Annotated in this window: 60 protein-coding genes and 6 pseudogenes (2 of these 66 only partly in view); 24 read left to right on the top strand and 42 right to left on the bottom strand. The window is 57.6% G+C overall.

Annotated elements, in window-relative coordinates:
• The 4 genes in view from IPK17_RS11735 to IPK17_RS11720 are tightly spaced (each overlapping or abutting the next) and all read left to right on the top strand, a layout consistent with a single transcriptional unit that may run on beyond the window.
• On the top strand, positions 1-806 hold the 3' portion of the coding sequence (locus tag IPK17_RS11735) for a multiheme c-type cytochrome (RefSeq protein ID WP_343417869.1). The gene continues 355 nt to the left of window position 1, outside the view; 806 of the gene's 1161 nt are visible here — the last part of the coding sequence; the start codon falls outside the window, past its left edge; the stop codon is at positions 804-806.
• Positions 775-1476, top strand: coding sequence for a hypothetical protein (locus tag IPK17_RS11730; protein ID WP_343417868.1), 702 nt, complete (start codon positions 775-777; stop codon positions 1474-1476). Before IPK17_RS11735 ends, IPK17_RS11730 begins: the two co-directional genes overlap by 32 nt.
• Complete coding sequence (locus tag IPK17_RS11725) at positions 1473-2684, top strand: cytochrome c3 family protein (RefSeq protein WP_343417867.1); 1212 nt, start codon at positions 1473-1475, stop codon at positions 2682-2684. The genes IPK17_RS11730 and IPK17_RS11725 overlap by 4 nt, the downstream gene beginning before the upstream one ends.
• Positions 2668-3666 carry a c-type cytochrome gene (locus tag IPK17_RS11720; RefSeq protein ID WP_343417866.1) on the top strand — a complete coding sequence of 333 codons (999 nt, stop codon included), beginning with the start codon at positions 2668-2670 and terminating at the stop codon, positions 3664-3666. The genes IPK17_RS11725 and IPK17_RS11720 overlap by 17 nt, the downstream gene beginning before the upstream one ends.
• Before the next feature lie 223 nt (positions 3667-3889).
• On the opposite strand, the gene IPK17_RS11715 is transcribed toward IPK17_RS11720, so the two are convergent.
• Positions 3890-4312: a ClbS/DfsB family four-helix bundle protein gene (locus tag IPK17_RS11715; RefSeq protein WP_343417883.1), complete on the bottom strand. Its 423-nt coding sequence runs from the start codon at positions 4310-4312 to the stop codon at positions 3890-3892.
• A 42-nt stretch (positions 4313-4354) separates the two neighbouring features.
• Here IPK17_RS11715 and IPK17_RS11710 point away from each other — a divergent pair.
• Positions 4355-5159, top strand: a pseudogene (locus IPK17_RS11710) (IS5 family transposase).
• A gap of 255 nt (positions 5160-5414) precedes the next feature.
• On the opposite strand, the gene IPK17_RS11705 reads toward IPK17_RS11710, so the two are convergent.
• On the bottom strand, positions 5415-7571 hold the full coding sequence (locus IPK17_RS11705; protein WP_343417865.1) for a cytochrome c3 family protein: 2157 nt from the start codon (positions 7569-7571) through the stop codon (positions 5415-5417).
• Positions 7572-8104: 533 nt separating this feature from the next.
• Positions 8105-9025: an aldo/keto reductase gene (locus IPK17_RS11700; RefSeq protein ID WP_343417864.1), complete on the bottom strand. Its 921-nt coding sequence runs from the start codon at positions 9023-9025 to the stop codon at positions 8105-8107.
• Positions 9026-9262: 237 nt separating this feature from the next.
• On the opposite strand from IPK17_RS11700, the gene IPK17_RS11695 reads away from it, so the two are divergent.
• Positions 9263-10306, top strand: coding sequence for a hypothetical protein (locus IPK17_RS11695; protein WP_343417863.1), 1044 nt, complete (start codon positions 9263-9265; stop codon positions 10304-10306).
• A 43-nt stretch (positions 10307-10349) separates the two neighbouring features.
• On the opposite strand, the gene IPK17_RS40520 is transcribed toward IPK17_RS11695, so the two are convergent.
• The 9 genes and pseudogenes from IPK17_RS40520 to IPK17_RS11655 form a co-directional block, all read right to left on the bottom strand.
• Positions 10350-10562, bottom strand: coding sequence for a sensor histidine kinase (locus tag IPK17_RS40520; RefSeq protein ID WP_350341626.1), 213 nt, complete (start codon positions 10560-10562; stop codon positions 10350-10352).
• Between the two features lie 271 nt (positions 10563-10833).
• Positions 10834-11109 (bottom strand): annotated as a pseudogene (locus IPK17_RS40515) (sensor histidine kinase); the annotation flags it as partial.
• Between the two features lie 29 nt (positions 11110-11138).
• Positions 11139-11729: a response regulator gene (locus IPK17_RS11685; protein ID WP_343417882.1), complete on the bottom strand. Its 591-nt coding sequence runs from the start codon at positions 11727-11729 to the stop codon at positions 11139-11141.
• Between the two features lie 175 nt (positions 11730-11904).
• Positions 11905-12660: a sensor histidine kinase gene (locus tag IPK17_RS11680; RefSeq protein ID WP_343417861.1), complete on the bottom strand. Its 756-nt coding sequence runs from the start codon at positions 12658-12660 to the stop codon at positions 11905-11907.
• Positions 12657-13022, bottom strand: a complete 366-nt coding sequence (locus IPK17_RS11675) for a PAS domain-containing protein (RefSeq protein ID WP_343417881.1) — start codon at positions 13020-13022, stop codon at positions 12657-12659. The genes IPK17_RS11680 and IPK17_RS11675 overlap by 4 nt, the downstream gene beginning before the upstream one ends.
• Complete coding sequence (locus IPK17_RS11670) at positions 12935-13555, bottom strand: hypothetical protein (RefSeq protein WP_343417860.1); 621 nt, start codon at positions 13553-13555, stop codon at positions 12935-12937. Before IPK17_RS11670 ends, IPK17_RS11675 begins: the two co-directional genes overlap by 88 nt.
• A 104-nt stretch (positions 13556-13659) precedes the next feature.
• Positions 13660-14331: a sensor histidine kinase gene (locus IPK17_RS11665; protein ID WP_343417859.1), complete on the bottom strand. Its 672-nt coding sequence runs from the start codon at positions 14329-14331 to the stop codon at positions 13660-13662.
• Positions 14297-14542 carry a hypothetical protein gene (locus IPK17_RS11660; RefSeq protein WP_343417858.1) on the bottom strand — a complete coding sequence of 82 codons (246 nt, stop codon included), beginning with the start codon at positions 14540-14542 and terminating at the stop codon, positions 14297-14299. Before IPK17_RS11660 ends, IPK17_RS11665 begins: the two co-directional genes overlap by 35 nt.
• Positions 14543-14651: 109 nt before the next feature.
• Positions 14652-15329 carry a PAS domain-containing protein gene (locus IPK17_RS11655; protein WP_343417857.1) on the bottom strand — a complete coding sequence of 226 codons (678 nt, stop codon included), beginning with the start codon at positions 15327-15329 and terminating at the stop codon, positions 14652-14654.
• 129 nt (positions 15330-15458) lie between these two features.
• On the opposite strand from IPK17_RS11655, the gene IPK17_RS11650 reads away from it, so the two are divergent.
• Complete coding sequence (locus tag IPK17_RS11650; protein ID WP_343417856.1) at positions 15459-15704, top strand: hypothetical protein; 246 nt, start codon at positions 15459-15461, stop codon at positions 15702-15704.
• Here the strand turns inward: IPK17_RS11650 and IPK17_RS11645 are convergent.
• Together IPK17_RS11645 and IPK17_RS11640 are read right to left on the bottom strand one after the other, a co-directional pair.
• A complete protein-coding gene (locus IPK17_RS11645; protein WP_343417855.1) occupies positions 15690-16289 on the bottom strand; it encodes a hypothetical protein in 600 nt (199 codons plus the stop codon). The genes IPK17_RS11650 and IPK17_RS11645 overlap by 15 nt on opposite strands.
• Before the next feature lie 204 nt (positions 16290-16493).
• Positions 16494-17318: pseudogene (locus IPK17_RS11640) on the bottom strand (NAD-dependent epimerase/dehydratase family protein).
• Positions 17319-17620: 302 nt separating this feature from the next.
• Here IPK17_RS11640 and IPK17_RS11635 point away from each other — a divergent pair.
• Complete coding sequence (locus IPK17_RS11635) at positions 17621-18574, top strand: NAD-dependent epimerase/dehydratase family protein (protein WP_343417854.1); 954 nt, start codon at positions 17621-17623, stop codon at positions 18572-18574.
• Positions 18575-18651: 77 nt separating this feature from the next.
• On the opposite strand, the gene IPK17_RS11630 is transcribed toward IPK17_RS11635, so the two are convergent.
• The 7 genes and pseudogenes from IPK17_RS11630 to IPK17_RS11590 form a co-directional block, all read right to left on the bottom strand.
• Positions 18652-18831 carry a hypothetical protein gene (locus tag IPK17_RS11630; protein ID WP_343417886.1) on the bottom strand — a complete coding sequence of 60 codons (180 nt, stop codon included), beginning with the start codon at positions 18829-18831 and terminating at the stop codon, positions 18652-18654.
• 9 nt (positions 18832-18840) lie between these two features.
• A pseudogene (locus IPK17_RS11625) lies at positions 18841-19140 on the bottom strand (polysaccharide biosynthesis protein); the annotation flags it as partial.
• Positions 19141-19159: 19 nt separating this feature from the next.
• Positions 19160-19765 (bottom strand): SDR family NAD(P)-dependent oxidoreductase, encoded by a 606-nt coding sequence (locus tag IPK17_RS11620; RefSeq protein ID WP_343417853.1) that lies wholly within the window; start codon positions 19763-19765, stop codon positions 19160-19162.
• A 5-nt stretch (positions 19766-19770) separates the two neighbouring features.
• Positions 19771-20478, bottom strand: coding sequence for a nucleoside-diphosphate sugar epimerase/dehydratase (locus tag IPK17_RS11615; RefSeq protein WP_343417852.1), 708 nt, complete (start codon positions 20476-20478; stop codon positions 19771-19773).
• A gap of 240 nt (positions 20479-20718) precedes the next feature.
• Complete coding sequence (locus tag IPK17_RS11610) at positions 20719-20883, bottom strand: hypothetical protein (protein ID WP_343417851.1); 165 nt, start codon at positions 20881-20883, stop codon at positions 20719-20721.
• Positions 20829-21575 carry a glycoside hydrolase family 16 protein gene (locus IPK17_RS11605; protein ID WP_343417850.1) on the bottom strand — a complete coding sequence of 249 codons (747 nt, stop codon included), beginning with the start codon at positions 21573-21575 and terminating at the stop codon, positions 20829-20831. Before IPK17_RS11605 ends, IPK17_RS11610 begins: the two co-directional genes overlap by 55 nt.
• A 136-nt stretch (positions 21576-21711) precedes the next feature.
• Positions 21712-23836, bottom strand: a pseudogene (locus IPK17_RS11590) (Tex family protein).
• Positions 23837-24032: 196 nt separating this feature from the next.
• Here IPK17_RS11590 and IPK17_RS11580 point away from each other — a divergent pair.
• The 13 genes from IPK17_RS11580 to IPK17_RS11520 all read left to right on the top strand — a co-directional run bounded on the left by IPK17_RS11580 (position 24033) and on the right by IPK17_RS11520 (position 37082).
• Positions 24033-25310 carry an IS1096 element passenger TnpR family protein gene (locus IPK17_RS11580; RefSeq protein WP_343417845.1) on the top strand — a complete coding sequence of 426 codons (1278 nt, stop codon included), beginning with the start codon at positions 24033-24035 and terminating at the stop codon, positions 25308-25310.
• Between the two features lie 458 nt (positions 25311-25768).
• The gene (locus tag IPK17_RS11575) at positions 25769-25975 is read left to right on the top strand and encodes an AAA family ATPase (protein ID WP_343417844.1); all 207 of its coding nucleotides are present in this window, start codon (positions 25769-25771) and stop codon (positions 25973-25975) included.
• Between the two features lie 134 nt (positions 25976-26109).
• On the top strand, positions 26110-26292 hold the full coding sequence (locus IPK17_RS11570) for a hypothetical protein (RefSeq protein WP_343417843.1): 183 nt from the start codon (positions 26110-26112) through the stop codon (positions 26290-26292).
• A complete protein-coding gene (locus IPK17_RS11565) occupies positions 26250-26594 on the top strand; it encodes a ParA family protein (protein WP_343417842.1) in 345 nt (114 codons plus the stop codon). Before IPK17_RS11570 ends, IPK17_RS11565 begins: the two co-directional genes overlap by 43 nt.
• Entirely contained in the window at positions 26594-27424 is an 831-nt protein-coding gene (locus tag IPK17_RS11560) for a ParB/RepB/Spo0J family partition protein (RefSeq protein ID WP_343417841.1), read from the top strand. Before IPK17_RS11565 ends, IPK17_RS11560 begins: the two co-directional genes overlap by 1 nt.
• A gap of 52 nt (positions 27425-27476) precedes the next feature.
• The gene (locus tag IPK17_RS11555) at positions 27477-27779 is read left to right on the top strand and encodes a hypothetical protein (protein WP_343417840.1); all 303 of its coding nucleotides are present in this window, start codon (positions 27477-27479) and stop codon (positions 27777-27779) included.
• Positions 27780-28012: 233 nt separating this feature from the next.
• Positions 28013-30574, top strand: coding sequence for a toprim domain-containing protein (locus IPK17_RS11550; protein WP_343417839.1), 2562 nt, complete (start codon positions 28013-28015; stop codon positions 30572-30574).
• A gap of 510 nt (positions 30575-31084) precedes the next feature.
• Positions 31085-34723, top strand: a complete 3639-nt coding sequence (locus IPK17_RS11545; protein WP_343417838.1) for an FtsK/SpoIIIE domain-containing protein — start codon at positions 31085-31087, stop codon at positions 34721-34723.
• 44 nt (positions 34724-34767) lie between these two features.
• Positions 34768-35043, top strand: coding sequence for a hypothetical protein (locus IPK17_RS11540; RefSeq protein ID WP_343417837.1), 276 nt, complete (start codon positions 34768-34770; stop codon positions 35041-35043).
• A gap of 13 nt (positions 35044-35056) precedes the next feature.
• Positions 35057-35344, top strand: coding sequence for a hypothetical protein (locus IPK17_RS11535; RefSeq protein WP_343417836.1), 288 nt, complete (start codon positions 35057-35059; stop codon positions 35342-35344).
• Between the two features lie 29 nt (positions 35345-35373).
• Positions 35374-35718 carry a hypothetical protein gene (locus tag IPK17_RS11530; RefSeq protein ID WP_343417835.1) on the top strand — a complete coding sequence of 115 codons (345 nt, stop codon included), beginning with the start codon at positions 35374-35376 and terminating at the stop codon, positions 35716-35718.
• 117 nt (positions 35719-35835) lie between these two features.
• The gene (locus IPK17_RS11525; RefSeq protein ID WP_343417834.1) at positions 35836-36075 is read left to right on the top strand and encodes a hypothetical protein; all 240 of its coding nucleotides are present in this window, start codon (positions 35836-35838) and stop codon (positions 36073-36075) included.
• Positions 36076-36377: 302 nt separating this feature from the next.
• Positions 36378-37082, top strand: a complete 705-nt coding sequence (locus IPK17_RS11520; RefSeq protein WP_343417833.1) for a transposase — start codon at positions 36378-36380, stop codon at positions 37080-37082.
• Positions 37083-37907: 825 nt separating this feature from the next.
• Here the strand turns inward: IPK17_RS11520 and IPK17_RS11515 are convergent.
• On the bottom strand, positions 37908-38579 hold the full coding sequence (locus IPK17_RS11515) for a formylglycine-generating enzyme family protein (protein WP_343417832.1): 672 nt from the start codon (positions 38577-38579) through the stop codon (positions 37908-37910).
• A gap of 595 nt (positions 38580-39174) precedes the next feature.
• Positions 39175-40734, bottom strand: a complete 1560-nt coding sequence (locus IPK17_RS11510; RefSeq protein WP_343417831.1) for a TIR domain-containing protein — start codon at positions 40732-40734, stop codon at positions 39175-39177.
• A gap of 318 nt (positions 40735-41052) precedes the next feature.
• On the opposite strand from IPK17_RS11510, the pseudogene IPK17_RS11505 reads away from it, so the two are divergent.
• A pseudogene (locus IPK17_RS11505) lies at positions 41053-41526 on the top strand (Y-family DNA polymerase); the annotation flags it as partial.
• A 359-nt stretch (positions 41527-41885) separates the two neighbouring features.
• Positions 41886-42818: a hypothetical protein gene (locus IPK17_RS11500; RefSeq protein ID WP_343417830.1), complete on the top strand. Its 933-nt coding sequence runs from the start codon at positions 41886-41888 to the stop codon at positions 42816-42818.
• Here IPK17_RS11500 and IPK17_RS40510 read toward each other — a convergent pair.
• From IPK17_RS40510 to IPK17_RS11480, 7 genes are all read right to left on the bottom strand, one after another.
• Positions 42722-43237, bottom strand: coding sequence for a WD40 repeat domain-containing protein (locus IPK17_RS40510; protein ID WP_350341625.1), 516 nt, complete (start codon positions 43235-43237; stop codon positions 42722-42724). The two genes, IPK17_RS11500 and IPK17_RS40510, sit on opposite strands and share 97 nt — an antisense overlap.
• 80 nt (positions 43238-43317) lie before the next feature.
• On the bottom strand, positions 43318-44217 hold the full coding sequence (locus IPK17_RS40505; protein ID WP_350341624.1) for a WD40 repeat domain-containing protein: 900 nt from the start codon (positions 44215-44217) through the stop codon (positions 43318-43320).
• A gap of 63 nt (positions 44218-44280) precedes the next feature.
• Positions 44281-44700 carry a WD40 repeat domain-containing protein gene (locus IPK17_RS40500; protein WP_350341623.1) on the bottom strand — a complete coding sequence of 140 codons (420 nt, stop codon included), beginning with the start codon at positions 44698-44700 and terminating at the stop codon, positions 44281-44283.
• Positions 44701-44710: 10 nt separating this feature from the next.
• A complete protein-coding gene (locus IPK17_RS11495; RefSeq protein ID WP_343417829.1) occupies positions 44711-45490 on the bottom strand; it encodes a hypothetical protein in 780 nt (259 codons plus the stop codon).
• On the bottom strand, positions 45439-45597 hold the full coding sequence (locus tag IPK17_RS11490) for a hypothetical protein (RefSeq protein ID WP_343417828.1): 159 nt from the start codon (positions 45595-45597) through the stop codon (positions 45439-45441). The genes IPK17_RS11495 and IPK17_RS11490 overlap by 52 nt, the downstream gene beginning before the upstream one ends.
• Positions 45597-46052 carry an NB-ARC domain-containing protein gene (locus IPK17_RS11485; RefSeq protein WP_343417827.1) on the bottom strand — a complete coding sequence of 152 codons (456 nt, stop codon included), beginning with the start codon at positions 46050-46052 and terminating at the stop codon, positions 45597-45599. The genes IPK17_RS11490 and IPK17_RS11485 overlap by 1 nt, the downstream gene beginning before the upstream one ends.
• Positions 46053-46092: 40 nt before the next feature.
• Positions 46093-46485 carry a toll/interleukin-1 receptor domain-containing protein gene (locus IPK17_RS11480; protein ID WP_343417826.1) on the bottom strand — a complete coding sequence of 131 codons (393 nt, stop codon included), beginning with the start codon at positions 46483-46485 and terminating at the stop codon, positions 46093-46095.
• A 523-nt stretch (positions 46486-47008) separates the two neighbouring features.
• On the opposite strand from IPK17_RS11480, the gene IPK17_RS11475 reads away from it, so the two are divergent.
• Positions 47009-47359, top strand: a complete 351-nt coding sequence (locus IPK17_RS11475; RefSeq protein WP_343417825.1) for a single-stranded DNA-binding protein — start codon at positions 47009-47011, stop codon at positions 47357-47359.
• Positions 47360-47617: 258 nt separating this feature from the next.
• On the opposite strand, the gene IPK17_RS40495 is transcribed toward IPK17_RS11475, so the two are convergent.
• The 12 genes from IPK17_RS40495 to IPK17_RS11430 form a co-directional block, all read right to left on the bottom strand.
• Positions 47618-47848 (bottom strand): WD40 repeat domain-containing protein, encoded by a 231-nt coding sequence (locus IPK17_RS40495; protein ID WP_350341622.1) that lies wholly within the window; start codon positions 47846-47848, stop codon positions 47618-47620.
• Positions 47849-47887: 39 nt separating this feature from the next.
• Positions 47888-48265, bottom strand: a complete 378-nt coding sequence (locus IPK17_RS40490) for a WD40 repeat domain-containing protein (RefSeq protein WP_350341621.1) — start codon at positions 48263-48265, stop codon at positions 47888-47890.
• On the bottom strand, positions 48252-48413 hold the full coding sequence (locus tag IPK17_RS40485) for a WD40 repeat domain-containing protein (protein ID WP_350341620.1): 162 nt from the start codon (positions 48411-48413) through the stop codon (positions 48252-48254). The genes IPK17_RS40490 and IPK17_RS40485 overlap by 14 nt, the downstream gene beginning before the upstream one ends.
• Positions 48414-48476: 63 nt before the next feature.
• Complete coding sequence (locus IPK17_RS11470) at positions 48477-50444, bottom strand: WD40 domain-containing protein (protein ID WP_343417824.1); 1968 nt, start codon at positions 50442-50444, stop codon at positions 48477-48479.
• Between the two features lie 37 nt (positions 50445-50481).
• Entirely contained in the window at positions 50482-50781 is a 300-nt protein-coding gene (locus IPK17_RS11465; RefSeq protein WP_343417880.1) for an NB-ARC domain-containing protein, read from the bottom strand.
• Between the two features lie 125 nt (positions 50782-50906).
• Positions 50907-51383 (bottom strand): toll/interleukin-1 receptor domain-containing protein, encoded by a 477-nt coding sequence (locus IPK17_RS11460; RefSeq protein ID WP_343417823.1) that lies wholly within the window; start codon positions 51381-51383, stop codon positions 50907-50909.
• A gap of 346 nt (positions 51384-51729) precedes the next feature.
• Positions 51730-51894 (bottom strand): hypothetical protein, encoded by a 165-nt coding sequence (locus IPK17_RS11455; protein WP_343417822.1) that lies wholly within the window; start codon positions 51892-51894, stop codon positions 51730-51732.
• A 299-nt stretch (positions 51895-52193) separates the two neighbouring features.
• Positions 52194-53648 (bottom strand): apiosidase-like domain-containing protein, encoded by a 1455-nt coding sequence (locus tag IPK17_RS11450; protein ID WP_343417821.1) that lies wholly within the window; start codon positions 53646-53648, stop codon positions 52194-52196.
• A gap of 119 nt (positions 53649-53767) precedes the next feature.
• Positions 53768-54178, bottom strand: a complete 411-nt coding sequence (locus tag IPK17_RS11445; protein WP_343417820.1) for a carbohydrate ABC transporter permease — start codon at positions 54176-54178, stop codon at positions 53768-53770.
• Between the two features lie 413 nt (positions 54179-54591).
• Positions 54592-55257 (bottom strand): carbohydrate ABC transporter permease, encoded by a 666-nt coding sequence (locus IPK17_RS11440; RefSeq protein ID WP_343417819.1) that lies wholly within the window; start codon positions 55255-55257, stop codon positions 54592-54594.
• Positions 55258-55348: 91 nt separating this feature from the next.
• Positions 55349-55522, bottom strand: a complete 174-nt coding sequence (locus IPK17_RS11435) for a hypothetical protein (RefSeq protein WP_343417818.1) — start codon at positions 55520-55522, stop codon at positions 55349-55351.
• Positions 55523-55629: 107 nt separating this feature from the next.
• Positions 55630-56570 carry the 3' portion of an ABC transporter substrate-binding protein gene (locus IPK17_RS11430; RefSeq protein WP_343417817.1) on the bottom strand. It continues 55 nt past the right edge of the window, so only the last 941 of its 996 coding nucleotides appear in the window; the start codon falls outside the window, past its right edge; its stop codon occupies positions 55630-55632.

Here is a 56570-nt window from a genome sequence, read left to right as displayed (position 1 = left end):
ACCTCTACGAAGTGGATCGCCGCGTGTATGCCGTGCTGCCCGCCGAATGGGATGTGGTTGCGGGCGTGTGGCGGCCGTATCTGCTGGCGGAAACGTGGCCCGACCCGGCTTACGACTTCACGACGAACTGCGCGGGCTGTCACGTGACCGGGCTGGATGTCGAGCGCGGGCGCTGGGAAGATGACGGCGTGCTGTGCGAAGCGTGTCACGGCCCCGGCAGCGTGCACGCCGAAGTTGCCGACGACGCGGGCGGTCGCCCGAATGACGAAGAACTTGTGGAAATTCACAACGCGATCATCGTCAGCCCGGATGCGCAGGTGTGCGGGCAGTGTCATGGCCTCGGCAATCAGCCGTTCCCGGTCGACTATCGCCCCGGCGGCGTGCTCGTGCATGAGGATGGTTACGCGCTGGTCAGCGAAGACGACACGACCGCGTTCTATGGAACCGGTCATGCGCGCCTGAGCGGCATGCAGTACAACGAATGGATCGCCTCCGGTCACGCGACCGCCTTCGAGACGATGAGCGCCAGCCCGAACGCGCAGGCTGAGTGCCTGACGTGCCACAGCGGCGATTACCTGTTTACCGAGCGCATTCGCGGCATTTACGACGACGGCGACCTCTCCGGTCCCGTGCCCGACTCGCTCACGCTGGAGACGGCGAGCATGGGCATCACCTGCACGGTGTGTCACAGCCCGCATACCGCCGAAGACGAAGAATTCAACCTGACGAGCGCGCCTTATGAGATGTGTACGAGCTCGTCACCGGAATACGGAATTGGTGAACCCGCTGCATCATCCCGTGGTTGAGATGTTCGAAGGGCAGGCGATCATCGATAGTGTGGCAGGTGTCCCCTCCGCGCACTTCAGCGAGGAAGACGGCCCGCGCTGCGTCACCTGCCACATGACCTCGGTTGAGGCGGGCGGCTTTGCGCTGGCGAACCACACGTGGAAGCCGATCATCCCCGGCGAGGACGACGCGCCGCCGGATAGCTGCTCCGGTTGCCATACCGATCTCAACAGCGCCGACTTGCAGTCGCTGGTCGACGATACGCAGGCCGATGTGCGCAGCCGTCTGTCGATTGCGTTTGCGCGCGTCGCCAGCATCGCGCCGCCTGCCGTGGGCAGCGACGCCGAAGCATTATATCAGCGGGCGGTCGCCGCGCTGACGTTTGTGCAGGGCGATGGCAGTATGGGCGTGCATAACTACGCCTACGCCGATGCGCTGCTCGATCAGGCGTCGGTCATGCTGACGGAACTGAGCGTCCCCGGCGCCACCCTCGAACCGACCGAAGCGCCCGCGCCCACCGCGACGCCCTCCGTTGACCGCGCCGCCGCGGTGGCCGTCGAACGCAGTGTGACGAGCGGTTTCCGCCCGATGACGGTCATTCTCATCGGCTTGGTCGCTTTCATCTTACTCGCCGGAACGTTCGTGTTCGTCCGTCAAGCCCGGCGTCAATCACAGGAGACGCTGCGATGACGATCAAGGTCAAAGTTTTGCTCATCCTCGGCTTCTGGTTGATCGCCGGTGGGCTGGGACTGCTGCACTTCGGCGCGCAGGTCGCGGTCGCGCAAGAGGCGACGCCCGAAGTGACCGAAGTGCCGGTCGTCCTTGAGGCGACCGCCGAAGCCGCGGCGGAAATCAGCGCCGAAGCGACGGCAGAAGCGCCCGTGGACGAAGCGTCGGATGCTTACTGTCTGCTGTGCCACAGCAAACCGGATCAGGTGTGGACGCTGCCGAGCGGCGAAACGCTCTCAGTGACCATCGACCCGGCGGTGCTGCATGCGTCGGTGCACGGCGCCTCCAGCTCGGAAGGGGCGTTGGCCTGCAATGACTGTCACCCGAGTTTCCGCTATCCGCACGAGCCGAGCACCATCCGCACGGTGCGTGATTTCCAGTTAGAACGCTATGCGGTGTGCCGTAACTGCCACGAAGAGCAGTACACCCGCGCGCAGGACAGCGTGCACGGCGAATATATCCGCGCGAATCGCGTCGAAGCGGCGGTGTGCGTCGACTGCCACGGGGGTCACGATGTGCAGCCGCCGGACGAGCCGCGCCAGCGCATTTCACTGACCTGTGGGCGCTGCCACGGCGTGATCTTCGAGGAGTACAGCCAGAGCGTGCATGGTCAGGCGCTGCTGGGCGAAGATAATCCGGATGTGCCCACCTGCATCGACTGTCACGGCGTGCACGATATCGCCAACCCGACGACGGCGCTGTTCCGTACGCGCTCACCGGAATTATGCGCGCAGTGTCACGCCGACGCCTCGATCATGGATCAGTACGACATCAACACCAACGTCTTTGACAGCTACCTGACCGATTTCCACGGTTCGACGGTCGCGCTGTTCGAACAGGAGACCGAAGGCGCGGTCACCAATAAAGCGGTGTGCTACGACTGCCACGGCGTGCATAACATCCAGCCGATTGGTGATGGCACCGCCATCCGCGAGACGCTGGTCACGACCTGCCGCACTTGTCACCCCGACGCCAGCGCCGATTTCTCGAACGCGTGGCTCGGCCACTATCCGGCGACGCCGGAGCATCAGCCCGCGCTGTATACGGCGGATATCGCCTACGATGTCGCACTGCCCATCGCCGCGATCATCCCGCTGCTGCTGCTCGCCACTGAAGTTGTCCGCCGCCTGCGCTCAAGGGGGGAAGTAGACGATGTCCGTCGAGACTAAACTGTCATCATCCCCGGTACTGCCCCGGCTGGAAACGCTGGTGTTCGTCGTCGCCCTGATCGGGCTGATCGTGACTGGTTTGCCGCAGAAATTCGCGGGCGACCTGTGGTCACACTATGCGTTCGTCCTGATGGGCGGCATTGAAAGTACGCGCATTCTGCACCGCTTCTTCGCGCTGCTGCTCATCGCCGCGGCGCTCTATCACATCGCCGCGTTTCTGTACCGTCGCTTCGTGTTGAGCGCCCAGCGCGTCGATGTCGGCGGCAACGTGCTGAGCGCGGCAGTCCGGCAAATGGCGCGCAACTTTGGCGGCGGCGCGGCGGATTATCGCTTCGCTCTGCGCCTCGAATACTGGGTGCTCCTCATCAGTGCCGCGCTGATGATTGTGACCGGTTTGGTGTTGTGGAAGCCGGTCGCCGTGACGGGCGTGCTGCCTGCCGAGACCATTCCGCTGTTTCGCAGCCTGCATAGCGATCACGCGCTGCTGCTGGTTGTGTTTCTGGTGTTGTGGCGCAGCGGCATTGTGCTGCTGTGGCGTCCCGGTCGTATCCCCGCGCCGACACCGACTGCCAGCGCTGACCAGATTGCCAGCCGCCGCCGGGTGTTTCTCCCGGTCGCGCTGATCCTGATCGGCGTAGTGGTCGTGGCGCTGTACAGTTTCCTCACCTCGGCGCAGACGGCCATCAGCACGACGATCCCGCGCGAAGCGGTGATTTACGCGCCGCAAGCCATGCCTGAAAGCGGCGATCCGGATGTCGGGGCGGCGCTGTGGAGCACGCTGCGCTGTGCGTTCTGTCACGGCGCAGAAGCGCAGGGAGGGGCGGACGGTCAGCCTATGCTGCGCGGCACGGACATCACGCTGATCGATTTCTACGAGCAAGTGCGGGGCGGTCGCGGCGAGATGCCCGCCTTCAGCGCGGAAGACCTGCCGGATGCCTATGTGCTGCACTTGTACACGTGGTTGACGCAGCCGGGCGAATAGCCGGAATTTGCACAACATTTGCAGGGACGAGGCCAAGCCTCGTCCTTTGATCCCCGGCTAGCTCGGGGTGTTTTTGTAATTCGTGAACCTCTAGCCTCACCCCAAGAACCTGACGGTTCTTTGCCCCTCTCCCTTGGGAGAGGGGCGGTTGAGCGGAGCGAAACGGGGTGAGGCTGAGCTTGAAATCTGTAGAAGTTTGTTGGCGAATAGGCTCTAAATGCCCTTACGCCTGCTCGACAATCGCCTTGATCCACGGGAGGTGGTCGCGATAGTGATAAATCGTGTCCCAGTGCAGCCATTCGAGCAGCTGACGCTCGTCGATCGAATCGGATTGGTAATGACGGTAGGGGAGTAGGAGTTCGACTTCGGTCATACCATAGAGCTTCTGCATCAGGCGCTCATGATTTTGCCGGAAGGTTTGCAGCACGTCGACGAGCGGCATGGCCTGATACCGCTGCTGCATGACCGCATTGATCGCGTCATCCCCTTGCTGCCAAGTTTCCGGATCAATCGCCAGTGTTTCGCGCTTGAGCTTGCCATCGAGCAGTTCCAGCGCTGAACGCTCCCACTGCATCAAGTGCACGATATGGTCTTTCGCCGTCCAGCCGGCGGTATCGGTTGGTTGGGTCAACTGCTGTTCGGTCAGCGACGCTAGAGCGTGTTATGAACTTTAGGATAAACTGGGCGGATGAACAGGAAACCATATCCCAGTGATGTAACGGACGAAGAATGGGCGTTCGTGGCGCCGTATCTGACGCTGATGCGGGAAGAAGCGCCCCAACGTGACTATGCCTTGCGCGAGGTGTTCAATGGCTTGCGCTGGATCATTCGGACGGGAGCGCAGTGGCGGATGCTGCCTAACGACCTGCCGCCGTGGGCAACGGTGTACCAGCAGGCGCAGCGCTGGCTGAAAGCGGGGTGTTCGCGACGCTGGTGCATGACCTGCGGGCCTTGCTGCGGCTGGCGCAGGGCGTAATGAACAGCCCTCGGCAGCGATCTTCGACAGCCGGACGCTGCAATCGACGCCCGAAAGTGGCGGACGTGCAGGCTACGACGGTGCGAAACGACGCAAAGGGAGCAAGGTGCACGCCGCGGTGGATACGTTGGGGCAGTTGCTGGCCTTGCACGTGACGTCCGCCAACGAACAGGACCGCGACCAGGTGGCGCAGTTGGCGCAGGACGTTCAAGCGGTGACCGGACAGCAGGTCGAGGTGGTCTTTGTTGACCAGGGCTACACCGGTGACATTGCCGAGCAAGCGGCCGCTGACCACAACCTCCGCTTAGTGGTCGTCAAGTTACCTGAAGCCAAAAAGGGGTTCGTCTTGCTGCCGCGGCGGTGGGTCGTTGAACGCTCTTTCGGCTGGGCTGCCCGCTTTCGCCGTCTGGCTCGCGACTACGAACGCTTGCCTGAGACGCTCAAAGGCTTGCACTTTCTCGCCTTTGCCACGCTCATGCTCACCAAGTTTATTCATGCCATGGCTTTCGTTCTATAGTTCATAACAGCCTCTAGATAGGTGTCGAGTTCGTGCCAGCTCACTTCTAGCTGCCGCAGCAAACTCGCGCGCGACTTGGCCTGACTGAGATCGCTCATAGGACACTCCTTTCGGGGAGGCAAAACACCACTTCTATTTTAGTACAAATGTGCGATTTTGGAGTGGGCTGCATTGCGATAAGTGGGGTAAAAGAGAAGAGGTCGGGCAGTGCTGCCCAACCTCTCTCTAAACGGGGGATTACGGATCCTCTACGAGTTACTCAGCCGGAGCAACATACGGCGGACGGGTGTAGGAGGACACGTCGCCACCGACCGCTTCGATGCTGTCGTACAGAACCTGGAGGATGTAATCGGGGTTATGCGCGAACGCACCGGGATCCTTCTGCACGTACTGGTAGTTGTACGCAGCGCGCAGCAGGTTAGGCGTCCACGTTGCATAGCGATTGTCACCGTTGACTTCTTCCGGATCCGCCACGCCGTTGCCGTTCGTGTCGATGAAGAAGTACGGGTGTGAGTGCGAGTCGTAAGCAATGCTGGTGCCGACCGTGTCCGTCGCATAGCTCTGGAGCGCCACGAGCAGGGCATCTTCCAACGCCATGATTTCGTCACGGATCGGTTCTTCAGCGTCGCCGTCGCCGTCATAGTCGACGAGTTCGACATCTTCGGTCGCGCGGATGAACAGCACGTCTTCTTGTTCTTCGACGTCGTGGCAGTCTTCGCAGACATTCACCTGGATCGAGAATTCGTGCACGTCGTGGCAGTCCGAGCAGACCTGCGGAGCATCTTCGTCACCACCGTGGAAGTTGCGACCGTTGTATTCCTTGCCTTCGTACTGGTACGCGCCCTGCGCTTCACCGCCGAACAGCGAGGCACCCGCCGCGAAGTAGTGGACATTACGGAAGGTCAGGCGTTCTGAGACTTCGTCGTCGCCCACGCCCGCCGTCGAGATCACACGGTTGACGCTGACAGTCGATTCACGACCCTGATGGCAGGCCAAGCACAGATTGGCCTCTTCGCCTTCGCCGAAGCTGAGGCGGGCGCCGCTGGGGAACGTGACTTCGTCGAGCGTCATGACGGTGAACTCGCTGAGCGAGTCATGGCAGGTCGTGCACATCAGCGAATTGGCAATCGGATTAGCGACGTTCGAGCCATTGTGGATCCATTCCGGCAGGCCGGTGGCGCTGTGGCAGCGCGCGCAGGTCGCGGGAACTTCGCCTTCGGCATCCCAGTGACGGAACGCTTCGGCGGTCACATCAAAGTGGCCAGGGTCGCTGCGCTGCGCGAATTCCATGTCGACCGGGTCGCTGATCTGGCCGTTGAGGGCCGTGATCGAGTCGAACAGGATCTGGATGGTGTACAGCGGGTTGTGCGCGAACGCACCGGGATCCTTCAGCGAGACCTGGTAGTTATAGGCCGCAGTCAACAGGTTGCCCGTGAACGACACATACTTGTTGTCGCCGTTGACTTCGTCTTCGTCCGCTTCGCCGTTGCCGTTGGTGTCGTTGAAGAAATACGGGTGGCTGTGCGAGTCATAAACGATGCCCACGCCCGCGATTTCGGTCGCGTACGCCTGAATGGCTTCGTACAGCAGTTCCTGCAAGCCCTGGATTTCTTCCGCGATACCTTCGTTGATGTCTTCGTCGCCGTCATAGTCGTTGAGCGAGCCGTTCATACGGATGAACTGCAGGTCTTCGACGGTTTCGGCATCTTCGTGGCAGTCCTGGCACAGCGTCAGATTGATTTCCAACGTGTGCGGGTTGTGGCATTCAATGCAAGTGTCAGCTTCTTCGACATGATGATTCTGCATCATGTAGACCTGACCCTCATACTGATAGCCGCCCTGCGCGACCGAGCCGTACAGCGTGGCGGCCGCCGCGTAGTAGTGAATATTGATGAAGCCCAGTTCCGGGTTGACCGTGTCCATGTCTTCCGCGAGACCGAGATCCGTCAGCTTCGCGTTGACCGAAACGGTCGAAGCGCGACCCTGATGGCACTGCATGCAGCGAGCAGCATCGCCCGCGCCGGTCACTTCTGCGCCCGACGGGAAAACGACCGAGTCGAGCGTCATAGTGACGCTGTTATGGCAGGCATCGCAGGTGACCGTCGTGCCGAGGGCGGCCGGCGCGTCAACCACGCCAAATTCCGTCCCATCAGCGCCGAGGAAATCCTGATAGCCTGGAGTCGAATGGCACTTAGCGCAGCTCTCCGGGATTGCCCCTTCACTATCCCAGTGAACAAACGCCTCTGCCGTCGCGTCCGCATGTGCGGACGATGCCCACGCGTCGTAGAATTCCGCGAGGAACGGCGGATCTTCCGGCGCATCTTGGGCGAGTGCACGTGACTGGTTGAGAACCATAAAGCCTACTGCCAGAAGCAGTACGCCAATCACGGCGAGAAAACGTGATGCCTTCATAAAAAACTCCCTCTTTAAAGCTGCTGCGGTGTTCATGCATCGCAAATAAGCAGACGAGCTCTGCATTTGAGAGTAACAGACTAGCGTTCTCCCGTATTCATCCCACGATATGAATTTGACTCATCCTCTGGGATGAACTTTGCGAAGCGCCTCAAGGTTCGGTCAGTTTGAGGGGGAAATTGACGGAGATTTTGGTGAGTGAATAGGGCGGCAGCTATGTAGAAGAGCGTGAAGTCGTTTTAGAAGCAGCGGACGCGATAATGCAGTTTAACTTATGAAGGCGGAGTACCGACCCCACCCCCGGCCCCTCCCCGAATTCGGGGAGGGGCGCCAGCAAAAGCGTCTTTTCTCCCCTCTCGTCGCTTGCGTGGGAGAGGGGTTGGGGGTGAGGGGTAATCCGTATCGTTTTCTTATACTGCATAATTGCGTCCCTACACAAACACCGCTTCACGTAGGGACGCGATAAATCGCGTCCGGAAAACTCAAACACCGACCTGTAGACCTACTTCACGCTGTTCTATGCATTGACTGGCTTACTTCGCTTCTTCCGAACGGTCGGTGGCGGGCGGCGGCGTGGCGGAGAGCGCCGAAATTTCCGCGCGCCATTCCGGCGTCATCGGCACATCGAGCGCCGCCAGCGACGATTCCAACTGAGCGACGCTGCGCGCGCCGACAATCGCCGCGGTCACCGCCGGGTTCGACATCACCCACGCGACGGCCAGCGTCGCCGGGGTATACCCCTTGTCCGCCGCGTACTGCGTGAACGCCTCGGCAACTTGATAGTTATAGGCATCGCCATAGCGGATGGAGTACATCTTGTTCTGCACAAGGCGACCGTCTTCGGCCTTCTGGGTGGTCGTGTACTTGCCCGTGAGCAGGCCGCCGCCGAGCGGGCTGTAGGGGATGACGCCCAAGCCTTCGGCCTGCGCCAGTGGGAGAATCTCGACTTCCGCCTGTCGTTTGACGAGGCTGTACATCGGCTGCAAGACCTCGGCGCGCGCCAGCCCCTGATACGCCGCGACGCCGAGCGCCTTCATGATCTGCCACGCCGCCCAGTTGCTGATCGCCGGATACAGAATCTTGCCCTGCTGCACGAGATCATCCAGTGTGCGGACGACAGCGTCGATGGGCGTGTCGGGGTCGAAGCGGTGGATGAAGTACACGTCGATGCGGTCGGTGTTGAGCCGTTTGAGGCTCTTTTCGACCTGTAGTTGGAGATGCCGCCGCGATGAGCCTTGGTCGTTGACGCCGTCGCTTTGCGGGAAGCCGGACTTGGACGTGATCACCACCTCGTCGCGGCAGTCGGCGATGAGTTTCCCGAGGATAATCTCGGAGCGCCCGCCCGCGTAGCCGTTCGCGCAGTCAAAGAAGTTGATGCCGACTTCCCGGCAGCGGGCGAACATCTTGGCGGATTCGGCCTCGTCCGCGCTGTCGCCGAACGTCATGGTGCCCATACAGCGGCGACACGCGCACGCCGGTGCGCCCTAACAGACGATAGTTCATGCTGATAACTCCTGTGCGGTTGATGCGCTTCGACTATAGCGCGGACAAGGGAACAAAGCGATGCTTCACTAGTGGGGTATCGCGGAACACGATTTGGACTACAATGATTCTTGCCAGATATAAATTAGGAGAAGCTGTTATGCGTCGTTTCTGGACACGGTTCGCCGTGCTGGCATTGACTCGTGCTCATGCAGTCATTTATGACGGTCAGCGCCGAAGGGAATCAGTATCGGCGCTGGGTGGCCGACAAAACCTATAGCTGTACGACCGGAGCGGGTGTGGTTTATGCGAACCTGAATAATCAGAACGTCGAATTCAACAACCTGCCAGCCGGTGCGCAGTTCACGATCAATTACATCGAGAATGGTGCGCTCACGACCGATGGGCCGTATCCGGTCGAACAGACGAGCGGCACGAGAGCGTATGGCGCATTTGCTAATCCCTTTCCCGCCTACCCGTTCACGTTTGAGTTTCGCCTCGATACCATCATTGATGGGCTAGTGGTCTATTCAAGCAGCATAACGATTAGCTGTTCTGGCGATACGGCGAGTACGCCCGTGACGCCCGTCAACGTGGATACCGGTTTTGCGTACCGCCGCTGGCTGAACAACAAGACCTATAGCTGTACGACCGGGGCGGGCGTCGTCTACGCAAATCTCAGTAATCAGGATGTGGAGTTCAATAACCTGCCGGTTGGAGCCGAATTCACGCTCAACTACATCGATAATGGTGTGGTCACGACCAATGGACCGTTTCCCGTGGAGCAGGCCAACGGGACCCAAGTCTATGGGGCATTTGCACAGCCTTTCCCCAGCTATCCCTTCACGTTTGAGTTCCGGATCGATACGTTGATCAACGGCGTGGTGGTCTACACAAGTAGCCTGACCATCAATTGTTCCGGCGATACGGCGAGTACGCCCATCACACCCGTCAATGGGCCACCATTTGTGCCCGGATCAAGCTCGGCATCCGCGCCCACCTGTTTGATTACCCTTCCAGCCAACGCCGTGCAGGGGCGCGTCTTAACGACCACGACCGCGTTGTACAGTCCCGATCCCGCCACAACGACGAACATTGTGCTGGAAGCGGGTAAAGCGTGGTGGGTGATCGGCGCTCAGGATGGTTACTATCGCCTGTGGATTGCCTGTAATGCAAATGCGCTCTGGGTTCCAGCGGAAGCGCTGGGGCCTAATTACGACATGGGTGGCGCGCCGCTGCCCGCGGCAGGTTAACTCTCGGAGCACTGCGCCGGGCAGGCTGACTCCTTGCCCGGTGCTAGCTATCCAGTGGCAGCGTGATCGTGAAGGTCGTCCCACGGTTGAGCTTGCTTTCACACGTGATGTAGCCGCCGTGCGTCACGATCACCTGCTTGACGATGGCCAAGCCCAGACCCGTACCGCCGATGCTGCCAACGTTGCTGGCGCGGTGGAAGCCGTCGAAGATGCGTTTCTGATCTGCCTCGGGAATGCCAATGCCGCTGTCGCTCACGCGCAGTACAAAAGGCGCTCTTCTCAGTGCTGAGCGTCGTGGTGATGCTGCCGCCCGCCGGAGAATACTTGACCGCGTTGGCCAGCAGATTGGTCAGCGCGCGCCGCAGCAGCGCCGGGTCGACCGGGTAGCGGAACTCCTCAATACGTGTCTCAAAGCGCAGGTTGTGCCGTTCGCTGATCGACGCTGCAACGTCTTCGAAGAGCGTGCGGCAGAAGCCGACGAGTTCGACCTGTTCCGGGCTGAAAATGCTCGACAGGTGTTCGATTTTGCCAATCATCAGCACATCATCGACCAGTTGGTTGATGTTCGCCGATTGGCGCTGTGCTGCGCTCAGTTTTTCGCGAATTTGGTCTAGGCTGAAGGTCTCCGTGTACTTCTCGATGAGCGAGAGGCTCATTTGCAGTGAGGTGAGCGGATTGCGGAAATCGTGCACCAGCATCGACACAAAGCGCGATTTGAGTTCGCGCAGTTCGCGCTCATGCTGCACTTGGCGCGCAAGCTCCTCAGCCTTCTTCTGCTCGGTCACGTCGATGAACGTGAACATCAGGTTGAGCAGCTTACCCGTCGGGTCGATCACCTGATTTGCGGCATACTGCAGCACCATTTTCCGTCCCGCGCGCGCGGTGGAATGGGCTCACCTTTAATGCTGCGCTGCAGGGTGAGATGCGCGAGTAAACGTTCGGTTTCAGCCGGCGCGCGCAGCAGGTCGCGCAGGCGCGTACCGATGACGCTCAGATCCGGGTCAAGCGACCAGAGATCCAGCACCGCCCGATTGATGAAGGTGATCACGCCGCCGATATCGGTCATCACCACCGCGTTGATTGACGTGTCGACGGCGTGCCCCAGCACGATCAACTGCCGTTCGGCGGCGCGCTGCGCCAGGCGGAGATTTTGCGTGTGCAGCGCATGGCGCACGGCTTCGCCCAGGCGACTGAGGCGATCTTTGAGCAAATAATCGGCGGCGCCCTGCTTCATGCAGAAGACCGCTGCTTCTTCGCTGATGCTGCCCGTCACGACGATGAAAGGGATATCGCGCCCGGTCTTTTGCAGCAGGGAGAGCGCATCCGGCGCGGTGAAGCGCGGGAGGGTGTAGTCCGCGAGAATGATGTCTGGGTTGAATTCAAGCTGCTCGAGAAACGCTTCTGGGTTTCGACGCGCACCCAGCGGACTTCGTAACCGTCCGCTTCTAGCTCAAGGACCATGATCTCGGCATCGTCCCGCCGATCTTCAAGGATGAGCACGTGTATGGGTTCTGGCATTAATCAACCTCAATGAGCGCCATAATCGAGTACGATGGTGAGTCTTTGCCAGCCAAAGCCTGAGGCGGGGTGCCGCCGCTTTAGGGTTCCGCACAGCCGTTCAGCGTAGCCGCCGACCCGATGGTGAAATAAAAGGTCGCGCCTGCACCGATTTGACCCTCCGCCCACACCTGCCCGCCATGCCGCGTGATGATGCGTTTAACGATGGCAAGGCCAATGCCTGTACCGTCAAACTCCGCGTCACTGTGCAGGCGTTGAAAGATCACAAAGAGTTTATGCGCGTAGTCCGGGTCAAACCCCGCGCCGTTATCTTTGACATAGTAGGCCGTCTGGTCGCCTTTGATTATATAGCCGATTTCCAGAGTTGGGTTTGTCACTTTGGAAGAATACTTGATCGCATTGGTGATCAGGTTGATCCACACCTGCTGCAGCAGCGACTCATCGGCACAGCCGAGCGGCAGGGGCTGCACCGTGAACTGTATGTGTGTCACGTCGCTGTGCGCCCGCAGATCATTGAGCACGAACTCGACCAGCACGTTCATGTCGATGGTGGTGCGCCGCATAGGCTGGCGGCTGGTGCGTGAAAGCTGCAGCAGGTCTTCGACGAGCACATTCATCCGCTGTACGTTGGCCTGAATGCGCTCAAAGTAGTGCCGGGCTTTGTCGGGGAGGTCAGCGGCGTGCTGGTCTTCAATCGCGCGCGTGAACGTTTCAACCGCCCGCAGCGGCGCGCGCAGATCGTGCGACACCGAATAGGTGAAGGCTTCGAGATCGGCGTTGAGCGTTTCCAACTGGGCGGTGCGCTGGCTCACCCGAGTTTCGAGGTCTTCGTTCAACTGCTGCAGTTCGGTGGCCGCGCGTTTGCGCTCGGTGATATCCTGCGCCGCCCGTAGAACCGGACGACGCGCGTCCGGTCTTGATTCCAGATCGGTAGTCGACGAATGTACAGCCAGCGTTTTTCGCCGTTTTTCGAGATGATTTCATATTCGCTGGAGATGGTTTGCCCGCGCAGCACCGCCTGAATTTCACTTTGGGCACGCACTTGATCGGCGGGCTGGTAGAGCGAATACGGATTAGTAATCCGCGCCAAATCATCGCGATCATAGCCCGTCAGCGTTTGCAGTGACGCCCCGGTCGCCCACTCTCGCTGAATATTGCCCTGTTTGTCGACGGTGTAGCCAAAAGCGTAGTCGGAGATGAGCTGCGAGATGGCCCGGTAGCGCTCCTCACTGAGGCGGATTTCGGCGGCTGCTGTTCAGCGCTGCGTCGCGCCGTATCCATGATGAGGCGTCCGACCACGAGTCCGGTCACGCACAAGGCATTCACCAAGATGCCATCGGGCGCGAGCATGCCTTGCACATCTACGCGCAGTAACAGGATTACCCAGACCATGATGGTCGAACCGATGATTGAGCGGATGCCGCCCAGCACCAGGGCGATGATCGGCGGAAACAAGACCGCCTGCGCAATCGGGCGCACGACCATCTCGGGGGGGAGGGCGACGCCGATGAACAGGGTAGAAGCCACAATGAACACCGGGCGGATGAACTCCAGCCGCCGCCAGTAGAGCACTGTCAACCCGGTGACAGAGACCGTCGACAGCTTGAGCAGGTCGGCAGGGAGGGGGAAATCACTGCGAAACAGCGTGTAGGCCAGCATCAAGGCGAGGAGGGCGCTGCTGGCGACCATCATCGCGAGGGAGGCTTGTCGTTGGGTGAGTTGGGGCGTCATGGAGCCTCCTCGCGGTCGATTGGCCGCGCTGCCCACCCGGTGGACGCGGCACCGGGGAGGAGTAGGTGAGCGAGCGGGTCGGCATGGGCACAGCGGTAGGTTCCTCAGATCAAGGGCGGTGCTATATTTGCGGCAGGATGATCTCCGAACGTGCTGCCCTGTCCCTGCATGCTTTCCAGAATGATGCGTCCATGATGCGCTTCGACGATGGTTTTGGCGATCGGCAGCCCCAGACCTGTGCGGCGATCCGTGCGCGCCTCATCCGCCCGGTAGAGCGGTTTGAACACTTTATCGATGGCCAGACTGCTGATGCCCATGCCGCTGTCCTGCACGCGGATGCCGATTTCTTCCGGATAGCGGATCGCGCTCACGCAGATGCGCCCACCCGGCGTGTACTGAATCGCGTTCTTGGAGCAGCTCGCTGAGTGCGCGGCGGATCTGCTGGCTGTCCACGCGGATGATGGTTGTCTGGTCGAGCTCACCTCGGAGCTGGAGCGTCTTGTCAGCGCGCTCGCGTGTTCGTCGATCACGTCCTGAATCAGCGGGCGCAGGTCGACTAGGCTGTAGTTCAGCACCAGTTCGCGTTCCAGCGCGACAAATTCGAGGATGTCGTCCAGCATCTGGCTGATGAGGCGCACCTGCTGCTGAATGCGGCTGGATTGAGCCGACCGTTTTTCGCCATCGTCGAGCCGCTGGAGCAGGAAACTGCTGGTGTTGATGACGGCGAGCGGCGTTTTGAAGTCATGCCCGACTTTGGCAATGAATTCGCGCAGCATGCCCGTACGCGCCTGTTCCAGACGCACGGCAAATGCTTGATCGCGCGCGCGGCGGACGCATCAGATGCCCGACGGTGATGCCGTACATGCGCAGCAGTTCCGGTTCGTAATTCTTCATGGGCTGTTTGCGCAGCAGGTTGTCGACGGTCAGAATGCCGATGAGTTCGGCCCCGTGCTGCATGGGCGCGGCCAGATGCCAGCCATACTCCACGACTTCCGAGCGGTCATTGAAGAGCGGGACTTCCTCATAGCGCGCGACGACTTCGGTGCGACCCGCCAGAAAGTCGGTGACGAACGTGTCCGTAAACGGCGAGCGCTGATTATGCTCCGGGCGGATGTGCCAGTTTCGTCAACCCCGCGTAGGGGCCGACCATCTCCCCGTTTTCGACATTACAGAACCACATGCCCATACAGTCAAACCCCCACCTTTCGACTCCCACCTTCATGGTTTGATAGCACAGCGCGTCCTCCGCGTCGATGCCCCTGAGTTCCATGGTCAGTTCGTTGAGCGCCTTAAGCCGCTGCTCAAACTGAAAACCCGCGTCTTCGCGCCGCTGGAGTTCCCGCCACAGGCGGCTGACCGTCGAGCGATCCTCGATGCGGTAGTAGAGTACGCGGTCTTCATTCTTATAGAGCAGCCGGCGGTGCACTTCGACCGGAATCAAGTGACCGCTGCGCTGCCGGTAGCTGCACATATAGACGTGTTCGACGACGGAGTTTTCGACGTACGTGCGCGGCGGATCGGCCATGCCGATTGGCACTTCCAGATCTTCCAGAGGCAGTCCTACCAGTTGATCGCGGGTGTACCCGGTCATGCTGAGCGCATACAGGTTGCTGTCGATGATCCGGTGGGTGTCAGGATTAACATACAGGACGGCATGTCCGCCGAAGCGGGAAATATCGTGTCCCTGGGCGGCATAGTCGATGAGTTGTTCCAGCCGCTTGTATTCGGCCGCCAACGAACTGGAAGGGGACAGGGGCTCGGATGCCTGAGTCATAGTGCCGCGTTTGGCCTATCAGCAAGTACATTCTAACGCTGCAATAGTATCACGGAAATTCTTCGCCTGCTGGCATTTTCACGAATTATATGGATTACAGCAAAAGTTGTTTTCGCGGGGATAACACCAATGGGGCAAGGCGACTGTCAGCGGGCGGGTGAAGGTGACGGGCTGGCGCGTGCGGGCGACGATGTCGCCGAGCCCCTGCCGTACGCGCTCGCTCAGTTCGATGATGCGCGCGTCTTTTTGGTCGGCGCCGCAGTGCCCACACTGAAAGTGCCGCCCATCCACGCTGATCGACAGGCGCTGCCCGGCAGGCGTGGCCAGAGAAAGTCGCGGACGACGGCGCGCACCGCGGCGTCAGGCCGAGTTTGAAGCGCTGGTCGGCGGAGAGGCGGATTTCCAGACCACACGCGGAGAGCGGATTGCCGACGCGCTGTGGACGTAGACCGCTTTCCTGCAGCGGTAGCAGTGGGTGTAGAAGACGACGATCTCGCAGTCCGGCACGGTGTGAGCGTGCGCATGGTCGCACCAGCGCACCTGTCCAGTGAGCAGGTCGCCGACGAACGCGCCGAGCGCGTAAATCTCAGTCGCGCGCAGATCCGCCCAACTGGCGGCGGATTCAGTATTCCGGCTCTCGTCGGCGTCCACGCTGAGCGCGAAGGCCGGGAGCGCCCCGTTCGGTTGGTAGTCGGGCGGCAGTGTGCGGAAAACCCAGCGGTCACGCACGCCGTCGCCTGATAGCGGGCGTGGCGGCGGTCCGTTCTCGGCGAGCGTTTGCGCGCTCCGCACCTCGAAGGCGCGGCGGTCGCCCTCTTTCTCCCGCGTAGAACATCGGCGCGCCAATCGCCATAGGGATATTCCAGCGTGACCGCGTAGCCGCTGTGCCTGACACGCCCACGCGATCCGGCTTTCGCCCGTAAATGTTCGATGGTTTCGCGCTTGGCCGGGTTTCCGCACACGGTCGCGTTGGGCGGGTGCGCGAAATTACGCAGCCCGCGCGGACTCGTGCGGGAGATACGCGCCGCCCTCGCAGCAGGGCAGCGTGAGCCGCTCCGCACCCGACTGAACGGCGGCTTGCAGGCGCTGCCCAGTCAGCATCGGCGAGAAACGGCGCCAGCACAAGCGCCTGTGGTGGCGCGGCGCGCGGTCAGCGGCATGACGTTAGCGCCACCAGCGTCCCGGCGCATAGCCGAGCATCTGCCGTGCTTTGTCCACACCGAGCAGCGTATCGTGGTCACCCGTGCCCGGTTTGAGCGGTACGCCGGGGAAGACTTCCGCCAGGAGATCGGCATTGGTGCGCAGCATACACGTATCTGCCGAGGCGATGATGAACGCGTGACTCCCCGATAGATCGCTTTCGAGACCGAGGCGGCTGCTCTGCGCCACGTCGCGGGCATCAACATAGCTCCACAGATTCCATTTGCGCACACGCGCGTCATGCTGCCACGACTGGAAGCGGTCGTAGTCGTGCGGTTCCACCGATGTTGGAGAAGCGCAGGCCAATGATCGGAATGCTGCTCCAGCGGTTGAAGTGCCGCGCCATCTCTTCTCCGACAACTTTGGAGACCGAATAGGACGACTGCGGGTAGAGCGGGTGCTCTTCGTCGATTGGCGCATAGTGCGGCACAGGATCATCAAACGGGGAGGCCGAGCGTGGTCTCACTGGACGCCCACACAATGCGCTGATGCTGATGCAGCGCCGCCGCCGAAAAGACGTTGTAGGTGCTCAAGGTGTTGATGGAGAAGGTCTGCTGGTCGCTGATGAGGCCGGGCGCGGGGATCGCCGCCAGATGCACAACTGCATCCGCGCCGCGCAGCGCCTCGACGGCCTGCCCATAATCGGTCAGGTCAACGCGCAGGAACGGCACGATCCGCGTTGCGGGCGGATTGATATCCACGTTCACGACGTCGTAGCCGTGATCCAGTAAATCCCGCGACGACGGCGCGCCCGGCTTTACCGCCACCCGTCACCACGATTTTGCGAATAGTCGAAGAAGCACTCATAATTCTGCCCTGTGTGAACGTTCGAAGAAGGTCGGTAGGTCGGTAAAAAGCTCGTCTTTGGCCTACTATGGTATGCCGCTTTGGTCGAAATTACGATTCTCGCACTTGCCCTCCACGCCACCCCTTGCTCTCCAGCCTCCTCCAAATCGCCCGAGCCGGTCACCGGACTGCTGGCCGTTCGCAGGTCGGCGCCGTGCGCTGACAAAATGTCCGCTATCCGTATTCCGCGCGGCTAAGGTATCATGGGTAGTAATGAGAGCTGACATTTATCACGGAGGGAAAGCATGCGCGTCGTCGTCATTGGAGCCACCGGGCATGTAGGCACTTATTTGATTCCCCGGCTGGTCGAGGCTGGCCATGAAGTGATCGCCTTGAGCCGCGGGCAGCGCGGGCCGTATCAACCGCATGCCGCGTGGCAGCGCGTCCAGCAAATCAGCATTGATCGCGAGGCGGAAGAAGCGGCGGGCACGTTCGGGGCGCGCATCCGCGATTTGCAGGCGGATGTGGTGATCGACATGATCTGCTTCACACTGGCGAGCGCGCAGCATCTGGTCGAAGCGCTGCGTGGGCAGGTGCAGCAGTTCCTGCACTGCGGCACGATTTGGGCACATGGTCACAGCACGGTGGTGCCCGCCGTCGAGGAACAGCCGCGCCAACCCTTCGGCGAGTATGGCATCCAGAAAGCGGCCATCGAAGCGTATCTGCTCAACGAAGCGCGGCGCAATGGGTTTCCGGCGGCGGTGCTCATGCCGGGGCACATCGTCGGGCCGGGGTGGGCGCCGCTGAATCCGGCGGGTCACTTCAACCCGGAAGTCTTCGCGGTGCTGGCGCGCGGCGAAGCGTTATGCCTGCCCAACCTCGGTCTGGAGACGGTGCATCATGTGCACGCCGATGATGTCGCGCAGTCGTTCATGCAGGCCATGGCGAACTGGAGTACCGCGTGCGGCGAGAATTTCCACGTCGTCTCCCCGGCGGCGATCAGCCTGCGTGGTTATGCCGAAGCGGTGGCGTCCTGGTTCGGTCAGCCCGCGCGGCTGACGTATCTCGGGTGGGAACAGTGGCGCACGACCGTCCCCGAAGAGGAAGCCCTCGCTACCTGGGATCATATCGCGCACAGCCCGAATGCGAGCATCGCGAAAGCGCAGCGTTTGATCGGCTACCGTCCGCGGTATACATCGCTGCAAGCCATCTACGAATCGGTCTTTGACCTGATCGATCGCGGCGTGATTACGATCTGACGACGATAGACCCGAGCAAACTTGGACGAGTTGACATCCCAGCTCATCCAAGTTTGCCGTTGGCGGTAGAACGAGATTTAGGCGACCGGGGTTTGTAATTGAACTAGATCCTGAAGCCGTTTGCGAATCACTTCCGGGTCGTGGGCTTCAATTAGGTTCTGCACCTGCTCCCAGAAATCGCTTTTGACTTCACCTTTCCAGTAGTCGACACGCAGAATCTGAGGGTGGATCGTTGGAGTGGCTTCTTCGTGCTCCATATACAGGGTCTCGTGCAGTTTTTCTCCCGGTCGTATGCCGACGAATTAAATCGGAATATCAATATAGGGGCGCAGTCCGCGTAGTCGGATCATCCGCTCGGCGAGCTTGAGAATCCGCGCTTCCTCTCCCATATCCAGGACGAACAGTTCGCCGCCCTGCGTCATACAGGCAGCGTGGAGTACCAGATTGACCGCTTCCGGGATGGTGAGAAAGTAGCGCGTCATTTCGGGGTCGGTGATAGTGACGGGGCCACCAGCCTCGATCTGCCGCTCAAAGATCGGCACGACGCTGCCGCGGCTGCCCAACACATTTCCGAAGCGCACGGCACTAAAGCGCGTGCCGGATGCACTTGCAGATGGTGAATGATGAGTTCGCACACGCGCTTGCTTGCCCCATCACACTGGAGGGGTCGATCGCTTTGTCGGTCGAGATCAGCACAAAGCGTTCAACTTGAAATTGATGGGCCAGTTCGGCGAGGTTTTTCGTGCCGAACACGTTCGCTTGAATAGCCTTGTGCGGATACCGTTCGAGCATTGGCACATGCTTGTACGCGGCACAGTGGAAGACGATCTCGGGGTGATACTGCTCAAAAACTGCCTTGAGTTCGGCAGGTTGGGTGATGTCCCCGAGAATGGGTGTGATTTGCAAGTCACGATACTGTAACCGCAGGTCGAGCTGCACATCGTGGAGGTCACTCTCGTTGGAATCCAGCAAAATCAGGTGCGTAGGCCGATAGCTGGCCATCTGCAGTGAGAGTTCCGAGCCAATGGAACCGGCAGCGCCCGTCACCAGTACAACTTTCTCACGGATGGCGGTGAGGTCGACGACATCTGACTGGGTGGCAAGGCTCCGTCCTAGGAGATCCTCAATCGTTACATCCCGCAGCAGCGGTTTGGTCACATTCGAGTCGATCACCGACTCAACATCAGGCATGATTTTCAACCGGGCGGAAGTGCTTTCACAATCGCGCAGGATACCGCAGATTCACTCTGCGGAACATTTTCCAAAGCGACGATGATCGGATCAATCTGCCGCGTTTTGGCGATGGTGGTGATTTCGGTGCGGTTACCCAGCACAGGCGCGCCTTCAACGTACATGCCGAGCTTGGCGCGATCATCGTCAATAAAGCCGACAATGGTGTACGTGTTTAACACCGACTTCTGGCATAACTGGTAGGCGGTATTTTGACCCCATTTTCCCGCGCCAACGATTAGTATTTTGGTCGGCGCGGCCGTCGGTTTGCCGCGGAGGAGAGCGGCGAAACTCGTAAAGTTGACGATTCGCGCCCGATAGCGCAAGGCGATAAACCCGCCCAAGGACAGCAAATTTCCAACTACGATCACACTAAAGGGCAGTGGGCGAGCAACTGGCGCGAGACCCAGGATGACAATAAGCGCTGTGGCGACCAAAACCGCCCGAATAATAACGGTGCTGCTGTTGCCACTCGTATGCTCCCACAACTGTTTATACACACCAAAAAACCAGAGACTCACCGTGAGAATGAACGCGGAGAGCAGGATAAACTGGATTTGGAAGTTGGTGCTGGGCACCGATGAGGCGGATGGAGAAGGCAAGGAGATAGGCACTGGAGCAACGATAAAGTCGAGCGGTGCATTGAAAAGAATAGAACGGGTCCTGTAACTCACACAGCACTCCCTAAAGATCCCTAACGACGTATGGTTTACAGGGGTAATCACCACACGCTTCAGTATAGCATTGGTTCGGAATCGGCATTAAGTAAGGACTGGGACTGTAGTTGGTTACGTTGGGTAACCAGACCACAGTCCCAGTGATCTAGACATTTGTTAACAAATTGAGCGGATTCCAGGGTTGCAGATAGGCGATTCAGCGAGCGCTCATGGATGTGGACCGCCAGCTACGTTGCACTATTGATTGGCCTGATACACGCGCACGTAGTCGATCCACACGCGTTGCGGGAATTCGGTGGTTGCATCGGGATAGCCCGGCCAGTTGCCCGCGACCGCCAAGTTCAGAATCAGATAGAACGCATGGTTGAACGGCGCGGATAATCGCCGATGGGCGTCGACCACTCGGTGAGTTCCTGATACAGCACACCGTCGACATACCAACTCAGGCGCTCCGCTTCCCAGATCAGCGTGAAGGTGTGGAAGTCGTCGGCAAACGTGCCCTCGGTCAGTGTGAAGTGCGTGCCGGACTGCTGATGACCGGACTCCCCGGCATAGTGAATCGTCCCGTAGACCGTTTCCGGTTCGTGCCCAAGCAGTTCCATGATGTCGATTTCGCCGCTGTTCGGCCAACTGCCATACGTGCCTTGCGCGGGCAGCATCCAGAAGGCGGGCCAGATGCCCTGACCATACGGCAGGCGCGCGCGGATATCGATGCGCCCGTACAGCCAATCCGCCAGCACGAGCGTTTGCAGCTTGGCGGAGGTGTAATCGTTGCCCCGATAGCGTTCTGCCCGGGCTTCGATGACGAGGCTGCCGTCTTCGATATAGGCGTTTTCCGGGCGGTCGGTGTAATGCTGGCGTTCGTTATTGCCAAAGCCATTCCCCCCCGTCGCGAAACCCCAGTGGCGGCGGTTGATCGCCGGATCGGTGAACTCGTCGTTCCACACGAGCGTCCAGCCTTCGGGAACATCGTTCACGGCGACGGGCATAATAATATCGGTGGTTGGGGTAGCGGTTGCTTCTGGTTCATCCTGCGCCACGACGACCGCTGTCAGCAGCAGCAGACCCAACCCGATCAATAAGACTCGCTTCATTTTGATGGTTCTCCCAAAATCGCGCCGACTGCGGACGCTTGTCCGCTGCGCAATGTGTAACTGCGGCGATCATACCTGCAACACTGGAAAACCAAAACGCCTGTTATCGTGAAGGGCGTTAGGTTTCTGTACTGAGTTACTTCACCCAACCCAAGCTGATGCGCCCGCGGTCCCGCTCGACGTTGAGAATTTCCACTTCGAGCACGTCGCCGACGCTCAAGGAGTGGCCGCGCGGAATTTGGCTGCGATGCAGCAGTCCGTCCTGCTTCACGCCGATGTCGATGAACACGCCAAAATCGACCACATTGCGTACCGTGCCGTTGAGCCGCATGCCAGTTTGCAGCGCCTCCACCGAGAGCACGTCGCTGCGCAAGATGGGCGCGGGCACGTCCTCACGCGGATCGCGACCGGGGCGGACGACCTTGTTCGAGGATGTCGGTGAGCGTCGGCACACCCGTGCCCAACTCGGCGGCTAACTGCGCGACAGTATAGCGCTGAAGCAGGGCGTTGAGCGGTTCGGCGCGCTCGGCGGGCGGCGTCTTGAGGTCGAGTCCCGCGCGTTCGAGGACCGCCGTCGCAATGGCGTAACTTTCTGGGTGAATGGCGCTGGCATCCAGCGGGTTTTTTGCCCGCCCGCACGCGCAAAAATCCAGCGGCCTGCTCAAAAGCTTTTGGCCCCCAACCCGGCGATCTGCTTCAACTCGACGCGGCTGTTGAACACGCCTTCTCGGTCACGGTACTCGATGATGCGTTCGGCCAGTTTCGGCCCGATGCCAGCGACGTGCGTGAGCAGCGCGACCGAGGCGGTATTCACATCGACGCCGACGCGGTTGACGGTCGCTTCGACGACTGCATCGAGCTTATCGGCCAACTGTTTCTGGTTCACGTCGTGCTGATACAGTCCAACGCCGATGGCTTTCGGCTCGATTTTGACCAGTTCCGCCAATGGATCGAGCGCGCGCCGCGCAATCGAGACCGCGCCGCGCAGTGTGACATCAAGATCGGGCAGTTCGGCGCGCGCCAGCGGGCTGGCGCTGTAAACGCTCGCGCCCGCTTCATTGACCATCAGATAGTGGCGGTCGGCGTCGGTGAGTTCGGCGGCCAACTGCTCGGTTTCGCGCGAGGCGGTGCCGTTGCCAATCGCGATCAGCGTGACGTGGTGCGTGCTGATCAGCCGCTGTAAGGTCTGCTTGGCTTCCCCCCAGCGGCGCTGCGGCTCGTGCGGGTACACCGTGTCCGTGGCGAGGACGTTGCCCGTGGCGTCGATCACGGCGACTTTGCAGCCGGTGCGGTACGCCGGGTCGAGGCCCATGACGACGTGCCCCGTCAGCGGCGGTTGGTTGAGCAGGCCGCGCAGGTTGAGCGCAAACACCTGAATCGCGTGTGTTTCTGCCTGTTCGGTGAGCGTGGCGCGCACATCGCGTTCGATGGCGGGCAGCAGCAGCCGTTTCGCCGCATCGCTGATCGCCAGTTCGAGCTGTCCCGCCAGCGGTGAGCGGGAATCTGGGCGGTAGACGGCGTGAATCGGCATTAGCCAATCGCGCTCGGCGACCTCGACTTTCACCCGCAGCACTTTTTCGCTTTCGCCGCGATTGATCGCCAGCACCTGATAGGGCTGCACGCGGTCAATCCGCGCTTCGTAAGCATAGTAGGTGGCGTACACATTTTTTTCGTCTGCCGCATCGGCGATCTTCTCGCTGCGCAGCAATCCCCACTTCAGCGCTTTCTCGCGCACGCCGCCGCGAATGCGCGCATGGTCGCTGATCGCTTCCGCGACAATGTCGCGCGCTCCGGCGAAGGCCGCTTCGACGGTGGTTACGTCGGCGGTGATGTACGGCGCGGCGATCTGCGTTTCCGTCTGGCGCAGGCGCGCCTGCTGGAGGATGAGATCGGCAAGGCCTGCCAGCCCTTTTTCGCGGGCGATCTCCGCGCGCGTACGCCGCTTGGGGCGGTAGGGCAAATACAAATCTTCCAGTTCGTTGAGAGACTGCGCGGCGGTCAACTGGGCGCTGAGTTCCGGCGTGAGTTTCCCTTGTTCTTCAATCGACGTGAATCGTTTGCCGCCGTTCATCGAGCGCACGCAGATGGGCGAGCAGTTCTTGCAGGCGGCGAATCTGGTCTTCGTCGAGACCGCCCGTCATCTCTTTGCGATAGCGCGCAATGAACGGGAGCGTGTTGCCCGCATCTAGTAGTTCAATCGTGGTTTTGACCTGCGCGGGGCTGACATTGAGCGCTTGAGCAATGATCGTGCTGTGGTTCATGGGGTCACTGTTCCTGAAGTTTTGCGCTAGTGTCGCTAACCCGCCGCCAAAACGCAAGCTGAGCACCGGGCGGCAGTCTACAGCACCCTTACAGTGCATGGTGCATAACACCTACATATTCATAGTTGGCGTCAGTAATCACGAAGGTGTTACGCTATCGCCATATTGTCACTCTGATCGGGGCAGTGGGGGGCATATGTACAAGCAACCACGGAACAAACTTCAGTTCACGGATGAGCACAAACGAATCTTGCGGAATACGGCTATTCGTCAGGACGCTCCCGGTACGATTCTGCATGATTTTGCTGCGGCGCTCAGCTTTCTTCGATCGAGTAAGGAGATTCTCACTCCGACCCATCAACTCACTCTAGGTACAGTGAAAGCGATCAATCAGCGCCTACAGCATCCCGTTGAGCTTTCATTAAAGCGTCCGGTGCCAAAATCCTATCCTCCGGTACTGGGGTTGTACTTGCTGCTGCGGGCTTCGGGTTTGACCACGGTTGATTCCTCGGGCAACCAACCAAGTCTCCGTGTTGATGAAGCGGCTTACAGCCAATGGCTGAGTTTGTCGGCAACGGAACAGTATTTTAGCCTACTGGAAGCGTGGTTACTGCGGGGCTTTGCTGAGATTATTGGCGACGATCAGCGGGCGTCGTGGGAGATACCAGATAATCTGGAGCGCGTACTGAGCTTTGTTCAATACTCAGATGTGCAAAAAGGATTGCCGGTTGCCGGAAAACGTGGTGCCTATGAGGAATTGAAATACAGGCCGGGCTTGCACAATCTCGGCATTATGTATCTTCTGGGTATTATCGACATTGAGGTAGGATCCCTGCGCCCGAACGAGGGATGGAATATCGAACGGATTACCTTAACATCCTTTGGAACAGCTCTGCTCTCTCTCCTGTTTGCTGAGTTAGCTGCTCAATTCCATCAGATGTTGTACGCGGAACCCGGCGAAGACTTCGAGGAAGAAGGAGCGGAGTTGAAGAGCATCATCCAACCCTATTTCCCCACATGGGAAAATACCTTTGTCCCGCCTGCTCCCGCGTTCGTAGAGGGAACTCATGTCTTTAAAGTAACTGTAATGGATGCATGGCGGCGGATAGCCATTAGTGCGCAGGAGCCGCTGGATACATTGGCTCACGCTATTTTGGCCTCGGTACAATTCGACGATGACCATCTCTATGATTTCCAATATCGAAATCGAATCGGCAAAAACGAACGAATTTCACATCCCTATAATCAAGATCCGCCTTTAACATCTGAAGTCCGGGTTGGCGATCTTGGCTTGGAGATTGGTCAACACATGACATTCCTGTTTGACTATGGAGACAATTGGGAATTTGATGTCGTATTGGAGGTCGTTGGCCAAACACTCAATTGCAAGTGCCCAAAGTTCGTGCTGAACAGGGAGAAGCACCTGTGCAGTATCCCTATGGCGATGATGATGAGTGGGAAAGCTTCATGTTAGATGACCTTGAATTTGACGAAGACGATGACGAAGATAGCGATCCCGAGTAGAGAGTGGCAGCGCAAAACCAGTCTACTGATCGTCGACGACCAGAACCCATCTCTGAGCTAGAGGTGACGCTGAACTCATACCAACAAAAACGCCAGTCGCAGTGACTGGCGTTTGTTTTGTGGACGTGATGAGACGACAATCGAACAAGGTTTTGCCGCAAGCCCCGCAGTTCAATTTCTCCAGCTGATCGCGTTTCCCCAGCGGAAACGGCTACAAGCCCTCTCAACCGCATTCAAATTCTGATTGGCTTTTACGGGAGATGGGAGAGAAACACCCTCCCCCATCCCCTAGAAGGCTCGCTGACTCGCTCGACAAGACTTCTGCCTGACACTATAGCACACCTAGAAGAAGTCATTGCCAGCGCAGCGAAAATGCACGTTTTCCTGAACGGTAGAGAGGAAATGATAATGACTCGCAGTTTCGTTTTGACCAATCACAAGGGTGGCGTCGGCAAATCGACGTCAGCAACCAATATCGCGCTGGGGATGGTGCGCATGCTGCGTAACGTCAATGCTGCAAACACACGCGTCCTTCTAATCGATACAGACTCACAAGGACACGCAACGCTGGTGACGACCGGACGCAACGACTTCGAGACCGACAAGAGTCTGTAGGACGTTTTGATGGCTGAGCGTAAAGACGCAGCGCATATGATGGTGAACACCATAGTTCGCAGCAATTGGGACGATGATCTGCATGTGCTGCCCATCACCCATGCTTGAAGCGGCGGAGCGGGAGGCTGACCGGGGTGGCCGGCGCACCGTATCGATTAGCAGAACCGCTCCATCAGATCGCCAACAACTATGCGGCCATCGTCATTGATACGCGACCGTCGTTCTCCCTGATGACGGAGATGGGGCTGCTGGCGGCGACGGATGCGGTGTGCCGGTGGAACCGCGTTATCTCGAAACGGTTGGGCTGCTTTCAGTGATTGGGAAGATCAATGAAATTCGCGATGGATGGCGTCATCCATCCCTGCATGTGAGCGGCATTCTGGTGACGAAGATGGACACCCGCGTCAAAGGACATAAGCGGCTCCTCGACGATTTGAAGGGACACAACCTGCTCAATCAGCTTTTGTGTGGCGTGATCCCCGCGAACGAAGCCGTCTCATACTCGCATCACAGTCACCTGAGCCTCTTCGAGTACGATCCGAAGGCCTCGGCGACGAAAGCGTATGCCAAGGTCGTTGCCACATTGCTGCGCCAGCTTCTTACCCACCAGGGGGCGTAATGGTGACGGGAAAGCGAAAGGTCAACACCAGTTTGTTGGACACCGTCACAGCGGAGATGCTTGGTAGCGAAGCGTTGGGGCAGCTTGAGCAGCAGGGGATGCGCGTGGAACGTATCCTGCTCGAATTAGTGCGTCCTGACCCGGTACAGCCGCGGCGCGTACTGCCAGAACGGGTGTATCAGGCATTTCACAGCCAGCGGCTCACACCCTCCCAAGCACTGCGCGATTTGATCCACACGGCACAGTACGCAGCACGTCAGAATGGACGACCCTTTGCGAGTGTCCTCGACTTGCTTGGCAATTCCGAAGATGAAAGCGAGGACGAAGCACCTCGCTTGTCTCCAGAAGAACAGCTTGTACGCGATTTGGTCAATCTGGCGATCACCATCCGCGACGATGGGCAGGTCAACCCGCTGACCGTCGTCGATGTAACTCAAGGTGTGGTGCGACAGTATCGCATCGAAACGGGAGAACGCCGGTACTGGGCGACGTGGCTGCTGCGCGATTTTATCCCCGGCTACGAGAGCGACGGCATGATCCCATGTCTTGTCATTCCTGCAGAGAAATCGTCACCATTCCGCCAAGCGAAGGAAAATACCGCTCGTTCCGGATTATCGGCGATTGCGATGGCGCGCCAGATTGCGTTGCTGCTGTTGACGGTGCATTGTTATGAAATTCCGGATGCGCCTGTCATCAACGATTTCTACAGACAGGCGCTCGAACTCAATCTGCGTGATAGACGAGAATACACTGCCGCGATTCTTGCTGCGCTGGGGGATTCACCGTCGTCAGTTAAGCCGCTACAAAGCACTTCTGAGACTTTCCGATGACGCACTTGAACTCGCAGATCGCCACAACATCGAAGAGGGGCTATTGCGACACGTGATTGACTTACCACTAGAGGATCAGGCGGAGGTAGTGCTTCACATTATCAACTTTGGCTTGACCGCAAAACAGGTGCAGGCGTTGTGCACCTCAGGAGAAACATCAGAGGCTGAGCACGACCCTCCGCCCAGACATGCTCTACAACTGGCTAAGCTAATGAAATCCGTTCGTTCAACATCACCTGAAGTATTGGCACGAGCGCTGTTCGAGCAGGATAAGGATGTAGACGTTGCGCGTGCTCGCTTGCAGAGTCTACGCAAACTATTGGATGAAACGGAACAGTACCTGCCGAAGAAGTGAAAATGTCTCCACATGGAGACATTTCGGAGCTTAATGATGTGCAATACACGCGCGCCGCCATAGTAAACAAAAACCCACCATGTATAACTCGGCAGGTGGGCTGGGGCGTGTGATACAAATGTGAACTGGACACTCACACTGTATCACAGCCTCAGTTCTCCTGCAACTGGATAGCCCATTTTCGGTCAAGTTTTTCACTCGACCTCGCTTTCCCTTTGCTTGGAGACAACCAAATGATTGACTTGGAGCAGATTCGCTCCCGTAATCCGATTGAAGTATTGGTCGGCGAGAAGTTCGCGCTGCGCAAGAGTGGCACACGTTTCGTCGGCATCGAACACGACAGCCTCGTCGTCACGCCTGCGACGGGCTTCTACTTTTGGAATTCGCGCGGCGAGCATGGCGACGCCTTCGACTTTGTTGGGCGACACCTACTCGGCTACGGTGACCGCTGGAACAGCCATGATGCAGCACTCTTCTTGGAAGCGGTGCACTACCTAGCGGAGCGAGCCGGCATTGCGCTTGAAACGAGCGCCGATCTGCGGCAGTCGCCTGTATGGGTGGAGCGGCAGCTCGTACGCCGATTGCACGAGGCGTTGATCAATTCACCGGCTGCGCTGACTTATGTCTTGCAGACGCGTGGCTGGCAACTGACGACGGTGAAAGCGGCGCAGATCGGTTTTATGCCGCAGGACAAGCGCCCCCTGTTGGCGGATTTGAATCTCTCTGACACTTGGCGTGCCGTCATTGGCAAGTTTCCGCCCAACCAGATCGTCTATCCGCATCTAGAGAATGGGCGTCTGACCTATATCAGCGGGCGCTTGATTGAAGGCAAGCGCCACTACAACCCGCCACGCGATCTCATTGGCGATCGGCAGCCCTATTGCAACCATGTCTATCGTGATGATATTGATTCGGTAGTGCTGGTCGAAGGGCAAGCCGATGCAATCACGTTTGCCGAGTGGGACATCCCGGCAATTGCTTTGTGCGGGACACATATCAGTGAAGCGCTGCATGCCCACCTACGCCAATTCCACCGCATCTTTGTCGCGTTGGACAATACCGATGAAGCGCGCGAGAAGAGCCGCCAGATTGCGCGTTCGCTGGAACATCGCGCCTACCTGCCGCAATTCCCGGATGGAGTGAAGGATACGAACGAGTGGCTGGTACGCCAGCACGCGACGGCGGATGACGCACGCGCATTCCTTAACCGTGCACAAGGCTGGTTGATGAGCGAAGTCGAACGGGTGGGACAGCTTGATGGGCTGGCGCAGGAAGATGCGATCCGTGCATTGTTCCGACACGCCGACAATCTTGACGAATTGGCATTGGCACGCTTCAAGTCGACGATGGCGGCTCTCGGCGTGAAGGGACGAGCGTTTACAGATCTGCTCAACGCGGCACGAAAACAGACAGAGAATGGAAAAGGAAACTCTGTGCCAGAACTACTCAGCGGCGATGTGCCAATCCTGTCTCCGGCGCTGGGCTTCGGACATGATCTTGGACTTGTTTCGGTCGCGCTGGTCGAGCGCATCAAAGGGACGCGGCTCAACATCCAACCTTATGTCGTGACCAGCACACGCGAACTGCACCGCCTGTCCGACGAGCAGATCATCACCGTCGGCGGGCGCGAGCTGGCGCTTAGGGTTATCCCCGATGGGACCGAGTTTCTGATGCGCTGGCGCTACGACGACATCCGACGCTTTCTCGGCGGCGAGACCGTCGCGCCGGGGGATGTGTTTCATCTGATCCACCAACTGCTCACCACCTACATCGACTTCGGTGCAGCGATTGACAGCCTGATCCTCGCGCTGTGGACAATCGGCACGTACTTCTATTCACTCTTTCCCGCCTATCCCTATCTCGCGCTCAACGGTCCCAAGAACAGCGGCAAATCCACCGTGCTGCGCGTGCTCCAGCCCGTCGCCTTCAACATGGTGACGACCTCCGATCCGACCGGACCGTCAATGTTCCGGCTCATCCATACAACGAGTTGCACCGTTGGTATTGACGAAGCCGAGCGCTATCACAATCCGAAAGACCCGGCGCTGGGACAGATCCGCCAACTACTTAATAGCGGCTACAAGGCGGGGATGCCCGCGCTGCGCTTGATTGGCGACGACTTCAAGCCGCAGGCGTTCAACGTCTACTCGCCCAAGATTCTGGCGGCGATTGCCGGGTTGGAGGACATCCTTGCCTCGCGCTGCATAGCTTTGCCCATGCGCCGCGCCGATCGCCGCATGCCGCCCTTTCCGCCTGACTTTGATGGTGCGCCGATCCGCCATCGGCTCTACACCCTGGCACTGACGCACTTCGCCGCCATCGAGCGTAACTACTCCGAGCGACCGGAGCTGCACACACTCAACAACCGGTCGGGTGAGCTGTGGTCGCCGCTGATCGCGCTGGCAGTGTTCTTCGAAGAGGAGGGCGGGATCGCCGGGTTGAAAGACGCGATCAGCGTTGCCGCCGAACGCGATGCCCTGTGGAGCGACGGCAAAGCCTTGAGCGACCGCGAAGAAGCGGTCTTGCAGGCGCTGGAACTGCTGACGCGGGGCGAAGAGCGGTTGACGTGGATCAAGGCGGTGGGACTGCGGCGGCAGGTCTCTGATCTGCTCGGCACGACGGTCGAGCAGATCGGAGATGCGCCTTGGATCGGATACATCCTCAAGCGCCTGCACCTGATCGCCGATGATGGGCGGCGGCGCGGGATCGATGGGCTGGTGTACGCTGTGCATCCCGCTACCATCCGTGACATGCTGCGGCGATACGATGTCACTGCTGTTCACGAAACAAGATGAATGAAGACACAAGCGCTCAGGAGGACTTATTGAACGGTTGTGCTTAAGCGATGTAGCTAGTCAGTTCCTCCCTGAGACGAAACCGCTGTACCGCTGACTTACACACTGTCCGCAGCGGTTTACTGCTTTTCCTTTACTAAATGCAGCGTGTTAAGTTAGCACATGTTCCTTCGAAGTAAGAAAACGTTTATGGTACTCTGAGCCTATTACTCGGTACAATATGGGTGCTGCACGTTCGGAGAATGAGCATGTTTGTATTCCGTTTCTCATCCTCCAATAAGCACAAGTCATTGGTTGATAGAACTGTGCAATGATGCTCGGTATATCTTGTAGTGATGCCCCACCTATTAGATGGCTGTCTTTGAACGAGATAGCCAAAAGATGGGCGTCTGGCAAACTTTACATCTAAAAGTACATGAATATATAGGCAATTACAGTATTAATCGCATCAGCCACTAAACTCGCTTAATCCACTAAATTGCTTACATCTCACTTCCTAGGAGGAGATTGATGTTTCGCCGAAATAAACAAAAGCAAGTCGGAGCTCCGACTTACATTGATTCTGTGATAGAAGATGACTACGGCACCTACATCCAGGCGATAAACTCTATTGTAGAAGCCAGACGTAGGTACGATGAACAACGCGCCGTCTTGGCCGTTTGCGATAGTGTAATGGCGCAATGTAATAATTACGGAAACGATCAGCGCCTTACAATTGATGGGGCTTTTTCCGAAGGTATTGGAAACGCCCCGTCAAGTGCTGACTTGAGGCAAGTTCAGCAAGTACAGCTAAATGAATGGGAAACGCGTCAAGCGTATGAGACCAAACAAAATCTTGATGTCCTGCGCATGCAAAGGTTTCTGGACTCAACCATTCAAGAAATTGAACGTGAACTCCAACAGTACTATTCTTTGAGAGATCAACTGGCAAAAGTACTCCCAACCATCCGGCGCGCTCGATTCTGGACTCTCTTTTGGATTGTGGGGCTCATTCTTATAGTTGGCGGTTCTTCTTTCTTCGGCATCGCCAGGTTTGACGGACTTCTAGGAACGATAATACCCGGCGCAATGGGATTATTTTTGCTTATTTGTATTGGGCAGTTACTCAGTCGCTCTGGCGAACGCGGACGCATTGTAAGAAACGTTCATCATATGCGCGATAAGGTTTATCGATTGATCGCTGATACTCGGGTAAGTCGAGAGCAGCAGTCCGCAAAAGCGGATGAGCATGCTAGGCAGTTTGAAGCTGTACGCAAAGCCTCTGCAAATACGGTTGAGGATGTGCTGCACCGGTATAATGGGCCTGACGAAATGAATGCGCCCGAACGACAATTAGCTGAGCCTTGGTCACGACTTGAAACCGATCAGAACTATAGACCCCGTACTGCTGGGCTCGGGGCTCCAGTAATTCGTATTGGGACATTTCATATTCCCACATTGTCAGAGGTTCAGGTACTTCCCGCGATAGCGCCTCTCTTAACAAAAACCAGTGAAGAGACGTTAAACGATGGACATCTGATTATTGTCGCTGGAAAAGCAGCTCGTGAAACTGCTTTATCCGCATTGCAAAGTGAAGCATTACGCATTCTTGCAGGGTTTCCTGCGAGAAAGGCTCGTTTCACTTTTATCGATCCCATCGGGACGGGCAATACCTTCCCATTCAAGCGTTTACCCGATTTCATTACCGGCCCGAAGTCCTACACTCGTGAAGAAGATATCAAAGAGCAGCTCCGAGCGCTTGTAAATCATCTGGAGCTGGTGGTTCACAACTATCTCGCAGCGGACTTCAAACACATCGAGGAATTTAACGAAGCTTCGAATTACATCAAAGAAGCGTACCGGTTTCTCTTCGTCGCCGATTTTCCGTACGGGTTCGATCGCAGTGCAATTGAGGACATCAAAAAGCTGATCGCGAATGGCCCACGCGCTGGTATCTATGTCGTGATTCATGCCGATCCAACCCTTGAAAAACCTCGAGATCTCAATTTTGAGACGATGTTATTCCCCAATTCTACGGTGCTACAAGAACAGAACGGTGCATTTCTGGTAACATTCCCGAAGTCCCTACAGAGTAAGTATAGGCTTACTCCGCTTCAAGTAGTTCCAGATCGTACGCCTTCAACAGAATGGATCAATCGTTTTGCAGCTAATCTGATTGAGTCATCGCGTTCCGTTACGGCAAGTGGTGTTCCGTTTAGTGAACTTGCACCGTCCTCAGATGAAGTTTGGACACGTAATGCAGCGCGAAACATTCACGTTCCATTTGGATTGAGCGGAGCTCTAGATCGTCTTGACTTCCGTTTAGGCGATTGGGAAGACTCAAGCGGACAGAAAGTTACCGTTAATCAGGCACTCTTGACTGGTAAACCCGGTTCGGGCAAAAGCTTCACCTTGCACGCGATCATCTGTAATCTAGCACTTCACTACCCGCCAAGTGAACTCCACATGTATTTACTGGATTACAAGGAGGGTGTGGAGTTCCGGATGTATACTGACAAGAAGGTAGGCGTATCAGAAGGTGACACCAGCAATGCAGCCTCACGTGAAACTGATGAAACAACAGTGCCTCGCCCTCTTCCCCATGCTCAAGTCGTTGCAATTGAAAGTGAACGCGAATTTGGGCTAAGTGTACTACGAAAACTACAAGCTGAGATTGTCTCTCGCGGACAGCTGTTCAAAGAAGCGGGTGTAAGTGAACTTGCGGATTACCGGCGCGTTCGTCCAAATGAGATACTTCCTCGTATCCTTTTGGTAATTGATGAATTTCAAGTTTTGTTCGTAGAAAATGACACGATTGCCGCAGAAGCGAACCGTTTGCTAGATGATATTGCACGGCGTGGACGGTCCTTCGGGTTGCACATGTTGTTGTCATCACAATCACCGAATGTGGCAAATATGAGTCGTGACATCTATTCGCGTGTCGATCTACGACTCGTACTTCAGCTTGACAAAAACTCGGCTGCTGTTGCACTCGCAGACGGAAACGCTGATGCTGTTGACATGCTTGACCGCCCCGGCGAAATCATCGTCAACGCACAGGCGGGCCGTAAAGACGCGAACATCCTTGGTCAGGTAGCAAATATGACCAGTACTGCCCGCGAACAAGTATTGGATGACTTACAGGCGATTGCACGAGCCAAGCAGTGGCGGCGAACTACAAATTTGGTTGTCTTTCGTGGCAACGAGCCGTCGAGTGTTCGTGAAAACAATAAGTTGACTATACTTCTGCAACGCCAGAGTTGGAGCGATGCAATCAGCCATCGAGGTTCGGCAGTCCGCTGGCGTGATTTCTTTAGCGATCCTGATTGGGTTGATAAAGAAAAACCTCTCGCAGCATGGATTGGAGAAGCGATCAGAATTGGTTCGCATGCCTCAATTACATTGCGACGGCGTGCTCGATCTAATGCTCTGATTGTTGGTTCTGATGAATCAAGCGTGTTCGGTATGCTCGGGGGGACTGATCATGAGTTCAGTTGCAATGTACTCCCTGAACAGGCAGAATTTGCTTTTATTGATCTCAGCCAACCTGATGAAAGCTGGTCGGATGTTGCCGAGGATTTTGCCCGTTATCTTCCCTATCGTTTTACAATTGGTGAACGTGGCGCAGCATCAAAAGAAGGGGGTATCGAAGTTGTACGGGCAATTGAGGTTCTTGACCGAGTAAACGAAGTTTTGGTTGAGCGCAAACGTCGCCGCGATGAGGGTGAAGATGAAAGTGTATTCCCAACACTGATTTTTATCCTTGGAGGATTGCATAAGTTGCAGCAGCTTCGCCTGGTCATGGGAACAGTACGTGAGGAAGCATCGGACAAAGCCAAAGTTTTGAATTCGATTGTCGCTCAAGGACCGGAACTGGGGATTCATACAGTGGTGTGGGTAGATAGTATGCAGGTCTTTGAACGCACGATGCAAAGTCGTGCGTGGTTAACTCACTTCGACTTGCGAATTGCATTAACCATTCCGGCTAACGACTCACAAATGCTTTTTGGCGATGCATCGGCGAGTAAATTACCGAGACTTCGCGGTTATACTCGTGATGAGTCTTCACCGCAAGGTTTAGAGAAATTTAAGCCGTACTCCCTGCCTCCCGTCGATCTCATTCGACAGATTGGTAAGTCGTTGAAGTCACGTGCTCCAGAAAAAGCTTGAACCTACATCTTCGGGACTCATTCATCAAGGAAAAGAGGAAACTCATGAGTGACATTGAAATTGATCGTAATCAACTTTCTCGATTTATTGATACGCTGGCAGGGTTTCAGCGGGTAGTAATTGATGATTGGGCATTGGTCGAGACTGCGGTGGGAAACGCAGCAGAGTCTTGGAAAGGCATGGCTTGGGAGCAATTCCATCGCGAATACACAGAAATGAAGACAGATGTTGATGCTGCTATTGGCTCAATCAATGATGCCTATAAGTGGTTACTTGACTACGATGCAATCATTCGTGATATAGAAGATAGTCGTCTGTAAGGGAGAGATGATCATGTTTGATCTTGTAAAAGTTGATGCAGAAGCGATCAAGGACATCGTAGTGTCGCTCCAGAAATACCTTGAGGACTTGCGACGAGACTGGAATCAGGTACGAAGCAGTTGGAGCGATCTGTCTCTCGCTTGGAATGATCAACAGAGACAAAAGTTCGAACCTGTCTATATGCGTATTCTGGCAACTTTTGCAGAAAGTGAGCGGCAAACTGAAAGTTTTATCAGATTTCTGAATAACCAGCTGACCTTGATTGAGCAGCGCAAAAGCCGCCTGAACAACCTTCAATAGAAATAGAAGTCGTAAAGGGGTGTCTTATAGTGATGTCGCTTGTGCGAATCAATCTAGACTCAATCAAGACATTGGGTGATAAAGTTTCTCAGGTTAATGAGCAAACTCAAGTTGCTCTCTTGGAAGTACTTAGAACCATAGAAACGATGGAAGTAAGATTGCAAGCACACGTCAACGACTGCGAAACAATCTTGGATAGTGCTCGTGATAGTTTGTCAGCTTGCCGTGGGCGCGATGATCTCGATTGTAGTTATGAAGAATCGCAAGTTCGTGAAGCGGAACATCGATTAGAAAGTGCACGCGAAATGCTTCGAAGCTTTCAAGAGGCAGTTCAAATATCAATCGATCGAGCTGAATGGGAGGCGCTTAGTTGACCAAGGGCTTCCTCAAATCGCCGGCTATCTGCTTCGGATATCTGACACCCTGTATCGACTGCGCGGCTTGCAAACTGTCCTCACTAAACCAGATTGGCTGATACAGGGATGGATGGAGTGAATAATTTCTATCAGGAGATCGAGCGGCTAAGTGAAATGTGGCGTTCCATGCAACTTATCTTTCTTGATTTATCTAATGAATGGCATGGTGATGGCAAACGTTCCTTCACTACCAATCTATGGGAACCGTGTGAACAAGATGGAGATCGTTTCTTAGGTGGGCTGCATGAACTAGAGATGGCTGTTTCACAGGCTGAAAATTACTTGAACTCACAACCACATCAATCGCTCTACTAAATAAAAGAAAAGGCATTTTCCGGCGCAATCATCGGTATTTTGGCCCTCTAGCCTGAGGCTAATTTGGGTCCTTCAGTCGAACCCTGGGATAACCCAATCGGTGCTCCAACTTTTCCATAAGAAACGTGAGTTAGGGATAAGGCGGGATGCGTTTCACTAGAGGTGTTATCCTCTAGGGTACCCCTACCCAGAAAGGCATCCCACCATGAATCTACTGTACATCGTCATCACAGCCTGTTGAAAAAGTCGGGTAAAGTTGTGACCCTGAGATGAAGTGAGAGAAAAACAGGCAAGAGTGTGCAATGTTGGGACGAAAAGAGCGGGTCAGCAAAGTGCATGCAGCGCTTTGCTTGGAGGATTTGGTTCCCAGCCATCATTTTTATCGCCAAGTTGAAGCCAAACTGGATTTGAGTTTTGTAAGGGAGTTGGTCCGAAGCGCATATGCGCCGCGGCTGGGACGTCCGTCTATCGATTCGGTCGTCTACTTCAAGCTTCAACTCATCATGTTTTTCGAAGGGTTTCGCTCCGAGCGGCAGCTCATGGAGCAGGTGACAGTCAACCTAGCACATCGCTGGTATCTGGGCTATGACCTTGACGAGGCGGTGCCCGACCACAGTTCATTGAGCAGGATCCGAGACCGATTGGGTCTCGAGGTTTTTCAGCGGTTCTTTGAAGCCATCGTCGAACGCTGCTGTGCAGCAGGATTGGCCTGGGGCAAAGAGCTTTACTTCGACGGCACACGAGTGCGTGCCAACGCTGATGTCGACAAGCAGGTGCCGCGGTTTTTCGCCGCAACCCAGCAGCATCTGCCTGCAAGCCCTATTTGGCGACCAGTCGGAGGGAGAACCCCAGATAACTCACCGAGGACTATGGTCTACTTTACAACGGACAACGGTTGTTTTGCCGGCGTACCCACGCGACAGCAGAACGTCACGGTGACAGTTGGGTGGCTTCAACAGATCCTGATGCGACGATGTTGTATGGTCAACACGGCCAGAGCCGCTTAGGCTACAACGTTCATTATGTCGCGGAGGAGGCAAGGCGCGTGTCATTTGGCAACCCTAGTTACCCCTGCCTCTATTATGGACAACACGCCCATGCCCGACCTAGCACGCTGGGTGTGTTGTCGTTGGCATCTCCAACCGCGCATCGCGGTCGGTGATACCAAATACGGGACCACCGCCAACCTTGTTGGGGTATGCAGGATGGTCTGCGAGCTTATCTGGCGCTCGCAGACCAAACTGTGCGAACCAAGCTCTACAGCCACGAGCGATTCCACTACGACGCCCAAAATAACGGCTACCTCTGTCCTCAAGAGCATTTCCTGCCTCTGTCCAGCTTCGACCAGCACGCGCAAGCGTTTATGTACCGCACTTCCCCCAAGATTTGTAATGTCTGTCCAGTCAAACCCGAATGCACCACCTCGCGCTAGAGAGGCGTGGTCAGGCGCTCCATTTTCCAAGACTACCTGGACCGTGTGCACGCTTACCACACGACGCCCGCCTACCACAAGGCAATGCGGAAATGTTCAGTCTGGATTGAGCCGATGTTCGCTGAAGCCAAACAATGGCCCAACTCACGCAGTTTCGTCTTAGACGCCTCGACAAGGTGAATATCCAAGCATTATTCATCGCTGCAGGTCAAAACATTAAGCGCCTGCTGAGAGTTATCCTTGCATTCGCCCTCCTCAGCCGTCTCCCGCAGCTGTTCTCGCCCTGAGGGTGACAGCCCGCAACCATATTTCAGGGCTTTTTGCCCCCGTTTCTTGGCAGAGCCTTCGACTTTTTCAACAGGCTGTGATGAACTCTTGCAATCGTTTGCCGGGCAAAAACCTAAAAAGGAGACGAACCACGCACCACCCGAAAACCGAAGAGTTTATATCTGTTGAGGGGATCATCCCCATCGCGGAAGACAGCGCGCGCGAGGTCTCGATTGCTGAACCACGAACCACCTCGCACGACACGAGTTTCGCCGCTAGCATCCACCGCTGTTTGTGTGGGATCGTCGAATTGATTTAGGCACCACTCCCATACGTTCCCGCTTAGATCCAGCACACCATAAGGACTCGCCCCATCGGCAAACAACCCTACTGCGCTCGTCTGACCGATCCCCGTTTCACGTGTATTTCCTTTCGCTATGTCGAACTCGTTTCCATAAGGGTAGATCCGGCCGTTGGTGCCTCGCGCCGCCTTCTCCCACTGCTGTTCGGTCGGTAGCGTGATGGCACAACCGAGCTTGAAGCTCAGCCAGCGGCAATAGGCCACCGCCTGATACCACGATACGTTCTCACGTGGATGATTGGCGTATCGAAACGACTGTTCGGTCAGTTCACGCGCACGGTAGGTGGTGCCATAGACCTCATCTTGTTCTTGCATTTCCGCCCACCAGTCATCAAGATCGAAGCCGTCGTCACTATCGACGAACGCGTGGAACTGCGCATAGGTAATTGGGTAGCGGCTCATATGGAACGCGCCGAAACTGGGCCGCTGCTCGTTTTGGTACATCCACGCGCCGTCGTCGGAATCTCAACCCGTCAATGTCCGGCAATCCATTAGGGTGTAATCCGATTCCGGGGCGCCGATCCGCATCCAGTTTGCCCAATACACGATATGCCGCCGCCCGTCCCAAAGGATTGACCTCGTTTTGCCTGCTTACTGCCCCAGCAACGAGCGTCGAGCGGGTGTTTACATCCAGCTTAGCGAGATCGAGTGTGAAATCCGGCTGTTCAAGTAACTCTAATGCAAGGTGCGGTTAGGCTGGAGCGATCCAACGCGCCACAGAAGGCGCGTCGTTCCGGGTACCCGCCAGCAGGATCGCCGTCTCCTCACGGCCTGATGACTCCCACCAACTCTCTGGCTTCCAAATTGAGAAGATACGTTGGGACGGGGCAGTGTGCTCGCCCGTTGTCCCTACCCTAACATCCGAATCCATCAAACTCACTAACGCTGCCGCCGCGAAATACTGCTGGAGCCAGTTGATGGGTGAAGCGCACGTTCCTTCCCAATAAATGGGCCCGGTGGCGGCGGCTCACTAACACAATGCTGGATCGTGTGCTGGGACGTGCTGGAGCAGGATCGCTTCGCAGTGGCGCGTTCCATTTCATCTGCGCCCCATACTCCATGCTACCTGCCCTAAACCGATCCGGATCGGCTCACCGCCGATCCACGTCAATCCCACATCGGTGCAGCGTTTCTCTTCAGCTTGTAGCAGGTTGGCGACAAAATCGGCGTACAGTGCGGCACGGTTATTAGGTAATTGGGCAGTGCGTCGGTAGAGGACGCAGATCATGTTCGCCATGAACGGGCTTCGGCACAACGCCAGCAAACGGCGGTGATCCGCGTGCATCGTTTCCCATGCGCGATTTTCGCTGCTCGACCGGTATTTCTCTCTGGGTAGCCACTCCTTTCCCCAGAAATCCTCAGCGTGATCGATCTTGACGAACTCCGCCCAGGCGTTGAGCAGATCTTCGTCCCCACGGAGATCGCGCCACAATGCCATGCCGCGTTCGACTTCATTCCAACCCGCGTACTTGCGTGTGATGAAGTTATAAATGCGCGGCAGGTCAAGCGGCTTGAGGCGAATCTTGCCGATCCCCTTGATGGAGCTCAAGTCGTCGGTGTAGTCGCGCACCCGGCACGAGACAACCCAGTCGCTTTCACCGTGCAATGTATCGCGCACCTCGGCGATCAGCTCGCGTCCATCGTTTTTCGCCACGCGCGGCATCTCGTTGAGCGCATCGCATATCAGGACGAAGCGCGAGTGTAGTCGGTCAAACGCGGCTTGCAGATTATGCGACTTGGCGCGGATGAAGTCGCTGAACGAGAACGCCCCGTCGAATTCGCGCAATGGAATGTAGACCGGCAGTTTGGCGGTCGGATCGCTTTGCGCTACCCGCGCCTGATCGACCGTCAGCTTGAGCAGCGTGGTCGTTTTGCCCGCGCCCGGTTCGCCGAGCAGCACTACCCGCCGCAGATCACGAATCGCCGCTCGTGCATCCGGCACATCGTCACCCACCTTAGCGAAATCATCCTGGCGCAAACGCTCAATGCCGACCGTAGAGAAACTGAAATCCTCATCGTCTAGGCCAAATGCCAGCGCTGATTTCGTCAGCGCCTCTGGTGAGCGTTCCGGCGTCGCTTCCAGTTCTACGTACAGTGCATCGCGCAGATCTGCTTTAGCATCACTCAACACCCACTTCAGGTAGTCCTGCACCAGCGCGTCATCGTTCGGCACGATGGGTCTCGCAGAGGCGACGACACTGGTGCTGGTGTGGCAACAGGTCAATGCTTCAATCAGCGCAAGCACGCCGGTATTCCAGTTCGGTACGTCCATCAGGATGGGCTGAACTTCCTGTAAATGCAGCGGATTGCGATGTTTAGCGGGCTGGACAGCCAGCGGCGGAATCCCATCCTCATCGGCGCGTAATTGCTCACGGCGCACCCACTTCGACTCGTCGGCATTCGGCGTCACGATACAGATCACCGCGTAGGCGTTCGCCAGACCGGATTGGATGTTCTCGTACCAGTCGTCGCCACCGGGGATGCTGGTCGCATCCCGCCACGTTGTGACGCCACGCGCATTCAGCGCTGCTTCCAAACGCTCGACAAACTCGGTGTCTTTCCGACTGTAGCTGATGAAGGCGTGTCGTTTAGTACTCATCGCTAGCCTTCACTTCTATGCGGCATTTGTCGGGCGGCATCGGCTCTGCTCCAGAGGGGTAAATTCTATTTCCACAGACCTATTCTAGCGCAAAATTGTCTATGCAAATCAGATTTTGTGAAAGTAATCCGTAAGGGGAAATCATGGTATAATTCGCACGTCTGAGCGAATTAAAACGGTCTATGTCCCAGTCGCCTAAGCCTCGAAAAATCCTCCACCTCGATCTCGATGCCTTTTTTTGTGCTGTCGGAACAAGAACAACTCCAGTCTTGAAGGCCGGGCGTTCGCGGTCGGCGGACGACCGGAAGCCGCGGTGTCGTCTCCTCATGTTCGTATGCAGCGCGGCGGTTGGGCATCCATTCCGCCATGCCGATGGCACGGGCGGTGCGGTTATGTCCGCAGCTCATCATCATCCCGCCGCAATTCGACGCCTACCGTGCTGCATCGCGACGAGTCATGGGCGTGCTCAACGACCTCACACCGTTTGTCGAGCAGATCTCCATCGACGAAGCCTTCCTGGACGTGACTATGCTGCGTGATGACGCGGAAGTCATTGCTCGGCGGTTGCAGGCGCAGATTCGGGATAGTTTTGGGCTGCCGTGCTCGCTCGGCGTGGCGACCAGCACCATGAAGCTGACCGCTTCCAGCGCATCGGTAATCTGTTTCCACCAGCCGCCGCCGCCTTCCATGCGTTCCCGGTCACGCCAGACGCCTCCGCGCCGAGTTCAGCGACCAGACGGGCGCGGAGGTCAGCGGCGAACCTTTCGCCGTCCGCGCGGGCATAGGAGATGAAGACGCGGGGTTGAGTGTCCATGTTCACCCTCACTACACTTGAGAGGTTTGATTTACGGTAAAGCGTTTGTTTGTCTCTACGAAAACGATTATAACCCCATCCTGCCTATACGCGCATTCCTCCTAACAACCTGTGTCCCTCGACCGCCCCGCGGGGATACGACGCGAGGCATACCGTCCAGCAGCGGCGGGCGGTACGCTGGCACTCCCTTACAGGCAGTACCACCGAACCACCCGCCTTCCTTGTGGATGCTGGACGGTTCCCCCTGCTGCGTCGTCGGCGCGGGGTGAGCGGTCGTGCCTCAAGCGTGCCGCTCACCTGCGCTGGCAGATTCCAGCTTGTGAGGGGAGTGTTCACCATGACTTCTGACTTCAGCAGCCAGATCAGACCGTATCCGCGGACTCCGGTCTACGCGACGACATGGGCAGGGATGCAGACCTTCGAGCAGATTTACGACAACCTCGCCTACTACGCCTCGAACGTGATGAAGAACTTCGGCGTCCGTCCGCACGAACTGCCCGACTGCTTACAGATCGGCTTCATGGTGCTGTGGGAGACGCTCACTCAGCAGCCCGACTTTCTCGCTCAGAAAACCCGCCGGCAGGCGTGTTTTTGTTCTGGCGCGCTGCAAGATTTCGAGTATGCGCTACGGGGAAGGGCCTACGACCGCCTCGACGAGCTGATCACCGACGACTGGCACGACACGGTGGACGAACTGGCGATCACCGGGCTGGAAGCGAATCGCGATGAGCGGTGGGCGGCGTGGGCAACCGATGTGGATCTGCGCGTCGACATCGAACGGATCATGTGCAAGCTGGCGGAGAAATATGCGGACTCGTTCAAGCACTTGGTGGCGCTGTATTTCATCACGACGCAGGTGAGCCGAGCTGATGCTGCGAAGATCGTTGGGCCAGAGCCTTTCCGCTGGTATAAAAGCTGCGTGCTGCCCCTGCTGGCAGAAGTGCAGTTTGAGTTCGCGCAGGTGTTTCGGGAAGGGCACTGCAACGATCTTGCTGGCGAATTGATGCTATCAGCGAAGGGGTCGAAGTGCGGTGGCTTCACGGCGCCGTATCGTGAATGGCGGGAGAAGTACCAGCAGGGGAACGTCGCTCCGGCCGACAAGCTGCTGGAGCGCTACGCCCAAACACCGTTTCTCGTGCAAGCGCTGCGAGCGCAATCGATGGGGGAGACGTATCAGGAGGCGGCAGAACACAATAGACGCAAGTTCCACAGCTTCAAGCGCCACATGAAGCATGCTGCTCGACTACTCAAGGAAGCGTATGCTGCGTAATAGGTGTGACGTCGTGGCTGGGACGCTAAACCAGCCAATTTTCTTTTGCTCATTCCCGTGGTGTTCGCGCCGGGCTGGGTCGCAAAACGCAACCAGTAAAGCCCGCCCATACCTCCGGCGACGATGTGTTCGCCATCTGGTAGCAAGGCACATGTCATTAAAACCCCATCAGCATAGAATGGGGCCACGTTTTTCCCTGTATGCACATTCCACGCCTTGAGGGTACAGTCCCTCGACGCAGAGATGACGATATCTGTGCCGAGAGCACAATCGCGCACTGTATTCGTGTGGCCCGCCAGTGTGAATCGTTCTTGCCCAGTCTTCAAGTCCCACAACTTGAGTGTAAAGTCTTGTGAGGCAGACACGATGACATCTGCGTTCACGGCGCAGGCGCGTACTGTGTTCGTGTGTCCCGTCAACGTGAATCGTTCTTGTCAGTTTTCAAGTCCCAGACTTTGAGTGTACGGTCGTCTGAAGGCAGATATGATGACATCTGCGTTCACGGCACAAGCACCGAGTTGGTGTGTCCCGTCAACGTGAATCGTTCTTGCCCAGTCTTCAAGTCCCAGACTTTGAGTGTACGGTCGTCTGAGGCAGATACGATGACATCTGCGTTCACAGCACAAGCGCGTACTGAGTTTGTGTGCCCTATCAACATATATCGTTCTTGCCCAGTCTTCAAGTCCCAGACTTTGAGTGTCTGATCGTCTGAGGCGGACACAATCACATCTGCGTTCACGGCACAAGCGCGCACCCAATCAGTGTGACCGGTCAATCTGAGCCGCTCGTTGCCTGTAACTGTATCCCACACCCGTAGCGTACGGTCATGTAACGCGCAGACGATCATATTCGTGCCGATGTCGACCCCGTTTACCCCATCCGTATATGCAGCGGTAAACAGGTCACCACGAGGTTCCCATAGTGTATCCAAATCCCACACCTTCAAGGTTTTGTCATTGGACGCGGAGACGAGGAGGTTTGCGCTAACCGCGCACGAATATACGGCACGTTTATGTCCTGTTAGCGTAGCCCGCTCAACACCATTCGATAGATCCCACACTTTCATGGTCTTGTCATCTGAAGCGGAAACGATGATGTTATTGGCAAGCGAACAGTCAAATACTGCGCCTGAGTGCCCTACTAATGTGAATCGTTCCATCCCAGTATCCAAATCCCACACTTTGAGGGTATTATCATCCGAAGCGGAAACGACGATGCCACCGCCAACTGCGCATCCCAACACTGCGCCCGTGTGTCCTACTAGTGTGAATCGCTCCATACCCGTCTCGGCATTCCAGACCTTGAGGGTGCTATCATCCGAAGCGGAAACGACGATGCCACCGCCGACTGCGCATCCCAACACTGCGCCTGTGTGTCCCACTAGCGTGCATCGCTCCATACCCGTCTCGGCATTCCAGACCTTGAGGTGCTATCATCCGAAGCAGAAACGACGATGTCCCCATCAACTGCAACCCAACACTGCGCCCGTGTGTCCTACTAGCGTGAATCGCTCCATACCCGTCTCAGCATTCCATACGCCGAGGGTATTGTCGCTCGATGCGGAAATGATTATCTTGCCATAAACTGCACAACCCAACACCGCGCCTGTGTGCCCTGCTAGTGTGAATCGCTCTATACCCGTCTCTGTATTCCAGACCTTGAGGGTGTTGTCGCTCGATGCGGAGACAATGATGCGATCATCACCTGCGCACGCGTTTACTGCGTCTGTGTGTCCGGTCAGTGTGCGAATGAGGGCGGGATGTGGTAGGTCGGGAAGCCCCTGCCAAGGTGCGATGAACGTGCGCGGTAGTTCCGCCAGCACTACATCACATGAATCACGCAGCGCGATTAGGTGTTGCAAGCGGGCGTACAGCGTTGTCATGAGGTCGTTTTCACTGGCGCAGCGATTTGAAGATGTTCCGTAGCCCCGTACTGCCGCTTAGCGTCCGTAGTGCTTCCTCGTCCGGAAGTGCCTCAACCGCCTTTATGAGGTCGTTTTCAGCGGCATAGGGATCGCGCAGGTGTGTTTTACGCGCCACGTAGCGCAGATCCGTCATCGTGCGCGCCAGTTCGTCCCGCCGCTCGGCCTCAATTAAGTGGTAGACGAGTTCATCCCATAGGTACGGTTCCTCGGCAGGCAAGTCTGCCCAGCGCGTCACACCATAGGTGTCGAGGAAGCGACCGTGAATGGCGGGCAGCGATTTTTCGCCATATTCTAGCGGCGATTGCTCCGATAGGCGTAAGAAACCGCGCACGACGTCGTGCAGGCGAATAGTGCGACGCGTCGCGTCGAAGCGCAGCAGGAGTGATAGATCGAGCAGTCGCTCAACCAGCCGCTCGGTCGCTACTGCCTTCATGCGCCACAGCTTTTCCAGTGCAGGTAGGGGAATATCGTCGTCTTCAGGAAAGATTGCCAGTTCGGCGAAGCGCTGGAGCTCGCGTTCATCCAGCAAGCGCAGGCTCACACCGAGCGTGCTGGCGACTGCGCAGTGTCGGTCTGCTGATTTGTTGGCATCAAACGCCGTCAAACCGAGTTCGTCCAACACTTCCTCGACGTAATCGAGCGCAGCAGCAAGGCGTTGCTTCTTCACTTCAACGCGATTGCGCAGCGCGCCGTTAACTAGCGTGAGCAGCAGCGCCCATCCGCCCAACCGATCCGCCAACCGCGCCATGCGTTCCGCTTCGCCGTCAGGAGTCCGGCGCGCAGCAGGGCGTTCGCTTCACCTTCACGCATCGCATCCACATCGACACGCTGCATCAGGCGGGAGCGTCCCGGCATCACGCGTGGTGATCAGGCGGGCACAGCGCTCGCCGCGTGAGGAACGGCTTGACGTGTGCCGGATCCCAGGCATCGTCGATCACCAGCAGGATGTCCCGATCCGCCAGCGCCTTAGAGAGTTCAGTTTTCGCCGCATCTAGGCCACTGACCGCCGGACGTGCCCCGGTGAGCGCGACCACCAGATCGAGCACGCGCCCGGTCAGGTCACCGGGATTCTCGCCCAACGTTACCCAGAGTATGCCGTCGTCAAACGCCTGCTGAATATGCTCGTGATGGCAGAGGGCGCGGGCGAGCGTTGTCTTGCCGTAGCCCCCCGCCCCCTTGAGAGCCGCCGTGAGCGCCACCGGGTTTTCGCGCTTTCCGTCGAGTAAGTGCGCGATAAGCGCGTCGAGTTCCTCCGGGCGCGCCACAAAATCGCCAGGCAAGTCTTCAACCATGAAAGGTACGCGCGGCACTGCGCAATCCCTGCGTAGATGGGCAAGTAGTGTTGTCCATTCATCGCCGCGTTCGAAGCGCATCCGGGTCGTAGCCGAGGTCGTAGAAGTGCATGTCGCGCATCCAGCGGGGCAGTGTCCCGATCAAGCTGTCGAAGTCCGTCTTTGACCCTGCCTTGACCGGATAAACGCAAACCCCTTCCTGCCGCGCCAGCCGCCATTCTTTCTTGACGAACTCGGAGCGCATGGCGGCGGGGGTCATGAGCAGCACGAGGAAGCGCGCCCGCTTGATCGCCGCCTCGAGCTGCAGCCACCAATCGCTGCCGCCTTCCAGCAGCACGTGATCCTGATCGACGGGGACGCCCGCTACTTCCAGCTTGCTTCGGAGCTTGGCGGCGAAATCCGCGCCGTCCTTACGCGAATAGGAGATGAAGACGTGGGGCTGAATGTCCATGTTTGTTCTCACTAAAGACGGAATTGTCATAAAGCGTTTGCTTGTCTCTATGAACACGATTATAGCCATATCCTCCGGCTACACGCATTCGCTTTCTGCTCCCTGGCAAAGTAGCTCTGTGTATTTCTAGGCTGCCAGTTTCATGCTGCCGCGTGGTGGGCGGGGCGCTCAAAACGTTTCTTCTTTCCCCTGCTTACATCGGTTCGCTGATTTCTCTGATCGTCTGCTGCGTCTGATACCATGATCCATTTGTGCCTTGTGCTTCACCTCTCCGACCCCAAAACGTGCCGATTAGTCGCCTACAGCCTAGCAGGCGCAGTGCCGGGTTCAACCTCGTAGTCGTGCTGCTCGGTCGCTGACGGCGTTTTCTCCAGGCTTGTGCCGCTTCGCTCACCGAAAACGCCGAGCGCCTTACAGGTGACCCGGCACTTTATCGCGCCGGCTGCTGGTCGCTCAGCAATCGGCACCGGGTCGATAGAGTGTAAGCGCTCAAGCGCGGAGGTAAGTCATGGGTGCGGTCTCGGTGTTCAGATTGCCGGTTTCGTCGGCGGCGATCCGCAGGTGCGGCGGGTTGGGAACAGAGCGTCGCATCGTTCTCGGTGGCGGTCGGCCGCAGAATCGCGCGGGCGAGAAGCAGACCCTGTGGGTGCGCGTCAACTGCTGGAACAAGCTGTCCGACGTGGCAGCGCAGTACGTGCGCAAGGGTTCGCTGGTGCAGGTGACAGCCGAATGGCTGCGCCCGGGCGCGTGGGTTGATCAGGGCGGCACGCCGCAGCCGAGCCTTGACATCGATGCTAACCGTCTCGTCCTGCTGGATCGCGTCCAGAACGGCGACGCTGAGCATAGTGAGATCGGGGAACAAATCCCGTTCTGAGGCGGATCAGTCCACAGCGGTGCTGTCACGTGAGTGGCAGCACCGCTTTTCTTAAGCTGCTTTGGGGTTCACGAGCGCGGCGCGCTATTTCATCGAATAAACATCGCAATCGCGTTGAAATACGCCTCCATTCCGACGTGCATCTGATCACTATAACGCACGCCGGGGATACCCAGAACTGGGTTGCTCTTCGCAAGAGAATTTGACTGAGATGACGATCTCTTCTTATTCCAACCAACGTAAACCAATATATATAACCTAAATTACCTCCTGCGACAATTCGCTTGCTATTCGGTGACCAGACGCAGCAACGGAGGTTACGTCAGCGTAGAAAGTGGCATAACAGACACCGTGTTCAATATCCCAGACCTTTAGGCTTTTGTCATCGGAAGCGCTTAGGATCCAACGTCCATTTGGGCTGTAGGCTGCACTAGTCACACGCGAAGTATGCCCTTTGAGGACAGAGCGCACTTCCCTATTCCGCCGCATTCCACACCCACACCGTGTTGTCATCGCACGCGCTCACGATCAATGCCCGTCCGGACTGTAGCTCGCGCTATTAACATAATCAGGCAATTCGAGAATTGGGCGTTGATGCCCGCTCTCAGCATCGAACACCCGCACAGTCCTGTCGCGGGAGGCGGTAACAATTGAACTCCCATCTGGACTATATGCCGCGCTGTTCACAACCCTATAATGTCCTTTAAGTGTGACCAAGAGCTCACCGCTCTTGGCATTCCATACCTGTACAGCGTTGTTTATTCCTCCAATCGATCCGGAGGAGCTGATTACGCACAACCCGTCGGGCGCGTATGCTACACTGTGCAGCTCAGTTGTATCTTCTTGGAAGGCAAGCTCAAGTTTCCATGTCGCTTCCCTTTGTGCCACATTTTTATTCACCGTCATCAGACGCGCTGACGATATGTGTTCCATCTGGACTGAATGCGGCACTGGTCACGATGTTACGGTGTCCTTCGAGGGTAGCTATGGTCTCGCCGCTCTCTGCGTCCCAGACCTTAAGTGTTTCCCAAGAAGCACTGACGATGCATCCCATCAGAAACGTAGGCCACACTGTTAATGTCAAGTTTATGCCAATACTTTGTAGGTGGATCGCTGCTTATTTGGAGTGAAGCGCCAGCGATAAGGTCGACTCCCATACTCTCACTGTTCCATCCGACGATGCGCTGACAATGTGTCTTCCATCTGGGCTATATACTGCGCTATTTACCTCACTGGTATGCCCCGTTAAGGTAAACAGGATCCCACCGTTCTCCGCATCCCACACCTTGATTGTCCTGTCGCTGGATGCGGTAACGATCCGCTTCCCATCGGGACTGAACGCCGCGCTGTTTACCTCCAAATTGTGCCCTTCTAGAGTGAGCAGGAGCGCACCGTTCTCTGTGTCCCATACTCGCACAGTGTAATTGTAGTACAATCCTTGACTTGAGGTTGAGGTGCCAGCAATGTACTTCCCACTCGGGCTAAACGCCGCGCTGCTTACTACTCCCAGTTTATTTTCAAGCGTGAGTAGGAGCACACCGGTTTCCGCATCCCATATACGTACAGTTCCGTCATTGGATGGGGTAACGATTCGCTTCCCATCGGGACTGAACGCCGCGCTGTTTACCCCCAAATTGTGCCCTTCCAGAGTGAGCAGGAGCGCACCGGTTTCCGCATCCCATACACGCACAGTCCTGTCACGAGATGCGCTGACGATCCGCTTCCCATCGGGACTGAACGCCGCGCTGGCCAAACCAGACTCGTGCCCTTGCAGGGTGAGTAGGAGCGCACCGGTTTCCGCATCCCATACACGCACAGTCCTGTCACGAGATGCGCTGACGATCCGCGCCCCGTCTGGGCTAAACGCTGCAACAACCACTGAGTAAATATGCCCTTCGAGTGTAACCAAGATCCTGCCGTTGTCCCCGTTCCACACATTGATCGTAGGCCTGTGCCACGATGCGCTGACGATGCGTCTTCCGTCGGGACTGTAGGCGGCGTAGGTTACCATATCAATGTGCTCAGTCAGAGTGCGAATCAGAGCTGGGTGTGGCAGGTCGGGGGGGGGGTGATGCGAGGTGATGAAGTGCTTTGCTTCCGCTTCAACGGCTTGACACGCTGGCTTCAGCGAGGCGATATGGCTCAGGCGAGTGTGCAGCGTCGCCAGTACATCGTTCACGGATTCGCAGCGGGCGAGGATGTGCGCCATATTACGGTAACTGCGTTCCAGCAGTTTGAGCGCATCCGCATGCGGATGTTCGTTCAAGCGGGCTAATGTCGCCCCCGTTTCGATGTCCGCTTCGACACTCATTATGCCGCGATGGAGGGTTTTCGTTGCCAAAAAGCGCAAGTCCAGCACCGTTGTGATAAAGTCTTCGCCGCGCGCCGCTTCGATCAGGTGATATGTGAGGTTATCCCACATGTAAGGTTCGTCGGGCGGCATATCACGCCAATGGGCGATGCCATAGCGATCCAGAAATGCGACATTGGCGGCGATCAGCTTTTCCGCACCGCCGATTAACTGCTCACGCAGATAGGCGCGGATCACGTCGTGCAGGGCTACGGTGTGCGTCTGCAAGTTGTAACTCAGCAGCAGCGACAGCCGGTTCAGTGCCGCGCAAGTCTCCTCCACGTCCAGATCATCGCAGTCCCATGCTTTTTCGAGTGTCGCAAACGGGATCGCTGTATCTTCGGGGAAGATCGCGAGCCGTATGAACCATTCACGCCGTTGGCTGTTGAGCCGTTCCAAGCTCAAGCTGAGGCTGGCATCGACGGCACGGTTGCGATCCGTACTGTTTTCAACCTGAATCGCCTTTGTGATCCCGCGTTTGTCGAAGGCGCGCTTCAGGTAATCGAGCGCTTTTTCCAGCGGCTCTCCGTCGTGCATCCGGTCGTGCAAGATGCTGTTCGTCAGTTTGAGCAGCAGCGGATACTCACCCAAAAGCGCTGCCATCCGTGCCAGTTCGTCGCGCAGCGCGTCGACTTGATTGGCTGACAGCCCGTAGGCAATCAGCGTAAAAGCTTCGTCGCCTGTCATCTGGTTCACAGAGATGGGGTGTGTCCCCGGCGGCAGCGTGTCGCCCATGCGCGTCGTGATCAACCTCGCGACCCGTTCCCCACCTTCAAGGAATGGACGGATGTAATCGGCGTTCCACATCATCGATCACCAGCAGGATGTCGCGATCTGCCAGTAGTTCGCGCAGGCGGGTTTTCGCCGCTTCGAGCGTCGGCGCATTTGCCCGCTCTCCACTTAAGGCGAAGATCAGACTTTCAAGCTGCTCGCGCACAGTATCGTAAGTGGCGCTTTCGCCGAGCGTAATCCACAGGATGCCGTCGTCGAAGGCTTCTTGGATGCGCTCGTCGTGGCAGATCGCCCGCGCCAGTGTGGTCTTGCCGTAGCCGCCTGCGCCCTTGAGCGCCAGCGCGCTCGTGATCGCTTCGGCTCGCCTCGGTCGGTATCTAGCAGCAGATCAATCAACGCGTTATATTCCTTGCTGCGTTGAATATACACGCCCAAATCGTCTGCCATGAACGGCACACGGGAACTTCACAGAGTGCGCGGATCGTTGAGGAAGCGCAGCCAGTTGGAACTGTGCTCGAAGTGCTCAGTATCCTGCCCCAGATCGTAGAAATGCACATCGCGCATCCAGCGGGGAAGCGCGTTGAGCAGGATATCAAACTCCGATGACTGCGTAGCGATCACCGGGTAGACGCACACGCCCTGCTGTCGAGCGTAGCGCCATTCTTTGCGGACCGTCTTGCTCTGCATGGCGGCAGGCGTCATGACCAAAACGAGAAACTCGACGCGGTTGATCGCATCTTGGATCTGCATCCACCAATCGCGCCCACCCTCCATGCCCACGATATCCTGCCAGCAGGGAATGTTTTCGCGTTCGAGGCGGTCGCGCAGTTTCCCGGCAAAGTGCTTGCCATCTCTACGCGCATAGCTGATGAATACGCCTTCTTTTTGTTTACGCGGCTTGCCAGCCCCCGCCACGTCGCCGATCTCCACTCGATCCGCCATGACCGCCTCTGTTACTGAGCTCTTTAATTATAGGGGAGTATAGCAAGTAGCTATTTAAGCGGCGATAAAAGGGGGGATACTACACTTTACAGGAGGAGAGGCTGGTTCATGATGACGAGTTCACTGCATGTACCCTGACGCGCGAACTCAAGGTCTTTGTAACCCTCAAAGTTGGCACTGGATAGACTGATGCGGAAGGGAAACAAACACGGTGCAGCCAAAACATCTTTGAATTCACGTATTTCCAGACTGTTTCCCACCATGAATGCTTCGAGTAACCAGAGCTCAAGTGGACCTGAGGGGCGTCGTTCCGTTTCCTAGTCTTTCGACACCATTTGCAGTCCTACTATCTCGACACGCCGCCGCGCTGCGACTGCATCCCAACAAAGATCAGCTCCGACAGATCATACTCGTACTGCGTGGAGACGGCTTCAGCTACCGCGAAATCGCAGTAGTGATTGGCCTCCATTGGACGCGCGTGGGGCAGGTGCTGAATCAAACCCGAAAACACTAACCGTCCAACAACTCGGACAGAGAGTCTATCGGAGAGCGATATCCATATGGGAATGCGCCCAAGTTCGACTCGTGCAACCAGTTCTCCCATCACACCCGCGACGGTGACAGAATGATCAAAAGCCGAGGCGACCAGTCTCGTTTGCTGAATGTGCGCAAAGTTGCTCAAGACGGTGTTGTCGATGACTGCGGCGATAATTCTGGGAACGTTTTGCCCTGCTGACCTAGACGTGCGCCGGTCAACCGGCGAAAAATGGATTCAGCAGCGGACGGTGAAATCCGCTGCTGAACGTACCGCTATGCGCGCACAACCAGTAACCAGTCCTGTGAGTCCGGCGCGGTGAAGCATCCTGACGCCCCTTCCGCCGGATGGGATGCTCCCGTGCGCGGATCGAACCACGTGGCGTGAGGGGGATCGGGCAGGCGTGACATAGCGAGTTCGACGGTGCCGCCCGCAGGCAGATACACCAGCGCCAGCGATCCGTCCGGCACGCGCGCCGCCGTGATCGCGTGTGCAATCGGCGAATCGGTCGGTGCGACGACGAGGGCCGGATCGGGCTGAAGCTGCCACCAGTTGGCGGAGGTGAAGCACGCCAGCAGGTGACGCATCTGCTCGGCACCCGGCATGTGGAGCGCCTGCCGCCAGTGCAGCGGAATCCCGGACATTTCATGGGCGACGGGCGGCGCGGTGCCGTCATCCCAGCCCCATACACCGTGTCCGCCGTAAGTCACGCCCGCCATCGGCGACACGAGCAGACTCCAGTACATCGCGCGGCGCACGTCGTAAGCCTCAAAGCGGCGGGATCGGTCAGCGATGTCGAGGTGATATTCGTAGTTCGGTTCCAGGTTGATGATCGGGCGCGCGGGTTCTGCCGTCCAGTCGGACGCGGGCGCGCCGCGCACGATCCACGCCAGCGAATCAGGATCGCCGAAGTGACAGCTTTGATAGCCCAGAAAGTCGAGCCAATCCTCGTGGCGGAAATCCGACCCGTACCACGACAGCCCGTTGGGGTGAAGCGTGACCGGGGCATGAGGCGCGCCGTCGAACACCGCTCGACCGATGCGCCGCCAGCGATCGGCCTTCACGCCGAGATAGTTTCCATCGCCAGGGAGTATCCAGCAGACGTGATTCGCGCCCCAGCGCGCCACCATATAGCGCGCCAGCAGGATCGCCTGATCTTCGGGCAGCGTCAGGCCGGGATTGATCGCCATTACCGTCGGGTCGCCCCACTCCGCCGCCCACAACAGCACCGGGACGCTCAACAGCCCCGCCGCGTTCAGGCTGTCCTGTTTGGCATCAAGGCGCTGAAACACGTCCGGCTTGACGGAGATGCGCTCGTGGCCTTCGAACGGCAGCGCCCCGGTCAGGTCGCCGTCGGGCGCGGAAATCCACTGCGTCGCCACCCACTGCACGGTATTGAAACCCTGGTCGATGCGGGCGTTGAGGTATTCTGCCCACTCGTCAGAGGTGGCGCGCAGCGGGCCGTTCCAGCACGTATCCGCCAACCAGAAAAACGGCGTGCCGTCCGCGTGAGCGAGATAACGGCGGTTGTCAGAGACTTGCACCGCCCCATGCCGATCGAAGCGCGTCGCGCCGTCGTTGGGTTCGCAGACGAACGCGCCGCGCTGGGCGTTCAAACCGGCATCGGTGCTGGCGCATTCGTAATGCCACGCGCCGATCTGGTCGGGCATGAAGCGGACGTGAAACGTGCGCCCTCCGTCCCAGAAGGCATCGACCGTGCGCGCGACCACTCGTGCGTGAACGTCACCGCCGCGCGCACCTCTTGCAGCGGGTTGGCATAATCGACGGCAGTTTGAAAGGCGGCCTCAAAACGCCCCCAGGCGCGACGCGGGTTTGAGTCATGGCAGACTTATCCTTTTAAGGCTCCGGTGGCAAGCCCGGAGACGAAGTAGCGTTGGAAGATAAGATACACGATCAGCACGGGCAAGATCGAGGTGACAACTGCCGCGTTCAACAATTGGTAGTTAGAGGAGAACTGTCCCTGAAAGGCACCGAAACTCAGCGGGATCGTCCACATATCTTTCGATTGCAGGATGACCAGGGCGATCGCGAATTCGTTCCATGTCGCCACGAAGTCGAGGATGGTCAGCGCCGCCAGTGCCGGAATCGCAATCGGCAGGATCACGCGCCAGAACAGGACGAAGTTGGTGCAGCCGTCGATGCGCGCGGCTTCGTCCAGTTCGCGCGGAATCGACTTGAAGAAGCCGTTGAGCAGAAACACCTGATACGGCACGCCGAAGGCGATGTACGGGAGAATCACGCCGATATAGGTGTTCAGCAGGTTCAGCCCCCAGCATCATCGTGAACAACGGCCCTAAAGCGACCTGTACCGGGATCATCGATCCCATGATGAGGAACAGGAACAGCGTTCTGCGCCCGCGAAAGCGCAGACGCGACAGCGCGAACGCCGCCAGCGCCGAGATTAGCAGCCCGGCGGGGACTTTGATCACGCTGATAATCAGGCTGTTCAGGCCGAACAATTCGATGTTGCCACGATCCCACGCCTGCACGTAATTGTCAAAGCGCCATACCTGCGGCGGCATGTACGAGGGATTGCTGTACATGTCGCTCGTCGTCTTGAGCGAGGTGAAAGATGACAGGCCGATCAGCGTGGGATCGATGCGCCGTTCGAGTCTGCGCGGCTCACGGGCGGGGATAGACCGTGTTACTGCCTCAAAGGTCGCCATGATCATCCTCACCGCGCATCATCCAGCGAATATAAGGCACGACGATGACCAGCGTAATCAGCAGCAGAATGATCACGATTGCCATGCCCGCGCCGTAGTTACGAAGCTGCAACGCCTGGAAGTAGCCCCAGCTCCCCAGCACATGGGTCGATTGTCCGGGGCCGCCCGCCGTCAGGCCGTAGATGAGGTCGAAGACTTTGAGCGAGTTGATGATCGACAGCGAGATGACGATGATGAAGGTCTGGCGCAGCGAAGGCACAGTGACAAAGCGAAACGCCTGCCAGCGGTTCGCGCCATCGACTCGCGCCGCTTCGATCAGCTCGGTGCGGACGGTTTGCAATCCGGCGAGGAACAAGACCCTGTTGCCCCCGGTGGCCTGCCAGACGAAGGCCACGAACACCGAGAACAGGGCGACGTTGCGGTCGCCGAGCCAGTCCTGAATCAGATGCTCCTGTCCGATAGCGATCAGCACGGTATTGACGATGCCGAGCGACGGATTGTACATCCACGACCAGATCGACGCCACAGCGATCGAGGCGATCACAGCGGGGAGATAGAACACGGTGCGGAACAGAGCGCGACCGAAGAGGCGCTGGTTGAGCGCGATCGCCAGTCCCAGTCCCAGTCCCGTCGGGAAGATCAGCGAGAGCACTACCCAGATGGTGCTGTTCTGGAGCGCCCGCCAGAATACCGCATCGGCGGTCAGGACGTTGACGTAATTCGTCAGCCCGACGAACAGGCGGTCAGGCGAGAATGCCGTCCCAGCGATAGAAGCTCATCACCAGCGCGTTGAGCAGGGGGTAAATCCGCAGAACGCTGTACAGGATCAGGGCGGGAGCGAGAAACGGCAGCGCCCTGCCACCCAGGGTACGGCGTTCGCTGGCGGCGATGCTCTGTGCCGGAAACGTGGCCTGCATAAAAAGCCTCCGCAAAAAGCATAAGTTTCAAGAGGGAAAGAGGGTTGAAGCCTCTCCCTTGCGGAAGTGCTGCAACCCTCTGTGAGAACACACAGACTGACCGGGAATTAGCTTCCCTGCGCCGCCAGATAAGCGTCAATGTCGGCCTGGATCGCCGCGCCCGCCGCGCCTGATTCGATCACGCCCGCAACGACGTCATCGTTGACGCAGAAGTAGCTGCTGACAATTTCCAGCGGGAGCGCCTGATCGCCAGGCAGATAGATGCCGGGTGCGGTGTTGAGCGTCTCGCGCCATTCTGCCGTCAGCGCGTCGCTTTCTTCCGTCGGTTCAACCCCCACCGTCGGCGAGACGACCGAGAACTGACCGAGATAGCGGGTCTGGACTTCTGGCGAGGTGAAGTAGTCAAGGAAGGCGGCAGCCTCGTCCTTGTGTTCGCTGGTGCTGGTGATAAACAGCAGTTCGGTGAACGAGGACAAACGATCCGTCCCGGTCGGGAAGGGGAAGAAGCCCCAGTCGGACAGGTCTTCGCCCGCTTCTTTCAGCGCCCCGATCCACCACGTCCCTTCATAGGTCATGGCGGCGCGGCGCTGGAACAGCGGCACCGCCGGTTCGGTCGGGTCAACGCCGAGGAAGTTTTCCGGCACGTAGCCGCTGTTCACCCAGCGGCGGTATTCGGTATACGCCTGTTCAACGCACGGTTCTTCCGCCCAGTTCGCTTCCAGGTTGGTCAGGGTGTCGTGCATTTCCGCGCCGCAGAACGTTTCCACCAGCGAGTCGACCAGGCGCATGGGCATCCAGCCGAACTTCCCCGCCGTATACAGCGGCGTCACGCCCTGCGCAACGAGTGCGTCGTTGGCGGCAATCAGTTCTTCGTAGGTCTGCGGTTCTTCGGTGATTCCGGCCTGCTCGAACAGGGATTTGCGGTAGTACAGCCCCATGCCGTGAACGACGTAGGGAACGCCGTAGACCTGACCGTCAAATGTCCCCGAAGCGATCGAACCGGGGCTGAAACGCTCACCCAACCGTACTGCTCGTAGTAAGCCGTCAG

The sequence above is a fragment of the Candidatus Flexifilum breve genome (assembly GCF_016713355.1).
Note: the sequence above shows the minus strand (reverse complement) of the source record. Positions and strands in the feature narration are given on the sequence as shown.

Excerpts from the sequence above, each read along its gene's own strand:
- IPK17_RS11490 (WP_343417828.1), bottom strand. The coding sequence starts at position 45,597 with ATGCCGGGACGCTCCCGCCTGATGCAGCGTGTCGATGTGGATGCGATG.
- IPK17_RS11495 (WP_343417829.1), bottom strand. The coding sequence starts at position 45,490 with ATGGCGCGGTTGGCGGATCGGTTGGGCGGATGGGCGCTGCTGCTCACG.
- IPK17_RS11480 (WP_343417826.1), bottom strand. The coding sequence starts at position 46,485 with ATGGACATTCAGCCCCACGTCTTCATCTCCTATTCGCGTAAGGACGGC.
- IPK17_RS11540 (WP_343417837.1), top strand. The coding sequence starts at position 34,768 with ATGAGTGACATTGAAATTGATCGTAATCAACTTTCTCGATTTATTGAT.
- IPK17_RS11620 (WP_343417853.1), bottom strand. The coding sequence starts at position 19,765 with ATGCCTGATGTTGAGTCGGTGATCGACTCGAATGTGACCAAACCGCTG.
- IPK17_RS11705 (WP_343417865.1), bottom strand. The coding sequence starts at position 7,571 with ATGAAGGCATCACGTTTTCTCGCCGTGATTGGCGTACTGCTTCTGGCA.
- IPK17_RS11535 (WP_343417836.1), top strand. The coding sequence starts at position 35,057 with ATGTTTGATCTTGTAAAAGTTGATGCAGAAGCGATCAAGGACATCGTA.
- IPK17_RS40500 (WP_350341623.1), bottom strand. The coding sequence starts at position 44,700 with ATGACAACGCTGTACGCCCGCTTGCAACACCTAATCGCGCTGCGTGAT.
- IPK17_RS11665 (WP_343417859.1), bottom strand. The coding sequence starts at position 14,331 with ATGCTGCGCGAATTCATTGCCAAAGTCGGGCATGACTTCAAAACGCCG.
- IPK17_RS40505 (WP_350341624.1), bottom strand. The coding sequence starts at position 44,217 with ATGGAGCGATGCACGCTAGTGGGACACACAGGCGCAGTGTTGGGATGC.
- IPK17_RS11670 (WP_343417860.1), bottom strand. The coding sequence starts at position 13,555 with ATGACGCCCCAACTCACCCAACGACAAGCCTCCCTCGCGATGATGGTC.
- IPK17_RS11725 (WP_343417867.1), top strand. The coding sequence starts at position 1,473 with ATGACGATCAAGGTCAAAGTTTTGCTCATCCTCGGCTTCTGGTTGATC.
- IPK17_RS11635 (WP_343417854.1), top strand. The coding sequence starts at position 17,621 with ATGCGCGTCGTCGTCATTGGAGCCACCGGGCATGTAGGCACTTATTTG.
- IPK17_RS11630 (WP_343417886.1), bottom strand. The coding sequence starts at position 18,831 with ATGGAGCACGAAGAAGCCACTCCAACGATCCACCCTCAGATTCTGCGT.
- IPK17_RS11515 (WP_343417832.1), bottom strand. The coding sequence starts at position 38,579 with ATGTACCAAAACGAGCAGCGGCCCAGTTTCGGCGCGTTCCATATGAGC.
- IPK17_RS11545 (WP_343417838.1), top strand. The coding sequence starts at position 31,085 with ATGTTTCGCCGAAATAAACAAAAGCAAGTCGGAGCTCCGACTTACATT.
- IPK17_RS11580 (WP_343417845.1), top strand. The coding sequence starts at position 24,033 with ATGTACAAGCAACCACGGAACAAACTTCAGTTCACGGATGAGCACAAA.
- IPK17_RS40490 (WP_350341621.1), bottom strand. The coding sequence starts at position 48,265 with ATGACGGTGAATAAAAATGTGGCACAAAGGGAAGCGACATGGAAACTT.
- IPK17_RS11520 (WP_343417833.1), top strand. The coding sequence starts at position 36,378 with ATGTTGGGACGAAAAGAGCGGGTCAGCAAAGTGCATGCAGCGCTTTGC.
- IPK17_RS40495 (WP_350341622.1), bottom strand. The coding sequence starts at position 47,848 with ATGCGGCGGAATAGGGAAGTGCGCTCTGTCCTCAAAGGGCATACTTCG.
- IPK17_RS11470 (WP_343417824.1), bottom strand. The coding sequence starts at position 50,444 with ATGGGCGACACGCTGCCGCCGGGGACACACCCCATCTCTGTGAACCAG.
- IPK17_RS11435 (WP_343417818.1), bottom strand. The coding sequence starts at position 55,522 with ATGCAGGCCACGTTTCCGGCACAGAGCATCGCCGCCAGCGAACGCCGT.
- IPK17_RS11720 (WP_343417866.1), top strand. The coding sequence starts at position 2,668 with ATGTCCGTCGAGACTAAACTGTCATCATCCCCGGTACTGCCCCGGCTG.
- IPK17_RS11700 (WP_343417864.1), bottom strand. The coding sequence starts at position 9,025 with ATGGGCACCATGACGTTCGGCGACAGCGCGGACGAGGCCGAATCCGCC.
- IPK17_RS11460 (WP_343417823.1), bottom strand. The coding sequence starts at position 51,383 with ATGGCGGATCGAGTGGAGATCGGCGACGTGGCGGGGGCTGGCAAGCCG.
- IPK17_RS11575 (WP_343417844.1), top strand. The coding sequence starts at position 25,769 with ATGACTCGCAGTTTCGTTTTGACCAATCACAAGGGTGGCGTCGGCAAA.
- IPK17_RS11560 (WP_343417841.1), top strand. The coding sequence starts at position 26,594 with ATGGTGACGGGAAAGCGAAAGGTCAACACCAGTTTGTTGGACACCGTC.
- IPK17_RS11500 (WP_343417830.1), top strand. The coding sequence starts at position 41,886 with ATGACTTCTGACTTCAGCAGCCAGATCAGACCGTATCCGCGGACTCCG.
- IPK17_RS11510 (WP_343417831.1), bottom strand. The coding sequence starts at position 40,734 with ATGAGTACTAAACGACACGCCTTCATCAGCTACAGTCGGAAAGACACC.
- IPK17_RS11550 (WP_343417839.1), top strand. The coding sequence starts at position 28,013 with ATGATTGACTTGGAGCAGATTCGCTCCCGTAATCCGATTGAAGTATTG.
- IPK17_RS11605 (WP_343417850.1), bottom strand. The coding sequence starts at position 21,575 with ATGAAGCGAGTCTTATTGATCGGGTTGGGTCTGCTGCTGCTGACAGCG.
- IPK17_RS11655 (WP_343417857.1), bottom strand. The coding sequence starts at position 15,329 with ATGACTCAGGCATCCGAGCCCCTGTCCCCTTCCAGTTCGTTGGCGGCC.
- IPK17_RS40485 (WP_350341620.1), bottom strand. The coding sequence starts at position 48,413 with ATGGGATGCATCGTCAGTGCTTCTTGGGAAACACTTAAGGTCTGGGAC.
- IPK17_RS11695 (WP_343417863.1), top strand. The coding sequence starts at position 9,263 with ATGCAGTCATTTATGACGGTCAGCGCCGAAGGGAATCAGTATCGGCGC.
- IPK17_RS11650 (WP_343417856.1), top strand. The coding sequence starts at position 15,459 with ATGGGGCAAGGCGACTGTCAGCGGGCGGGTGAAGGTGACGGGCTGGCG.